61 protein-coding genes (2 of these 61 running past the window's edge) are annotated in these 55,604 nt (G+C 62.7%); 4 read left to right on the top strand and 57 right to left on the bottom strand.

Annotation, left to right across the window (positions count from 1 at the left end; translation table 11 throughout):
• Positions 1-590, top strand: partial view of an aspartate/glutamate racemase family protein gene (locus tag ACMGGN_RS04565; protein WP_012315469.1) — the 3' portion only. Its footprint begins 139 nt before the window's first position; 590 of the gene's 729 nt are visible here — the last part of the coding sequence; the start codon falls outside the window, past its left edge; its stop codon occupies positions 588-590.
• Positions 591-712: 122 nt separating this feature from the next.
• Here ACMGGN_RS04565 and ACMGGN_RS04560 read toward each other — a convergent pair whose 3' ends face one another.
• The 15 genes from ACMGGN_RS04560 to ccmA all read right to left on the bottom strand — a co-directional run bounded on the left by ACMGGN_RS04560 (position 713) and on the right by ccmA (position 11,819).
• Positions 713-1,375, bottom strand: coding sequence for a hypothetical protein (locus ACMGGN_RS04560; RefSeq protein ID WP_046785324.1), 663 nt, complete (start codon positions 1,373-1,375; stop codon positions 713-715).
• A 211-nt stretch (positions 1,376-1,586) separates the two neighbouring features.
• On the bottom strand, positions 1,587-1,925 hold the full coding sequence (locus tag ACMGGN_RS04555; RefSeq protein WP_046785325.1) for an FKBP-type peptidyl-prolyl cis-trans isomerase: 339 nt from the start codon (positions 1,923-1,925) through the stop codon (positions 1,587-1,589).
• 72 nt (positions 1,926-1,997) lie between these two features.
• A complete protein-coding gene (locus tag ACMGGN_RS04550; RefSeq protein ID WP_119687530.1) occupies positions 1,998-2,405 on the bottom strand; it encodes a GFA family protein in 408 nt (135 codons plus the stop codon).
• Positions 2,406-2,582: 177 nt separating this feature from the next.
• Positions 2,583-3,371: a PhzF family phenazine biosynthesis protein gene (locus tag ACMGGN_RS04545; RefSeq protein ID WP_046785327.1), complete on the bottom strand. Its 789-nt coding sequence runs from the start codon at positions 3,369-3,371 to the stop codon at positions 2,583-2,585.
• A 51-nt stretch (positions 3,372-3,422) separates the two neighbouring features.
• Positions 3,423-4,361, bottom strand: coding sequence for a 2-hydroxyacid dehydrogenase (locus tag ACMGGN_RS04540; RefSeq protein WP_115274197.1), 939 nt, complete (start codon positions 4,359-4,361; stop codon positions 3,423-3,425).
• A 115-nt stretch (positions 4,362-4,476) separates the two neighbouring features.
• Positions 4,477-4,896, bottom strand: a complete 420-nt coding sequence (locus tag ACMGGN_RS04535) for a lipoprotein (RefSeq protein WP_039601243.1) — start codon at positions 4,894-4,896, stop codon at positions 4,477-4,479.
• A gap of 12 nt (positions 4,897-4,908) precedes the next feature.
• A complete protein-coding gene (ccmI, locus tag ACMGGN_RS04530) occupies positions 4,909-6,099 on the bottom strand; it encodes a c-type cytochrome biogenesis protein CcmI (RefSeq protein WP_115274196.1) in 1,191 nt (396 codons plus the stop codon).
• Positions 6,092-6,568, bottom strand: coding sequence for a cytochrome c-type biogenesis protein (locus ACMGGN_RS04525; RefSeq protein ID WP_115274195.1), 477 nt, complete (start codon positions 6,566-6,568; stop codon positions 6,092-6,094). The genes ccmI and ACMGGN_RS04525 overlap by 8 nt, the downstream gene beginning before the upstream one ends.
• Complete coding sequence (locus ACMGGN_RS04520) at positions 6,565-7,101, bottom strand: DsbE family thiol:disulfide interchange protein (RefSeq protein ID WP_012315479.1); 537 nt, start codon at positions 7,099-7,101, stop codon at positions 6,565-6,567. Before ACMGGN_RS04520 ends, ACMGGN_RS04525 begins: the two co-directional genes overlap by 4 nt.
• Positions 7,098-9,071, bottom strand: a complete 1,974-nt coding sequence (locus ACMGGN_RS04515; protein ID WP_414156823.1) for a heme lyase CcmF/NrfE family subunit — start codon at positions 9,069-9,071, stop codon at positions 7,098-7,100. The genes ACMGGN_RS04520 and ACMGGN_RS04515 overlap by 4 nt, the downstream gene beginning before the upstream one ends.
• 11 nt (positions 9,072-9,082) lie before the next feature.
• Positions 9,083-9,538: a cytochrome c maturation protein CcmE gene (gene ccmE / locus ACMGGN_RS04510; RefSeq protein ID WP_177010796.1), complete on the bottom strand. Its 456-nt coding sequence runs from the start codon at positions 9,536-9,538 to the stop codon at positions 9,083-9,085.
• Positions 9,535-9,711, bottom strand: a complete 177-nt coding sequence (gene ccmD, locus ACMGGN_RS04505; RefSeq protein ID WP_039601249.1) for a heme exporter protein CcmD — start codon at positions 9,709-9,711, stop codon at positions 9,535-9,537. Before ccmD ends, ccmE begins: the two co-directional genes overlap by 4 nt.
• On the bottom strand, positions 9,711-10,475 hold the full coding sequence (locus ACMGGN_RS04500) for a heme ABC transporter permease (protein ID WP_174142087.1): 765 nt from the start codon (positions 10,473-10,475) through the stop codon (positions 9,711-9,713). Before ACMGGN_RS04500 ends, ccmD begins: the two co-directional genes overlap by 1 nt.
• A 46-nt stretch (positions 10,476-10,521) precedes the next feature.
• Positions 10,522-11,199, bottom strand: a complete 678-nt coding sequence (gene ccmB, locus ACMGGN_RS04495) for a heme exporter protein CcmB (protein WP_371316859.1) — start codon at positions 11,197-11,199, stop codon at positions 10,522-10,524.
• Positions 11,187-11,819 (bottom strand): cytochrome c biogenesis heme-transporting ATPase CcmA, encoded by a 633-nt coding sequence (gene ccmA / locus ACMGGN_RS04490; protein ID WP_046785334.1) that lies wholly within the window; start codon positions 11,817-11,819, stop codon positions 11,187-11,189. Before ccmA ends, ccmB begins: the two co-directional genes overlap by 13 nt.
• Positions 11,820-11,952: 133 nt before the next feature.
• On the opposite strand from ccmA, the gene ACMGGN_RS04485 reads away from it, so the two are divergent.
• The 3 genes from ACMGGN_RS04485 (at position 11,953) to ACMGGN_RS04475 (ending at position 16,756) form a co-directional block, all read left to right on the top strand.
• Positions 11,953-13,509 (top strand): flagellar hook-length control protein FliK, encoded by a 1,557-nt coding sequence (locus ACMGGN_RS04485; RefSeq protein ID WP_323614437.1) that lies wholly within the window; start codon positions 11,953-11,955, stop codon positions 13,507-13,509.
• On the top strand, positions 13,506-13,838 hold the full coding sequence (locus ACMGGN_RS04480; protein WP_115274191.1) for an EscU/YscU/HrcU family type III secretion system export apparatus switch protein: 333 nt from the start codon (positions 13,506-13,508) through the stop codon (positions 13,836-13,838). Before ACMGGN_RS04485 ends, ACMGGN_RS04480 begins: the two co-directional genes overlap by 4 nt.
• 122 nt (positions 13,839-13,960) lie before the next feature.
• Positions 13,961-16,756: a dermonecrotic toxin domain-containing protein gene (locus tag ACMGGN_RS04475; protein ID WP_119687532.1), complete on the top strand. Its 2,796-nt coding sequence runs from the start codon at positions 13,961-13,963 to the stop codon at positions 16,754-16,756.
• 107 nt (positions 16,757-16,863) lie between these two features.
• On the opposite strand, the gene ACMGGN_RS04470 is transcribed toward ACMGGN_RS04475, so the two are convergent.
• The 42 genes from ACMGGN_RS04470 to ACMGGN_RS04265 form a co-directional block, all read right to left on the bottom strand.
• Positions 16,864-17,259, bottom strand: a complete 396-nt coding sequence (locus ACMGGN_RS04470) for a DUF2802 domain-containing protein (RefSeq protein ID WP_119687533.1) — start codon at positions 17,257-17,259, stop codon at positions 16,864-16,866.
• A gap of 1 nt (position 17,260) precedes the next feature.
• The gene (locus ACMGGN_RS04465) at positions 17,261-17,740 is read right to left on the bottom strand and encodes a chemotaxis protein CheW (RefSeq protein ID WP_003254393.1); all 480 of its coding nucleotides are present in this window, start codon (positions 17,738-17,740) and stop codon (positions 17,261-17,263) included.
• A gap of 42 nt (positions 17,741-17,782) precedes the next feature.
• Entirely contained in the window at positions 17,783-18,658 is an 876-nt protein-coding gene (locus ACMGGN_RS04460; RefSeq protein WP_115274189.1) for a CheW domain-containing protein, read from the bottom strand.
• Complete coding sequence (locus ACMGGN_RS04455) at positions 18,655-19,446, bottom strand: ParA family protein (RefSeq protein WP_046785340.1); 792 nt, start codon at positions 19,444-19,446, stop codon at positions 18,655-18,657. Before ACMGGN_RS04455 ends, ACMGGN_RS04460 begins: the two co-directional genes overlap by 4 nt.
• 91 nt (positions 19,447-19,537) lie before the next feature.
• Positions 19,538-20,395, bottom strand: a complete 858-nt coding sequence (gene motD / locus ACMGGN_RS04450) for a flagellar motor protein MotD (RefSeq protein WP_046785341.1) — start codon at positions 20,393-20,395, stop codon at positions 19,538-19,540.
• Between the two features lie 3 nt (positions 20,396-20,398).
• On the bottom strand, positions 20,399-21,139 hold the full coding sequence (locus tag ACMGGN_RS04445; RefSeq protein ID WP_012315493.1) for a flagellar motor protein: 741 nt from the start codon (positions 21,137-21,139) through the stop codon (positions 20,399-20,401).
• Positions 21,139-22,263 carry a protein-glutamate methylesterase/protein-glutamine glutaminase gene (locus ACMGGN_RS04440; RefSeq protein ID WP_174142091.1) on the bottom strand — a complete coding sequence of 375 codons (1,125 nt, stop codon included), beginning with the start codon at positions 22,261-22,263 and terminating at the stop codon, positions 21,139-21,141. The genes ACMGGN_RS04445 and ACMGGN_RS04440 overlap by 1 nt, the downstream gene beginning before the upstream one ends.
• A 46-nt stretch (positions 22,264-22,309) precedes the next feature.
• Entirely contained in the window at positions 22,310-24,529 is a 2,220-nt protein-coding gene (locus ACMGGN_RS04435) for a chemotaxis protein CheA (protein WP_414156484.1), read from the bottom strand.
• Positions 24,530-24,541: 12 nt separating this feature from the next.
• Positions 24,542-25,330, bottom strand: a complete 789-nt coding sequence (locus ACMGGN_RS04430; RefSeq protein ID WP_039601990.1) for a protein phosphatase CheZ — start codon at positions 25,328-25,330, stop codon at positions 24,542-24,544.
• A gap of 18 nt (positions 25,331-25,348) precedes the next feature.
• Positions 25,349-25,723, bottom strand: coding sequence for a chemotaxis response regulator CheY (locus ACMGGN_RS04425; protein WP_115274187.1), 375 nt, complete (start codon positions 25,721-25,723; stop codon positions 25,349-25,351).
• A 104-nt stretch (positions 25,724-25,827) separates the two neighbouring features.
• The gene (gene fliA, locus ACMGGN_RS04420) at positions 25,828-26,568 is read right to left on the bottom strand and encodes an RNA polymerase sigma factor FliA (protein WP_012315498.1); all 741 of its coding nucleotides are present in this window, start codon (positions 26,566-26,568) and stop codon (positions 25,828-25,830) included.
• Entirely contained in the window at positions 26,565-27,398 is an 834-nt protein-coding gene (gene fleN / locus ACMGGN_RS04415; RefSeq protein WP_011534890.1) for a flagellar synthesis regulator FleN, read from the bottom strand. Before fleN ends, fliA begins: the two co-directional genes overlap by 4 nt.
• Before the next feature lie 93 nt (positions 27,399-27,491).
• Positions 27,492-28,799 (bottom strand): flagellar biosynthesis protein FlhF, encoded by a 1,308-nt coding sequence (gene flhF / locus ACMGGN_RS04410; RefSeq protein WP_046785345.1) that lies wholly within the window; start codon positions 28,797-28,799, stop codon positions 27,492-27,494.
• 11 nt (positions 28,800-28,810) lie between these two features.
• Positions 28,811-30,940, bottom strand: coding sequence for a flagellar biosynthesis protein FlhA (gene flhA, locus ACMGGN_RS04405; protein WP_046785346.1), 2,130 nt, complete (start codon positions 30,938-30,940; stop codon positions 28,811-28,813).
• 241 nt (positions 30,941-31,181) lie between these two features.
• On the bottom strand, positions 31,182-32,324 hold the full coding sequence (gene flhB / locus ACMGGN_RS04400) for a flagellar biosynthesis protein FlhB (protein WP_046785347.1): 1,143 nt from the start codon (positions 32,322-32,324) through the stop codon (positions 31,182-31,184).
• A gap of 2 nt (positions 32,325-32,326) precedes the next feature.
• On the bottom strand, positions 32,327-33,103 hold the full coding sequence (gene fliR, locus ACMGGN_RS04395; protein WP_414156483.1) for a flagellar biosynthetic protein FliR: 777 nt from the start codon (positions 33,101-33,103) through the stop codon (positions 32,327-32,329).
• 7 nt (positions 33,104-33,110) lie between these two features.
• Positions 33,111-33,380 (bottom strand): flagellar biosynthesis protein FliQ, encoded by a 270-nt coding sequence (fliQ, locus tag ACMGGN_RS04390; protein ID WP_012315510.1) that lies wholly within the window; start codon positions 33,378-33,380, stop codon positions 33,111-33,113.
• Between the two features lie 21 nt (positions 33,381-33,401).
• On the bottom strand, positions 33,402-34,169 hold the full coding sequence (fliP, locus tag ACMGGN_RS04385) for a flagellar type III secretion system pore protein FliP (RefSeq protein WP_012315511.1): 768 nt from the start codon (positions 34,167-34,169) through the stop codon (positions 33,402-33,404).
• On the bottom strand, positions 34,169-34,624 hold the full coding sequence (gene fliO / locus ACMGGN_RS04380; RefSeq protein WP_046785348.1) for a flagellar biosynthetic protein FliO: 456 nt from the start codon (positions 34,622-34,624) through the stop codon (positions 34,169-34,171). The genes fliP and fliO overlap by 1 nt, the downstream gene beginning before the upstream one ends.
• Positions 34,625-35,089 (bottom strand): flagellar motor switch protein FliN, encoded by a 465-nt coding sequence (gene fliN / locus ACMGGN_RS04375; protein ID WP_012315513.1) that lies wholly within the window; start codon positions 35,087-35,089, stop codon positions 34,625-34,627.
• Between the two features lie 47 nt (positions 35,090-35,136).
• A complete protein-coding gene (gene fliM, locus ACMGGN_RS04370) occupies positions 35,137-36,105 on the bottom strand; it encodes a flagellar motor switch protein FliM (protein ID WP_012315514.1) in 969 nt (322 codons plus the stop codon).
• A gap of 9 nt (positions 36,106-36,114) precedes the next feature.
• Entirely contained in the window at positions 36,115-36,612 is a 498-nt protein-coding gene (gene fliL, locus ACMGGN_RS04365; protein WP_039601488.1) for a flagellar basal body-associated protein FliL, read from the bottom strand.
• A 122-nt stretch (positions 36,613-36,734) separates the two neighbouring features.
• Positions 36,735-38,042 carry a flagellar hook-length control protein FliK gene (locus ACMGGN_RS04360; protein ID WP_115274186.1) on the bottom strand — a complete coding sequence of 436 codons (1,308 nt, stop codon included), beginning with the start codon at positions 38,040-38,042 and terminating at the stop codon, positions 36,735-36,737.
• Positions 38,043-38,114: 72 nt separating this feature from the next.
• Positions 38,115-38,453: an Hpt domain-containing protein gene (locus ACMGGN_RS04355; protein WP_115275502.1), complete on the bottom strand. Its 339-nt coding sequence runs from the start codon at positions 38,451-38,453 to the stop codon at positions 38,115-38,117.
• A 57-nt stretch (positions 38,454-38,510) separates the two neighbouring features.
• Positions 38,511-40,205: a fused response regulator/phosphatase gene (locus tag ACMGGN_RS04350; protein ID WP_115274185.1), complete on the bottom strand. Its 1,695-nt coding sequence runs from the start codon at positions 40,203-40,205 to the stop codon at positions 38,511-38,513.
• A gap of 5 nt (positions 40,206-40,210) precedes the next feature.
• A complete protein-coding gene (locus ACMGGN_RS04345; RefSeq protein ID WP_012315519.1) occupies positions 40,211-40,516 on the bottom strand; it encodes an STAS domain-containing protein in 306 nt (101 codons plus the stop codon).
• A gap of 77 nt (positions 40,517-40,593) precedes the next feature.
• Positions 40,594-41,046, bottom strand: coding sequence for a flagellar export protein FliJ (gene fliJ, locus ACMGGN_RS04340; RefSeq protein ID WP_119687540.1), 453 nt, complete (start codon positions 41,044-41,046; stop codon positions 40,594-40,596).
• 6 nt (positions 41,047-41,052) lie between these two features.
• The gene (fliI, locus tag ACMGGN_RS04335) at positions 41,053-42,411 is read right to left on the bottom strand and encodes a flagellar protein export ATPase FliI (RefSeq protein ID WP_125924737.1); all 1,359 of its coding nucleotides are present in this window, start codon (positions 42,409-42,411) and stop codon (positions 41,053-41,055) included.
• Positions 42,401-43,165, bottom strand: coding sequence for a flagellar assembly protein FliH (gene fliH, locus ACMGGN_RS04330; RefSeq protein ID WP_414156482.1), 765 nt, complete (start codon positions 43,163-43,165; stop codon positions 42,401-42,403). The genes fliI and fliH overlap by 11 nt, the downstream gene beginning before the upstream one ends.
• 118 nt (positions 43,166-43,283) lie before the next feature.
• On the bottom strand, positions 43,284-44,303 hold the full coding sequence (fliG, locus tag ACMGGN_RS04325) for a flagellar motor switch protein FliG (RefSeq protein ID WP_012315523.1): 1,020 nt from the start codon (positions 44,301-44,303) through the stop codon (positions 43,284-43,286).
• The gene (gene fliF / locus ACMGGN_RS04320; protein WP_115274182.1) at positions 44,296-46,074 is read right to left on the bottom strand and encodes a flagellar basal-body MS-ring/collar protein FliF; all 1,779 of its coding nucleotides are present in this window, start codon (positions 46,072-46,074) and stop codon (positions 44,296-44,298) included. Before fliF ends, fliG begins: the two co-directional genes overlap by 8 nt.
• 15 nt (positions 46,075-46,089) lie before the next feature.
• Positions 46,090-46,422, bottom strand: a complete 333-nt coding sequence (gene fliE, locus ACMGGN_RS04315) for a flagellar hook-basal body complex protein FliE (RefSeq protein ID WP_012315525.1) — start codon at positions 46,420-46,422, stop codon at positions 46,090-46,092.
• A 140-nt stretch (positions 46,423-46,562) separates the two neighbouring features.
• A complete protein-coding gene (locus ACMGGN_RS04310) occupies positions 46,563-47,939 on the bottom strand; it encodes a sigma-54-dependent transcriptional regulator (RefSeq protein WP_196998245.1) in 1,377 nt (458 codons plus the stop codon).
• Entirely contained in the window at positions 47,939-49,156 is a 1,218-nt protein-coding gene (locus tag ACMGGN_RS04305; protein WP_414156481.1) for a sensor histidine kinase, read from the bottom strand. The genes ACMGGN_RS04310 and ACMGGN_RS04305 overlap by 1 nt, the downstream gene beginning before the upstream one ends.
• A gap of 234 nt (positions 49,157-49,390) precedes the next feature.
• Complete coding sequence (gene fleQ, locus ACMGGN_RS04300; protein ID WP_039603506.1) at positions 49,391-50,866, bottom strand: transcriptional regulator FleQ; 1,476 nt, start codon at positions 50,864-50,866, stop codon at positions 49,391-49,393.
• A gap of 165 nt (positions 50,867-51,031) precedes the next feature.
• The gene (locus tag ACMGGN_RS04295; protein ID WP_161871194.1) at positions 51,032-51,328 is read right to left on the bottom strand and encodes a flagellar protein FliT; all 297 of its coding nucleotides are present in this window, start codon (positions 51,326-51,328) and stop codon (positions 51,032-51,034) included.
• A gap of 13 nt (positions 51,329-51,341) precedes the next feature.
• Positions 51,342-51,737: a flagellar export chaperone FliS gene (fliS, locus tag ACMGGN_RS04290; RefSeq protein ID WP_039603508.1), complete on the bottom strand. Its 396-nt coding sequence runs from the start codon at positions 51,735-51,737 to the stop codon at positions 51,342-51,344.
• 201 nt (positions 51,738-51,938) lie between these two features.
• Entirely contained in the window at positions 51,939-53,354 is a 1,416-nt protein-coding gene (gene fliD, locus ACMGGN_RS04285) for a flagellar filament capping protein FliD (protein ID WP_119687543.1), read from the bottom strand.
• 82 nt (positions 53,355-53,436) lie between these two features.
• The gene (locus ACMGGN_RS04280; protein WP_119687544.1) at positions 53,437-53,790 is read right to left on the bottom strand and encodes a flagellar protein FlaG; all 354 of its coding nucleotides are present in this window, start codon (positions 53,788-53,790) and stop codon (positions 53,437-53,439) included.
• Positions 53,791-53,861: 71 nt separating this feature from the next.
• Positions 53,862-54,716, bottom strand: coding sequence for a flagellin domain-containing protein (locus ACMGGN_RS04275; RefSeq protein ID WP_012315533.1), 855 nt, complete (start codon positions 54,714-54,716; stop codon positions 53,862-53,864).
• A gap of 218 nt (positions 54,717-54,934) precedes the next feature.
• Positions 54,935-55,183, bottom strand: coding sequence for a hypothetical protein (locus ACMGGN_RS04270; RefSeq protein WP_125924739.1), 249 nt, complete (start codon positions 55,181-55,183; stop codon positions 54,935-54,937).
• On the bottom strand, positions 55,180-55,604 hold the final stretch of the coding sequence (locus tag ACMGGN_RS04265; protein ID WP_125924740.1) for a motility associated factor glycosyltransferase family protein. The gene runs 868 nt beyond the window's last position; 425 of the gene's 1,293 nt are visible here — the last part of the coding sequence; its start codon lies off the right edge, out of view; the stop codon is at positions 55,180-55,182. Before ACMGGN_RS04265 ends, ACMGGN_RS04270 begins: the two co-directional genes overlap by 4 nt.

The raw sequence follows: 55,604 nt of genomic DNA, 5'->3' as shown, positions 1-55,604 counted from the left end.
ATTTCGAGAGCTACCTGGCCGCCATTGCCGTGATGGACCGCGTGCTGGCCTACGAGGGCCCGTACGATGCCGTGATCCAGGCCGGCTACGGCGAACATGGCCGCGAAGGTCTGCAGGAACTGCTGAACGTGCCGGTGGTGGACATCACAGATGCCGCCGCCAGCACTGCGATGTACCTGGGCCACGCCTATTCGGTGGTGACCACCCTTGACCGTACCGTGCCACTGATCGAGGACCGCCTGAAGCTTTCCGGGCTATACGACCGCTGCGCCTCGGTGCGCGCCAGTGGCCTGGCCGTGCTGGAACTGGAGGCAGACCCGCAGCGTGCGGTACAGGCCATCGTCGAACAGGCCGAACGGGCGGTGCGCGATGACAAGGCCGAGGTGATCTGCCTTGGCTGTGGCGGCATGGCCGGGCTGGACGAGCAGATTCGCCAACGTACCGGGGTGCCGGTGGTCGATGGCGTGAGCGCGGCGGTGACCATTGCCGAATCGTTGGTGCGGATGGGGCTGAGCACGTCCAAGGTGCGGACCTATGCCACCCCGCGGGCGAAGAAAGTGGTGGGCTGGCCGATGCGGTTCGGGCGGTAAAGCCTCAGGGGTCTTCGCCGGCCCTATCGCCGGCAAGCCGGCTCACACAGGTTGCCCCGCTGCTCTCAAATTCAGCTCAACCCAGTGGGAGTCGGCTTGCTTGCCAAGACAGTAACAGCAGATCAGGTCGGACAGCTATGCGCACCGCCATCCAGGCCCTGGCGTATGTTGCGGCTGAGCAGGCTGGCCTTGCCGTCGCGCCAGGTCAAGGTCAGAACATACAGGGTGTCGAAGTCATCGCCCTGCCAATCTTCGGTGATCACCCGGTCCTCACCCAGCGCCTTGCCGGCGACAGTATTGATCAGCTCCGGCAGGTAACCATGGGACCAGGCAGTGTAGACGGTGGCGTTGCGGTACTTGCCACTGAGCAATTCATCGGCTAGCTCATCGGTGTCGTTTGCACCGTAATCGATATTCACCGGCAGGCCGAGACGTATCGCACTCGGGGTGATGGTCATCAGTGGCCGGATGTAGCTGTAGCTCTGGTCACTGCTGCCTTCCTCGACCTCTCGTGTCGGGTTGGCTGCGAAGACGAAATCGGCGTTGCCGAAGCGCTCGGGCAGCAGCGTGGCCAGGTCCAATGCACGGTTGAGGCCTTGACAGTTCAACTGCCCCAACCCTTCGCCGGGTTTCTCGGCATGGCGCAGAAACACCAGGGTCTGGGTGCCATCGACCGGTTGAGCGCGGCTTTCGACCACTTCCAGTGCCAAGGGCACCGCCGCAGCGACGAGTGCGAGGCTCAGCAGCAGGTGGCGACTACGGCGAACAAACGGTGGCAACTTCATGTAGGCAGGCTCTTGTGGCAGACAGTTTCGGGTCGACCCGCCACATTGCCCTGAGGCTCAAGCCGCAAGGCATCCTTGTAGTGAATGCCATCCCTGGCCAACGAGTAGGGGTCAGAGTGCCCTCAACGCGTTTGGTTCCTCCCTGGGCAAGACTTACGTTAAGGCATACATGTTGCCGAATTATTTAAAGCCTGCCGGCCGCATCCGACACTCAGTCATCCCGTGTCAACACCTCGAGCAATTCGATCTCGAACGTCAGGTCTGAATTCGGCGGGATCGCGCCCACGCTACGTTCGCCATAACCAAGGTGCGCCGGCACCTGCAGCGTGCGTTTGCCCCCCACGCGCATGCCCATCAGGCCTAGGTCCCAGCCCTTGATCACGCGGCCCGTGCCAATCACGCACTGGAACGGTTTGCCGCGCGACCAGGACGAGTCGAACTCGCTGCCATCGGCCAGCCAGCCGGTGTACTGGGTGGTGATCAGGGCGCCTTTGACGGCGGCCTTGCCGTCGCCTTCGACGAGGTCGGTGATTTGCAGTTCGCTGCTCATGGGCATGCTCCAACGCTGAAATTCAAGGCCGCCCTTTTCTCAGGAATGCACGGGTTTGGCAAGCCGCCAGGCTCAACCCAACTGCTCGAAGGCTTGCTGTCCAGTCAATTCCTTGGTTTGGTTGGCAAAGCAGTACCAGGCAGGTTTCTGCTCGACGAATATCTGCAGGTCGAAATCCCAAGCCTCATCGCCGTCCAGCAGGCCCACCGGCACCGCGTAGAAATCGTTGGCCTTGAGCCGGTAATACAGGTGAGTGCCGCAGCGCCCGCAAAAGCCGCGCTGGGCCCAGTCGGATGAATCGTAGACGCCGGGCGAACGCCCTTCGATGACCGGCGGCTGGCTGCAGTGAACGACCAGCAACGGCCCACCGGTCCACTTGCGGCACATGCTGCAATGGCAGGCACTGATATGGGTGTTGTCGAGGGTGACCGTGAGCTTCGTGGCGCCGCACAGGCAGGTGCCTTGTTTCTCCATGACCATGGGGTGCTCCATTAGCGAGGATTGGGCCAGCAATTATAGATGCCCGGTAGGAGCGGCCTTGTGTCGCGATCAGGCCGCAACGCGGCCTCTCGAGTTACGCAATCATCATTAAACCAGGGGGCTGCTTTGCAGCCCATCGCGACACAAGGCCGCTCCTACAGTGGACTACACAAACGTCTAGATGTAGACAGTACCGCGCAGGTACAACGCCGCCCGCCCGCTGATGATCACTCGGCCATTGCCTGGCACCTCACAGTGCAGCTGGCCCTTGCGCGCGCCGCCCTGCTCGCAGGTCAGGGTGCGCTTGCCCAACCGCTGCGCCCACAAAGGCGCAAGCGAGGTGTGCGCAGAACCTGTGACCGGGTCTTCGTTGACACCGACTCGCGGGCCGAACCAGCGCGTGACGAAATCGTATCCGCGCCCAGGCGCGGTCACGGCGATGCCACGCACATCGAAGGCCGACAAGGCGACGAAGTCAGGCTGCAGCGGGTCCAAAAGCGAGGCGTCATCGATCATCACGACATAGTCGTCGGACTGATACACCGCACTCGCCCCGCTCAACCCCAGCGCCTTCAGCAAACCGGCGGGCGCCTCGACGGCCAGCGGCTGCTTGGCCGGGAAGTCCATGGCCAGCAAGCCGTCGGCCCCGCGGCTAACCCGCAATTCACCGCTGCGGGTGTTGAAGCGCAGTACTTCTGCCTGCTCGCCCAACTGCTCGAACAGCACATAGGCCGACGCCAAAGTGGCATGGCCACACAGCTCGACCTCCACCGCCGGGGTGAACCAGCGCAGGTCGAAGGTTTCGCCATTGCGCACGAAATAGGCGGTTTCGGAGAGGTTGTTCTCTTCGGCGATACGCTGCAGCACGTCATCAGGCAGCCAGCTTTCAAGCGCGATCACTGCTGCCGGGTTGCCACCGAACGGTTCGGCGGAAAAGGCATCGACCTGGAAGATCTCGAGTTGCATGCGAACACTCCTTGTGGCCCGGGCAGCGCCGGGCAGAAACTAAAACGAAGGTTACGGATGGACTGGTGTGAGTACCGGTTCGCCGGCAAAGAAGGCCTGTAGATTGCGCAGGACCAAGGCCACCGTGTCGCGCGCCGCTTCAGGGGATTGCCCGGCCACATGCGGGGTGAGCACCGTATTGCCGAGGGCCTTGAGGGCATCGGGCACGGCCGGTTCGTCATCGAACACATCAAGTGCTGCACCCGCAAGTTGCCCGCGCTGCAGCGCGCCAACCAGGGCCTGGGTATCCACCACGCTGGCACGGGCGATGTTCACCAAATAGCCCTCGGGGCCCAAAGCCTCGAGCACCCGAGCATCGACCAGATGGTGCGTATTGGCACCGCCTGGGGTGGCCACGACCAGAATGTCGACAGCATCGGCCAGGTGCAACGGGCTGTCGTACCAGGTGTAAGGCACGCCCTGGCGCGGCGTGCGGCTGTGGTAGCTGATGTTCATGTCGAAGCCGAGGCTGGCACGTTTGGCGATAGCCAGGCCAACTGCGCCCAGGCCGAGGATGCCGAGGCGCTTGCCACTAACCGAGGGGCTGATGACCCGGTGCCACTCGCCGCGGCGGATACCGGTATCGGCGCGGGGAATGTCGCGCAGCAGGGCCAGCAGCATCGCCAGGGTGTGGTCGGCCACGGCGGCGGCATTGGCACCCGCGCCATTGGTGACGGTAATGCCACGGGCAGCGGCGGCGGCCAGGTCGACGTGTTCGTAACCGGCGCCGATCACGCAGATGATCTGCAAGTTGGGCAACGCTTGGATTTCCACAGCGGTCAGGCCCAGCGGGCCGCGGGTAAGCACCGCATCGATCTCAGCGCCTTGGCGCTGGATGGCGTCGGCACGCAGTGGCGCGGACGGTGCACGGATCAGCCGGTAGCCGGCCTGTTCGAGCAGGGGCAGGTAATCATCGACGGTTTCCACCAACACCAGGACTGTCTTGCTCATGCACCCCTCCGGCTCAAATTCGAAGGGGCATTATGCGGAGTCGGCGGGCGGTACAGTCAATCTGTAAATCGCGGGTCAACTGTACTGTATCGGTTGGCCGAAAACGGCAAAACCATTACTGAGCGAACGCCCGGCCCAGCCCACCGGGTACACCACTGCTGTCGGTCTCCTGCCACGGGCCATCCGGGCTCAAAGACCAGCTCCAGCCATTGTCATAACGGTAGTAGGTGCGCTGCCGATAGAACGTATTGGGCTTCTTCTCCAATACATAAACACCCAGTTTCGGATCCCAATGGCTGGCGCCCCCCGGCGGCGGTGCAAAGCTTGCGGAGGTCCGCGGCATCGGTTTGGGGGTCGCTGCCGGTTTGCTCGGCTGCGTGGCCGGTTGGCCGCCAGGCAGTGGCTTGACCACCGGCCCCTTGTGCGGCGGCACCGTTTCGATCGGTGGCGCCGGCTGTTCGTACGGCTCACGCACCGTACACGCAGACAAACCCAGGGCCAGGGTGATCAGGGTCAGGCGGACGGCGTTTCGCATGGCAGGGTTCTCTTACGGGTCGGGGCTGTCGATGGTCAGGAGCTGGGTGGCCTGGGTCTTGCTGGGCAGCGGTGCGCCCTGGCCGATCCACTCACCATGGGTGGGCTGGCCGGCGCGCGATACCCTTGCAACCAGTTGGACTTCGGCAAAGTCGGACAGTTTCATCTGCGGCATCATCGCATCGGCGTCAGACAATTCTACCTCCAGCGGCAATTGGGCAACGGTCACCCGTTTGGCCGCCAGCGGCATGGGCGGGCCGTTGGTAGCCCGGGCGAAGATGAACACAGTGTCGTCGGGCTTGACCTTGTCCTTGAGCGCCGGGGCCAGCTCTACCCGCACTTTCAGGCGTGCCGCCACCGGGGTCTCAGGCTTGCCGGTATTGCCACCCAGGCGCTCTGCCGCACGGTCGATGCCGCCTTGCAAGGCCGCCCGCGAGGCATCGCCTTCAGGCAACTGCGCCAGCAGGCGGTTCCAGTAGTCGATGGCTTCCTGGTAGCGCTCGCCCTCAAAGGCCGCAATGCCGCGCAGGCCAAGGCTGGTCACTTCGTTCGGGTCGGCCTTGAGCGCCTCGTCGGTCAGCGCCTGCACCTGTGCGCTCCACTGCTTGTTGGCAGCGAAATACAGGGCCTGGGCCCATTGGCCGAGCAATTCGGGCTGGCGACCGGCCAGGGCCACGGCGCGCTCGTAGGCCTTGGCCGCATCTGCCGGGCGCTGTTCGGCCATGTAGGCGCGGCCCAGGAAATACAGGCCTTCGGCCGAATCCGGCTGAGCCTGGACGGCGCGCTCAAGGCGCGTGGTCATTTCTTCCATCGTCTTGGGCGCAGCAGCGAACTCCTGAGTCAGCTCCACTTTGTCCGCAGCACCAAAGTGCAGATACAGACCAAGCGCCACCACCGGCACCAGTACTGCGGCCAGCAGTGGCAGCACCTTGCCCAGGTGCCCCTGGCGAGGCGCTTCGGCGCCTTCGGTGTCCGCCAGCAGTTCACGGGCGGCCTCATCGCGGCCGTTGGCCAGTTGCGCGTCATCCAGCACACCGGCGGCCTGTTGGGCAGCCAGTTCGGCGACACGTTCCTGATACAGCGCCACGTTCAGCGCAGTACGGTCTTCTTCCTGCTGCTGGCGACGGCCACGCAGGGTCGGGATCAGCAGAAAGCCGAGGGCGGCGAGCAGCAGCAGGCCCGCACCAAGCCAGAATTCAGTCATGGTTCTGTTCTTTATCCAGCAGTTTGGCGAGACGCTCGCGTTCTTCGACAGACAACTCGTGCGAGCCTTGGGTAGCCGGCACACGGCGGCGGCGGACAATCACCGCCAGCACCGCAAAGCCACCGACCAGCAGAATGCCCGGGCCGAACCAGAGCAGCCAGGTACGCCCAGTGAGGGCAGGCTTGTAGCGCACGAAGTCGCCATAGCGGTCGACCATGAAGTCGACGATCTGCTGGTTGCTCTTGCCTTCGCCCAGCATGCGGAAGATCTCGCGGCGCAGGTCGGCGGCAATCGGTGCGTTGGAGTCGGCGATGTCCTGGTTCTGGCACTTGGGGCAGCGCAGTTCCTTGGTCAGTTGCTGATAACGCTCACGCTCGGCGTCGTCGCGGAACTGGTAGGTATCGATGGCCGCCCTGGCCACGCCGGCAACACTCAAACCCAGTACAACGGCCGCAAGCCAGCGCCTCATGGCTTGGCCTCGTCGACCAGGCCCTGATACAGCGGTGCCAGTTGCTCGCGCCACACGGTGGCATCGACGACGCCCACATGCTTGTAGCGGATGATGCCCTTGGCGTCGATCAGGAAGGTTTCCGGCGCGCCATAGACGCCCAGGTCCAGGCCCAGGCTGCCCTGCTCGTCGCGAATATCCAGCTGGTACGGGTTGTGGAACTCGGCCAGCCACTTCAGGGCGGCAGCATTGTCGTCCTTGTAGTTGATGCCGTAGATCACCACGCCCTGCCCGGCAAGCTGGTTGAGGTAAGGGTGCTCGACCTTGCACGACGGGCACCAGGTGGCCCATACGTTGACCAGCGCCGGGCGGCCTTGCAGGTCGGCCTGGGTCAGAGTGCGATCGCCCTGGGTCGAGGCCAGGGAAAACGCCGGGAACGGCTTGCCGATCATTGCCGAGGGCAGCTCGTCGGGCTTGAGGAACAGGCCCTTGTAGAGGAAAACGGCCAACAGCAGGAATACCGCCAGTGGCACCACCATGATCCAACGCTTCATGCAGCTGCTCCAGACACGCCCAGGACATCACGCACCCGGGTCTTGACCTTGACGCGGTAGCGCCGGTCGAGGGCCGCCAGCAAACCGCCCAGGCCGGTCAGAAGACCGCCCAGCCAGATCCAGCGGACGTAAGGCTTGATATGCACGCGCACGGCCCAGGCGCCGTTGTCCAGCGGCTCGCCCAATGCAACGTACAGGTCGCGGGTGAAACCGGCATCGATGCCGGCCTCGGTCATCATCGACTGCTGCACGGTATAGAGCCGCTTCTCGGGGTGCAGCGTGGTCACTTCACGGCCATCGCGGCTGACGACGACGGTGCCCTTGTCGGAAATGAAGTTCGGCCCTTCGAAGTGCTTGGCGCCCTGGAACAGGAACTGATAACCACCCAGCTCCACGCTTTCACCCGGGGCCAGGCGCAGGTCACGCTCGGCACTGTTGTTGCTCGACAGCACCACGCCAAGGGCGCACACCGCAAGCCCCAAGTGCGCCAGCTGCATGCCCCAGTAGCTGCGCGTCAGGCCACGCACGCCTTTGGCCAGGCCCTTGTGGCGGGTCTTGTCGAAAATGTCGCGCAACCCGCTGAGCACTAGCCAGGCTGCCAGGGCAAAAGCGGTAAGGGTCGGCCAGTCGAAGTCGTCGACGATGAACCCGGCCACTGGCGCCAGCACTGCGCTCGCGATCAGTACCGGCGTCATCATGCTCGCCAGCCACTTGCCTGGGGTGTCCTTCCAGCGCACCACCACACCGATGCCGAGCACCACCATCAGCAGTGCCATCAGCGGCAGGAACAAGGCATCGAAGTACGGCGGGCCCACCGACAGCTTGGCCCCGGTCAGGGCATCGAGCACCAACGGGTAGAGGGTGCCGAGCAGGATCATCGAAGCCGCCACCACCAGCACCAGGTTGTTGGCCAGCAGCAGCGTCTCGCGCGACCACAGGGCAAAGCCCACCTGGCTTTTGACCACTGGGGCACGCAGGGCGAACAGGGTCAGCGAACCACCGACCACGAACAGCAGGAAGATCAGGATGAACACGCCACGTGAAGGGTCGGAGGCGAACGCATGCACCGAGGTCAGCACGCCGGAACGCACCAGGAACGTCCCCAGCAGGCTCAGCGAGAACGCGGCAATCGCCAGCAGCACGGTCCAGCTCTTGAACACGCCGCGTTTTTCCGTCACCGCCAGCGAGTGGATCAGTGCCGTGCCCACCAGCCAAGGCATGAAGGAAGCGTTTTCCACCGGGTCCCAGAACCACCAGCCGCCCCAGCCCAGTTCGTAATAGGCCCACCAGGAGCCCAAGGTGATGCCCACGCCGAGAAACGCCCAGGCAATGATGGTCCAGGGCCGCGACCAGCGCGCCCACGCAGCATCCAGGCGCCCGCCCAGCAGCGCGGCGATGGCGAAGGCGAAGGCCACCGAAAAGCCCACATAACCCATGTACAGCATCGGCGGGTGAACGATCAGGCCAAAGTCCTGCAGCAGCGGGTTGAGGTCGCGGCCATCGGTCGGCACTTGCGGCAGCAAGCGCTGGAACGGGTTGGAGGTGATGATCAAAAAGCTCAGGAAGCCCACACTGATCATGCCCATCACCGCCAGCACCCGCGCCAGCATCACTTGCGGCAGCTGGCGCGAGAACACCGACACGGCGAAGGTCCAGCCACCGAGAATCAGCGCCCACAGCAGCAACGAGCCTTCGTGCGCGCCCCACACGGCACTGAACTTGTAGTACCAGGGCAAGGCGCTGTTGGAGTTGCTGGCCACGTACGCAACCGAGAAGTTGTCGGTCATGAAGGCGTGGGTCAGGCAAACGAAAGCAAAGGCCAGGAAGGCAAATTGGCCCCAGGCCGCCGGGCGTGCCAGGCTCATCCACAGGCTGTCGCCGCGCCAGGCGCCGAGCAACGGCACGGTCGCCTGCACAACGGCGAAACAGATCGCCAGGATCATCGCCAATTGGCCCAGTTCAGGGATCACCAACGCCGCATTCATGGTTTGGCCTCCGCGCCACTGGCGGCCTGGCCGCTTTCCTTCAGAGCCTTGGTGACTTCCGGCGGCATGTATTTCTCATCGTGTTTGGCCAGCACTTCATCGGCCACCACCACACCCTCGGCATTGAGCTTGCCCAGGGCGACGATGCCCTGCCCTTCGCGGAACAGGTCGGGGAGGATGCCGCGGTAGGTGATTGGCACCGACTTGTTGAAGTCGGTGACCACGAAACGCACATCAAGGGAGTCGCCCGAGCGCTGCAGCGAGCCCTTCTCGACCATGCCGCCTGCGCGGATGCGGGTGTCCAGCGGCGCCTCGCCATTGGCGATCTGCGTCGGTGTGTAGAACAGGTTGATGTTCTGTTGCAGGGCGCTCAGGGCAAAGCCGACGGCAACCGCCACCCCGACCAGCAGGCCGAGTATCAGGAACAGGCGTTTCTTGCGCTGCGGATTCACTGGTTGTTCTCCCGGCGCAGACGGCGCGCCTCATCTTGCAGATAGCGACGGCGGGCCAGCAACGGCGCGGCGACATTGACCGCCAGCACTGCCATGCAGATGGCGTAGGCCGACCAGACATACAGGCCATGGTGGCCCATGGCGAGGAAATCGCCGAATGAAGAAAAGCTCATCACACGGCCCTCCGGCCCAGGCTGTTCAATACTTCTTCCCTGACCCAGCTGGCACGCGCTTCGCGCTTGAGTACTTCAAGGCGCATGCGCAGCAACAGCACGGCGCCGAAGAAGCAGTAGAAGCCCAGCGCCGTGCACAGCAGCGGCAGCCACATCTCGGCGGGCATGGCCGGTTTTTCGGTCAGGGTGAAGGTGGCGCCCTGGTGCAGGGTGTTCCACCACTCCACCGAATACTTGATGATCGGGATATTGATCACCCCAACGATGGCCAGCACGGCACAGGCCTTGGCCGCGCTGTCACGGTTACTGATTGCCTGGCCCAGGGCGATGATGCCGAAGTACAGGAACAGCAGAATCAGCATCGACGTGAGCCGCGCATCCCAGACCCACCAGCTGCCCCAGGTCGGCTTGCCCCAGATGGCCCCGGTCAACAGCGCCACGGCAGTCATCCAGGCGCCGATGGGCGCTGCGCACTGCAGGGCGACATCCGCCAGCTTCATCTTCCACACCAGCCCCACCACGCCAGCCACCGCCAGCAGCACGTAGCACGATTGTGCAAGCATGGCCGCCGGCACGTGGATATAGATGATGCGGAAGCTGTTGCCCTGCTGGTAGTCCTGGGGGGCAAAGGCCAGGCCCCAGATCACCCCCGTCACCAGCAGCAGGATGGCCGATACGGTCAGCCACGGCAGCATGCGGCCGCTGATGGCATAGAACCATTTTGGGGAGCCAAGCTTGTGGAACCACGTCCAGCTAATTTTCATCAGGGTACATCCAGGGTATTAGCCGGGCTTGAGAGCCCGGGACTCGTTATTCACCGACGCTGATCTTCAGGCCGGCCGCTATCGCAAAGGGTGCCAGTGTCACCGCCAAGGCCGTAAGGCTGGCCAGCCAGAGCAGATGGCCGGTCGCCGGCATATTTTGCAACGCCGCCTGCAACGCACCACTGCCCAGGATCAATACAGGGATATACAACGGCAGAATCAGCAATGCCAGCAGCAACCCACCGCGCTTGAGGCCAACCGTCAGCGCCGCACCTACCGCACCCAGCAGGCTCAGCACCGGCGTGCCCAGCAACAGCGAGCCCAGCAGCACCGGCAGGCAATGGCTTGGCAGCCCCAGCATCAGTGCCAGCAGTGGCGCCAACAATACCAGCGCCAGCCCGGAAAAGATCCAGTGCGCCAGCACCTTGGCCAGCACCAGCACTGCCAGAGGGTGCGGCGACAGCACCCACTGCTCCAGCGAGCCGTCTTCGAAATCGCTGCGAAACAGGCCATCGAGCGACAGCAGCACTGCCAGCAGGGCCGCCACCCAGACCAAACCGGGCGACAAGGTTTGCAACAATTGACTTTCCGGCCCAACCGCCAGCGGGAACAGCGCCACCACGATAGCGAAGAACACCAAAGGGTTGGCCAGTTCCGCCGGGCGGCGGAACAACAGGCGCGCTTCACGGCGCAATAACAGAATAAATACGCTCATGCCGCCCATTGCCCCAGGTTCAGTTCGCGATAGCCGGAGGGCTTTTGGTCAAGCGTGTGGTGGGTGGTCAGCACCACCGTGCCGCCGCGCTCGCAATGGCGTGCCAGATGGGCCTCCAACTGCGCGACCCCTTGCTTGTCCAGCGCGGTGAAGGGTTCATCGAGGATCCACAACGGCGGGCTGTGCAAGTACAGCCGGGCAAGCGCTACACGGCGCTGCTGCCCGGCAGACAGGGTATGGCAGGGAACATCTTCGAAACCGCGCAAGCCGACCGCTTCCAGAGCAGCCCAGATCGCTTCGGCTGTGGCAGGCTGGTGCAAGGCACACAGCCAGGCCAGGTTTTCTTCAGCGCTGAGCAAGTCCTTGATACCGGCAGCATGGCCGATCCAAAGCAGGATGCTGGCCAGCGCATGGCGTTGTTCGGCCAACGGCTTGCCGCCCAGCAGGATCTGCCCGGCAGTCGGCTGCATCAGCCCGGCCAACAGGCGCAGCAGGCTGGTCTTGCCACTGCCGTTGGGGCCGCTGATCTGCAGCATGTCGCCTGGCCGCAGCTCGAAATCCAGGTGCTCGAACAGCAGGCGCCAGTCGCGCTCGCAGGCCAGGCCCACGGCTTGGAGGTGAAGGGTCACGGTTTCGCCTTATCCAGTTTACGGCTCAAGTCGCCCCCCTGGCTGCCGTTATACTGGCAGTGGCGGACGGCCGGCATTATTACATGCGCTGCCCCGCTGCCAAGAGGGCGGGCTCGACAGGTTGTATACAATCATGACTGAAATCAATAGTCTCGGCGCACAAAACGTCGTCAACCCGCAGGCGATCAAGGCGGCGCTGACCGGCGAGCTGCTGAACCTGACCCAGGCACAACCCGGGCTGCTCAAGCCTGGCGAGACCGCCCAGGCCGAGGTACTGACGCTGCGCCAGTCAGGTGGCGAGTTTCAACTGGTGCTCAAGCTGATCCAGGCCAACGGCAAGCAGAACCAGCTGCAGGTCACCACCAGCCAACCCATCCCTCAAGGCAGCCAGATCACCGTCAGCCAGCCAGAGAGCAACCGCCTCGCGGTAATGGTGCAACAGGCCAGCGCCAGCAACGTCACCCTCCTCACTCAACTCGATACCAGCAAGGTGCCTGTCGGCACCCTCCTGCAAGGCAAGGTCCTGACCAACCAGGCACTTGCCCTTGGCCCTGGTGCCGCCACCAGCTTTCGCGCGCTGGTGAGCTTGCTCAACAGCGCACAGGCAGGCGCCGTCCTGACCATCGACAGCCCGCGCCCGTTGCCGGTCGGCAGCCTGCTCAGCGCGCTGGTGCAAGGCGACCAGTCGCTACGCTTCGTGCCGCTCAGCGGCCGTCAGGAGCAATTGAACATCGCCCAGCAGCTGCTCACCCAACAGGGCCGCCAGGCCTCCTTGCCCGGCCTGCTCAACGCTTTGCAGCGAATAGCCAGCGACCCGAGCGGCAACGGCGAACTGCGCACCAGCGCCGAGCGCCTGCTGGCCAGCCTGCCGGACGCTCGCCAACTGGGCGATGGCAAAGCGTTTGCCCAGGCCTTGAGCAACAGCGGGGCATTCCTTGAAGCGAAACTGCTTGGCGGCCAGAGCACACACGTGGCAACCGACCTGAAGGCCCATTTGATCAGGCTGGTGGCCCAGGCCTCGGCGTACGCACCGGCAAGTCCTGCCTTCGTCTCGACCACCTTGGCCCAGGCTTTGCCAACCATGGCACGCGGCGCCCTGGGCATGCTCGAGCGGGCGAGCCCGAAGCAACAGCCAGGCGGGTTTCCGCTGCCCTCCCGGTTGCTGCAGGCCATGGAACACGAAGGCGACCTGCAGCAGCTGCTGCGCCTCGCCGCCGCGGCCATCTCGCGCCTGCAAAGCCACGCCCTGAGCAGCCTGCAACAATCCGGCAGCTTGGAAAACGGCAACCTGCAGACCACCTGGCAAACCGAGATACCCGTGCGCCATGGCCTGGACTTCATTCCGCTTCAGGTCAAGCTGCAGCGCGAGGAAACCGCGCAGCAACAAGCCGACCGGGAGCGGGAACATCAGGACCCGCTGCAGGCCCTGTGGCGCATCGACCTGGCCTTCGACCTGGCACCGCTCGGCCCCCTGCAGGTCCAGGCGCAACTGAGCCAGGGCCGGCTGTCCGGCCAGTTGTGGGCTGAACGTGAACAAACCGCCCGACTGATCGACAGCCAGCTCGGCGCGCTGCGTGAACGCCTTCTGGCCCGCGGATTGGACGTTGGCGACCTCGAATGTCATCCCGGCATTCCGCCTCAAGGGCCGCGCACACGTGTGGAACAACGCTGGGTGGACGAAACCGCATGAGCAGCAAGCAACCGCGTCAGGCCATCGCCCTGAGCTACGATGGCCAGCAAGCCCCCACCCTGAGTGCCAAAGGCGACGATGAACTGGCCGAGGCCATCCTGGCGCTGGCACGTGAACATGAAGTGCCGATCTACGAGAACGCCGAGCTGGTGCGCCTGCTGGCTCGCCTGGAGCTGGGCGAGCAGATTCCCGAAGCGCTGTACCTGACCATCGCCGAGATCATCGCCTTCGCCTGGCAATTGCGCGGCAAAGTCCCTGTTGGCTTCGACGACGAGCCAGCCCAAAGCCGTGACATCACCCCGCAAACATTGCGTCTGCCCTCGGGTTGATACGGTGAGGCGCGCGGGCGCATCGGTAAAGGCCGGTGAACAACCCCACAATTAATTAGCCCCACCCCCCTCTCTGCACAAGTCACTTTTGCCAGCCCTTCCCCACTGCGAAAGTGAATTCCATGAAGAACCGATACGTAAATGCCAAGGGTGTGCAATATGTGCGCGACAGCCTCGCCGGTTTTCCGCGCCCGGACCGGGCAGCAGCCGACGCCATACGCCAGTGGGCCAAAGAACGCACCATAGACCTTGACCCCGACAGGGTCGATGCCGTCACGCTGCACTGCCAGTTCAACCCCAAGCTCGGCTGGGTTGCCGTCATTGCGCAGAAAATGACACTGACCCAAGCGGTGCTGTCGAACTGGCAAGGTGAATCGGCCAACAACTGGCTGGGCGCGGCAATCGGTGCGCCTTGGGCCGGACATCTACCCGATGGCCCGCTGACCATCGTCGACAGCCTGCGCGACCAAAGCCTGCTGGGCAACCACTCACCGTATGGCGTCTACAACGGCCTGTTCAGGCATAGCGACAAGCAGCAATACAACGCCAGCACCCATGTACCACTGGACGCCGAGGCCTTTGAGTCCTTTATCTGGGAACTGGACTTGCACGAGCATTACAAGTCGATGCTCGACAGCTACTGGGATGCTCACTTCGACCACTACCGCATCGGTGCAAAAATCAACTTCATCGCCGCCTGCAACAAGCAAGTGGCCGAAGGCAGCCTCACTGACGCTGGCAGGCAACTGGCCTGGCAGACATGCGGCCTGGAAGCTGCGGCCCCGGTACTGCGCAGCGACGGCACGGCCAGCAGCAAACCGAGGGTGCGGGCCAGGCTGCTGAATGTGTACGGTTATGCGGCCACCGACCTGCTGTGTATCAACGACGCCGTCAGCGACCTGGTTCTGCTCTACATTCCGGGCAACGCTTCGCCGCTGCATGAGTTCAGGGGCAAACAGGCCCTGCTGGACTGGTTCGCCGAACAATGCCGCGCACCCGACAAACGCGATGCACTTCAAGCCCACTTCACGCTCGCTGACCGCGAAGACGGCTTGAGCTACAGCGGCCTTCACACTGCCCTGTGCGGCCTTGGCAGCTATCCAGAGCCTTATCACCTGGACAGCAACCGCCCCGGTTTCACGGCAGAAGGCATCTGGCCACCAAAGGACTACATCAACTACAAGGCCAAGGACTACAGCCCGCTGATCCAGGGCGACCTGTTCCTTACCTTGGCCAAACGCCAGAAGCAGCGCAGCTACCAGGATGCGAGTTTCATCATCACCAGCGACCGTGAGGTGACCAAGGCCAGGTGGCGCGGCTACCTGAACTCAGCGATCAACCTGCTGGCCCCTCTGGCTTTGGTGGTACCCGAGCTGGCCCCGCTGTTCGCCCTGGGCGGCGTCGCCCAGTTTGGCCTGGGCCTGGACCAGGCCATTGAAGGCAAGAGCGCACAACAGAAAGCCGAAGGCGTCAGTACGTCGGTCTTCGGGTTGCTCAATGCCGCGCCGCTGATCACTGCCGGCTTGTCCGAAGCCCCCACGCTGCTGCGCATCAAAAACGATGGTTTCGTGCTACCCAGCAGAGTAAACGGGAAACTTGGCTACCCCCTGAGCCCCACCACGCCACCCCACCTGCCGCTGGCCGAAGTGGCTGATTATTTCCATATACCGGACCCTATTGCTCCGCTTGCTGAGGCAAACACTGACGTTGCCGGGGCGATTGTCAGGACGCCTCGCTACGACGGCACGCCTGACCTGCTCGCAGCAATGATCGGTGGTTACCACGCAGAAGTGATTTATGACATGGAGGCTGATGCCTTTCGCCTGGAAAGCGATCTGAATGAGGTCGAGCCGACCTATTACATCGCAACGCCGGGCTCGCTCAACCTGGTTGAAGTAGATGTGCGAACGCGTCCGGTCACCAATGCCATGCGCATGGCAACCCTGCGTGCATTGGGCGTGGACTTGGAGCTCCCCATCGATTTGCCCGCGCCACACGCCGCAGACCTGCGCCCGATCCCCAAGCAGATCCTCAACGTGTGGGTGGGCGACAAGGTCATTCCGGACTTGTTGATCGACAACGTCGCCAGCAACGCCCTGAAAGTGCAGGATACGCAGTACGCGCTGCGTCTCTATCTTTCCAGGGCCGAGCCTGCTGCCTTCCAGGAAAACCTGGCTCGCCTGACAGCGCATGCCCCGGGGGTCGAGGTACTGGCACTTGAAGACCAGCCGTTCTATGCAAGCTTGCGGGGCAGCGACAACTACACCCAGTATCAGGCGGCGATCAACGGGAACGGCGGCGTGGCCAGCAACTTTGCCTCCGCCGCAGACATCTTGCGCTTTGCCCTGCTAGAGCACGAGGGAGGCTTGTACATGGACATCGACGATGCATTGCTGGCACCGGGTGAGTACCCTTCGGTCATCGACGGTGTACCCAGGGGGCAACCGGGTGAGCGGCTTGATGACGTGACACTCGCCACCACCGAAAGCGGCCTGCTGCTCTACCCCCCTGTGTCCAATGAAAAAATGGGCATGAACACCCTCTATAACAGCAGCCTGATAGGCAGCCATGCGGGTAATCCGACACTAAGGGCAATCCTCGAAGAGATGCATGCGCGCTACCTGGAGGAACCAGGCTTCTACGACAGCAAGCCTACCCTGCAAACTGACCCGCACGGCTTCTATCAATATGCCCAGACCCTTTGCCGCCTCACCGGGCCGAGGCTGCTCACCGACATGGTCGATCGCCACCTGCCAGAGCTCGGCGTCATGCGCCAGATCATCAACCTGTACGCCTTCCCCCGAACCCACTCATGGCAGTTCGTGAACCTTACTGACTTGCGGGCGGTGCAAAGGCAGATGCTCCCGCTTGACCGGATTGCCAGGATCGGCGGATTCAATTCCTGGGTCAGGCCCTGAGCGGCTTATTCATTGGGGTTTGTGTGAGCCGCAGACTGGCTTGAACGAGCCGGTACAGAAAAGGAAAAGGCGACCTGGGTCGCCTTTTCAACTACTCGCTGCTTCAACTACTCGCTGCGATGCAACTTGCTCATCAGCTCGGCCTCGGCTTGCGTCAATCCGCAGCTTTCGGTCAACTCCGACACACTCGCCCCCATCCCTACCAATTTGGCCGCCTGGCTGAAGGTGACATTGCTCGGGTCGCGTTGCTCCAGACGCTCCAACCGGTCTGGCAAGGTGGCCACCACCGCGCGCAACTCATGGATGGCTTCACCCATGCGCACGGTACCGTTCTGGTAGTCATCCAGGCGCTTGGCCAGGTCCTTGATGCGCTGGTCACGCACCGCATCGCCCAGGGCCTGCTGGGCAGCGAGTTCGCGCTGGCGCTTGCTGTAGTTGAGGAAGAACCACAGGCTCAGCGCCCACAACAGCGCCAGGAAGATGACAGCAACCTCGAAAATCAACTCAGATGTTCTCCAGCTCGGACCACTCTTCCTCGGTCATCATCTTGTCCAGCTCGACCAGGATCAACAGTTCTCCATTCTTGTTGCATACACCCTGGATGAACTTGGCCGACTCTTCGTTACCCACGTTCGGCGCAGTCTCGATCTCCGACTGACGCAGGTAGACCACCTCGGCGACGCTGTCGACGAGGATGCCGACCACTTGCTTGTCAGCCTCGATGATGACGATACGGGTGTTGTCGGTCACCTCGGTAGGCATCAGGCCGAAGCGCTGACGGGTATCGATCACCGTCACCACATTGCCACGCAGGTTGATGATACCCAGCACGTAGCTCGGCGCACCCGGTACCGGGGCGATCTCGGTGTAGCGCAGGACTTCCTGCACCTGCATGACATTGATGCCGTAGGACTCGTTGTCCAGACGGAAGGTTACCCATTGCAGAATCGGATCTTCCGAACCTTGTGCAGACGACTTTTTCATTCCCCTAGCCCTCAAATTCCGCCGATGGCGGTGTGTTCGCAGTTATTTGTGTTTGGCATGCAACTGCTTGACCGCGCCACTGGCGATCAGCTCGGCCAGTTCGGCGACGTCCAGCAGCGCACACATGTGTTCGATCACCGTGCCGGCCAGCCACGGTCGCTGGCCACGTTGGCTGCGCCATTTGATCTCGGACGGGTCCAGGCGCAGCGAACGGCTGACCTGATGCACCGCCAGCCCCCATTCGTAGCCCTGAACGGAAATGACGTAGTGCAGGCCCTGGCGGAAATCGTCCCGGTAGCGATCCGGCATGACCCAGCGCGCCGTGTCCAGCACCTTCAGGTTGCCCGCCTGACAGGTGAGGATGCCAAGGAACCAGTCCGGCTGGCCGAACAGCGGCGTCAGCTCCTGGCCCTCCAGGCTGTAGATAGAGCCCAGGCACACCAGCGGCACCGCCAGCGTCAGCCCGGCGACGTCGAACAGCAGGCACTCGAAGGGCTCGGCCGCCCAGGCCGGGCGACCATCGACCGTTGCCGGTGGCACGGGCGCACTCGGCGCGGGCAGGTTGACTTCAACCAGCGGCGCGACGGGCTCGGGCGACTGAACCTGGGTCAGTACAGGAATGGCGGCTTCGGCCACCACCTTGGTCTCGACCACCGCCACGACCGGCGCTTCGACCGGCAAGACGGTCGCAAGCACCCCGGCCTGCGGTTCGGCAAAAGGCCTTGCCGGGATGCTGACTGCAGGGCTTTGGACCTGCGGCTGCGCATCTCGGGCCTGTTCTTCGCGCACGGCAGCGGCAAATTCGTCGCTCGCAGCCGGCAGGTCAAGAATGCCCTCAGCCTCGGTGGCTTCCTGCAGCAGACCATCCAGATAGGATTGCAGGGCCAGTTGCGGCCGGGTACCGGTCTTCACCGTCATGAAGCCACCTGTACTGCAGTCTTGTAGGTGAGCAGGTGCTTGAGCAATGCCCGGTAAGCGATCACGCCGCGGCTCTTGCCATCGAACTGTGACGGCGTGACGCCGTTGCGGCTGGCATCGCGCAGGCGCGTATCGACCGGAATGTAGCCCTGCCATACCTGATGCTCATAGGCATCACGTAGCACTTTCAGCGTACCCAGCGAGGCCTGGGTACGGCGGTCGAACAGGGTCGGCACGATCTGGTACGGCAAGGCCTGCTTGCGCGAACGGTTGATCATGGCCAGCGTGCCGATCATGCGTTCCAGGCCCTTGACCGCGAGGAACTCGGTCTGCACCGGAATCACCAGTTGCTGGCTGGCGGCCAGTGCATTGACCATCAGCACCCCGAGCAGCGGCGGGCTGTCGATCAGGGCGAAGTCGAAGTCCTGCCACAGCTGCGCCAGACTCTTGGCGATCACCAGGCCCAGGCCACTCTGCCCCGGCGACTGACGCTCCAGCACCGCCAATGCGGTACTCGAGGGCAGCAGCGAGATACGCTGGTCGCTGGTGGGCAGCAGCAGTTGCCCGGGCAAGCCGTCCGGCACCTGGCCCTTGTGCAGGAACAGGTCGTAACAGCTGTGCTCCAGAGCATCGGGGTTGTGCCCGAAATAGCTGGTCATCGAACCATGCGGGTCGAGGTCGACGACGACCACGCGCTTGCCCGCCTCGGCCAGCAAACCGGCCAGGGCGATAGTGGTGGTGGTCTTGCCGACCCCGCCTTTCTGATTGGCTACTGCCCAGACTCTCATAGGACAACTCTTGATTCATGGAGGCCGCTGACCCCTGTGCGATCCGGTTTTCCGGACCGCAATGGGTTTGCGGTGACAGAGAATTGACGAGTCACTGCCCCGCCATCGCTGCTGGGGTTGCCGGTGCACTTTGTGTGCCAGCGCGGCGCAAGGCAGCGTCCGGTGTGGCGTTGGCACTGCCGGAGCCGGTCAGGCTGCGGCGTACTTCAAGGTTGCGGGAGATCACCAGCACCACACGGCGGTTTCGCGCCCGGCCCTCAGCAGTGTCATTGCCGGCCACAGGCTGATATTCGCCATACCCCACCGAGGCCATGCGCGCCGGGTTGACGCCTTCCATCGCCAGCAGGCGGACGATGCTCGCCGCCCGCGCCGAAGACAGCTCCCAGTTGGTCGGGTATTGCGCGGTACGGATCGGCAGATTGTCGGTAAAGCCTTCGACATGCACCGGGTTGGCGAACGGTTTGAGGATATTCGCCACCTTCTCGATGATGTCGAAAGCCTTGTCGCTGGGCATGGCATCGCCACTGCCGAACAGCAGCGAGGAATTCAGCTCGATCTCCACCCACAGCTCGTTTCCGCGGATGGTCATCTGGTCGGACTTGATCAGGTCACCGAAGGCATCGCGTACGTCGTCACTGATGGCTTTGAGTGGGTCGACGCTGCTCTGCGCAAGGCCTGCGTCGGTCTGCTCGCTGTCCTTGATCAACGGCTCGGCCGGCTTGATGCTGAGCGGTTGCTCATCGCCGATAGGGATTGGCTTCATGCTCCGCTCAGGGTCGTTGAACACCCCGAGCAGTGCTTGCGAAATGACCTTGTACTTGCCCTCGTTGATCGAGGAAATCGAGTACATGACCACGAAAAAAGCGAACAGCAAGGTAATGAAGTCGGCGTACGACACCAGCCAGCGCTCGTGATTTTCGTGTTCTTCGGTATGGCGACGGCGACGCATGGGTTACTCCATGAAGCCTTGCAGCTTCAACTCGATCGAACGCGGGTTCTCACCCTCGGCAATCGACAACAGGCCTTCGAGCAGCATTTCGCGGTAGCGCGACTGACGCATGACAATGGCCTTGAGCTTGCTGGCGACCGGCAGCAGGATCAGGTTGGCACTGGCCACGCCATAGATGGTGGCAACGAACGCCACAGCGATGCCGTTGCCCAGCTGCGACGGGTCGGCCAGGTTGCCCATCACGTGGATCAGGCCCATCACCGCACCGATGATACCGATGGTCGGCGCATAGCCACCCATGCTTTCGAACACCTTGGCAGCCTGGATATCGCGGCCTTCCTGGGTGAGAAAATCGACTTCGAGGATACTGCGGATGGCCTCGGGCTCGGCGCCGTCGACCAGCAACTGCAAGCCCTTGCGGGCATACGGGTCGGGCTCGCCATCGGCCACACCCTCCAGGCCCAGCAGGCCTTCCTTGCGTGCGGTCAGGCTCCAGTTCACCACCCGGTCGATACCGCCAGCCAGGTCAACCCGTGGCGGGAAGATGATCCAGCGCAAGATCTGCAAGGCACGCTTGAACGATGACAACGGTGACTGCAAAAGCGCCGCCGCCAGGGTACCGCCCAACACGATCAGGGCTGCCGGGCCATTGAGCAGCGCCCCGACATGGCCCCCTTCGAGAAAGTTGCCACCGACGATGGCGACGAAGGCCAGGATCAGACCGATCAGGCTAAGGACATCCATCAGACACACGCCTCGACCAAGTGCTTGCCGATCTCATCCAGGCTGTACACCGCATCGGCCAGGTTGGCCTTGACGATGGCCATGGGCATGCCATAGATCACGCAACTGGCTTCATCCTGGGCCCACACGGTGCTGCCACCCTGCTTGAGCAGGCGCGCGCCCTCACGGCCGTCGGCGCCCATGCCGGTAAGCACCACCGACAGCACCTTGTCACCGTACGACTTGGCTGCCGAACCGAAGGTGATGTCCACGCAGGGCTTGTAGTTCAAGCGCTCGTCACCGGGCAGGATCTTCACCGTGCCCCGGCCATCGATCATCATCTGCTTGCCACCGGGGGCCAACAGGGCCAGGCCTGGGCGCAGCAAGTCGCCGTCCTCGGCTTCCTTGACGCTGATCTTGCACAGCTTGTCCAGGCGCTCGGCAAAAGCCTTGGTGAACGCCGCCGGCATGTGCTGGATGAGCACGATCGGCGCCGGGAACCCGGCAGGCAGTTGCGTCAGTACCCGCTGCAGGGCGACCGGGCCACCGGTCGACGTACCGATAGCCACCAGTTTGTAGGGCTTGCGCTTGGGCGCTGGCGAATGGGTTGACGCCGCCGCCGCACGGGCAGGCGCCACGCTGCGCGTTGGCGCCGGGCTGGCCAGGCTGCTGGTGGCGGTGTGCGCAACGCTGGCAGGTGCCGGCGCAGCCGCCGCAGCGGGGCTTGCGTAACCACCGAAACGACGGTTGCTGCGCGAAAGGGTGTGAACCTTCTCGCACAGCATCTGCTTGACCTTCTCCGGGTTGCGGGAGATGTCCTCGAAGTTCTTCGGCAGGTAATCCACCGCACCGGCATCCAGCGCGTCGAGGGTCACCCGGGCGCCTTCGTGGGTCAGCGAGGAGAACATCAACACCGGCGTCGGGCAGCGCTGCATGATGTGCCGCACTGCGGTGATGCCATCCATCATGGGCATTTCGTAGTCCATGGTGATGACATCGGGCTTGAGCGCCAGCGCCTGGTCGATCGCTTCCCTGCCGTTGGTCGCGGTACCGACGACCTGGATCGTCGGGTCCGCCGAGAGGATTTCCGAGACGCGGCGGCGGAAGAAACCCGAATCATCCACCACCAGGACCTTGACTGCCATAAACACTCCATTAGGTGGCGCAGCCGGCAAGGGCGCGCCACCGAAATCAAATACGCCGCGCCGCGTAACGCTTGAGCATGCTCGGTACGTCGAGAATCAGCGCAATGCGACCGTCGCCGGTGATGGTGGCGCCGGACATGCCCGGGGTGCCCTGCAGCATCTTGCCCAGCGGCTTGATCACCACTTCTTCCTGGCCGACCAGTTGGTCGACCACGAAGCCGATGCGCTGGGTGCCCACAGACAGAATCACCACGTGGCCCTCGCGCTGCTCCTCATGCACCTGGCCCTGAACCAGCCAGCGCTTGAGGTAGAACAGCGGCAGCGCCTTGTCGCGTACGATCACCACCTCCTGGCCGTCGACCACGTTGGTGCGCGACAGGTCCAGGTGGAAAATCTCGTTGACGTTGACCAGCGGGAAGGCGAACGCCTGGTTGCCCAGCATCACCATCAGGGTCGGCATGATCGCTAACGTCAGCGGCACCTTGATGACGATCTTCGAACCCTGGCCTTTGGCCGAGAAGATGTTGATCGAGCCGTTGAGCTGGGAAATCTTGGTCTTGACCACGTCCATACCGACACCACGGCCGGACACATCGGAGATTTCCGTCTTGGTCGAGAAGCCCGGAGCGAAGATCAGGTTGTAGCAGTCCGACTCGCTCAGACGGTCGGCGGCGTCCTTGTCCATCAAGCCCTTTTCCACGGCCTTGGCGCGCAGAATGTTAGGGTCCATGCCTTTGCCGTCGTCGGAAATCGACAGCAGGATGTGGTCGCCTTCCTGCTCGGCCGACAGCACCACGCGGCCGGTACGCGCCTTGCCCGAGGCTTCACGTTCTTCAGGCATCTCGACACCGTGGTCAACCGCATTGCGCACCAAGTGCACCAGCGGGTCGGCCAATGCCTCGACCAGGTTCTTGTCCAGGTCGGTCTCTTCACCGACCAGTTCCAGGTTGATCTCTTTCTTCAACTGGCGGGCCAGGTCGCGGACCAGGCGCGGGAAGCGGCCGAAGACTTTCTTGATCGGCTGCATGCGGGTCTTCATCACCGCAGTCTGCAAGTCGGCCGTGACCACATCGAGGTTCGACACGGCCTTGGACATGGCCTCGTCACCGCTGTTCAGGCCCAGGCGCACCAGGCGGTTACGCACCAGCACCAGCTCGCCGACCATGTTCATGATCTCGTCCAGGCGCGCAGTGTCGACGCGCACGGTGGTTTCCGCTTCGCTGACTGCGTGCTTCTCGGCAGCCGGTGCGGGCACGCGGGCCGGCGCGGCAGGCTTGGCCACAGCAGCAGGTGCCGGTGCCGGCTTGGCCACAGGCTGGGTTTGCGGCTTGGCGGCGACAGGGGTGGCAACGGCGGCGGGCGCTTCAGCGGTCACGGCATCGCCGGTGAACTTGCCTTTGCCATGCAACTGATCGAGCAATGCCTCGAACTCGTGCTCGCTGATTTCATCGCCGCTACCGGCAGCTGGCACTTCACCGGCCACCGGAGCAACGGCAGCAGGCAGCGCGTCCGCCTGGAACGTGCCCTTGCCGTGCAGCTGATCCAGCAGCGACTCGAACTCTTCGTCGGTGATTTCGTCGCTGGCTGGCGCGCTGGCTGCAGCGGCCACGGGCTCAGTGGCAACGACTTCGGCCGAGAACTGGCCCTTGCCGTGCAACTGGTCAAGCAACGACTCGAATTCGTCGTCGGTGATCTCGTCACCGGAGCCGGCCAACGTTTCGCCCTGCAGCTGCTGTTCGGCAGCCGCTGCTTGGGCTTTGACCGCATCGAGCGAATCGAGCAACTGCTCGAATTCGGTGTCGGTGATGTCTGCCTCGGCGGCAGGCTCGGCCGGCGCAGGCACAGCCTCGGCCACCGGCGCAGGAGCTTCGACGCTACCCGGCTCGGCCAGGCGGGCCAAGGCCGCCAGCAACTCGGGCGTGGCCGGGGTCACTTCACTGCGCTCGCGCACTTGGCCGAACATGCTGTTGACCGTATCCAGCGCTTCGAGCACCACGTCCATCAGTTCCGCGTCGACCCGGCGCTCACCTTTGCGCAGGATGTCGAACACGTTCTCGGCGATATGGCAGCACTCCACCAGCTCATTGAGCTGGAGGAAGCCGGCGCCCCCTTTTACAGTGTGGAAACCGCGAAAGATCGCATTGAGCAGGTCGGCATCATCGGGCCGGCTTTCCAGCTCGACCAGTTGCTCGGACAGTTGCTCAAGAATTTCGCCGGCTTCTACCAGGAAATCCTGAAGGATTTCTTCATCGGCGCCGAAGCTCATTAAACGTGCTCCTTAAAAACCCAGGCTGGACAGCAGATCATCGACATCGTCCTGACCGGACACAACGTCTTCACGCTTATCGGCATGAATCTGCGGACCTTCACCCCGAGCCGGATATTTTTCTTCATCTTTTTCAGCGCGCAGCTGTTGGTGGTCATGTTCGATACCGGCAAAACGGTCGACCTGACTGGCCATCAGCACGAGCTTGAGCAGATTGCTTTCGACTTCGGTCACCAGCGCGGTCACCCGCTTGATCACCTGGCCGGTCAGGTCCTGATAGTCCTGAGCCAGCAGAATGTCATTGAGGTGGCCAGATACCTTGCGGTTACCTTCAGCGCTGTGCGTCAGGAAACTGTCGACACGCTTGACCAGCTCGCGGAATTCCGGCGCAGCGACTTCGCGGCGCATGAAGCGCTGCCAGTCGACACTCAGGTTCTGCGCCTCAGCGGCCAGGTCGTTGAGCACGGGCGTGCTCTCCTCCACCAGGTCCATGGTGCGGTTGGCGGCGCCTTCGGTAAGCTTGACCACATAGGACAAACGTTCGGTGGCGTCGGTGATCTGCGAGACTTCCTCGGCCTGCGGCATGCGCGGGTCGATCTGGAAGCTGACGATCGCACTGTGCAGCTCGCGGGTGAGCTTGCCGACTTCCTGATACAAGCCGCGGTCGCGGGTCTGGTTGAGCTGATGAATCAGCTGCACCGCCTCGCCGAACCGGCCCCGTTCCAGGCTTTCGACCAGTTCCTGGGCATGCTTCTTCAGGGTTGACTCAAACTCCCCCAAAGACGTTTGTGTTGATTCCATGGCGCCCCCTGACTTTGTTCAGCCGTTGACGCGTTCGAAGATCTTCTCGATCTTTTCTTTGAGCACCTGGGCGGTGAACGGCTTGACCACATACCCATTCACGCCGGCTTGAGCCGCTTCGATGATCTGGTCGCGCTTGGCTTCGGCCGTCACCATCAGTACCGGCATGGCCTTCAGGCGGTCGTGGGCACGTACCTTGCGCAGCAAGTCGATGCCGGACATGCCAGGCATGTTCCAGTCGGTCACCAGGAAGTCGTAATGGCCGCTTTCGAGCATCGGCAATGCCGTGGTGCCGTCGTCGGCTTCGTCGGTATTGGTGAAGCCCAGATCACGCAACAGGTTCTTGATGATCCGCCGCATCGTCGAAAAGTCGTCAACGATGAGGATTTTCATGTCTTTGTTCAATTAGACCTCCAAGCAGTCTCAAACGCGCTCGGCCCCGAGCGCGCATTCAATCAATTCGGTACAACGTGAAAACGACTGCAACGACCCCGGGCTCAACGCGCCCGCCATTCCCCAAGGCGGCTGCGCAGTCGCGCGGCGCACTGGCTGTGCAACTGGCTGACACGCGATTCGCTGACCCCCAGTACCTCACCGATTTCCTTGAGGTTCAGCTCTTCGTCGTAGTACAGCGCCAGCACCAGCCGCTCGCGCTCCGGCAAGTTGGCGATGGCATCGGTCAGTGCGGCCTGGAAGCGCTCGTCTTCCAGGTCGCGCGACGGCTCGACCTGGCCACTGGCGCCCTCCTCGTGCAACCCTTCGTGCTCGCCGTCCTGCAACAGGTCGTCGAAGCTGAACAGGCGGCTACCCAGGGTATCGTTCAAAATCCCGTAGTAATCATCGAGACTCAACTTGAGTTCGGCCGCAACTTCATGATCTTTAGCGTCACGGCCGGTTCTTGCTTCCACAGCGCGCATCGCATCGCTGACCATGCGCGTGTTGCGGTGCACCGAGCGCGGTGCCCAGTCACCTTTGCGTACCTCGTCGAGCATGGCGCCGCGGATGCGGATGCCGGCATAGGTTTCAAAGCTGGCGCCCTTGCTGGCGTCGTATTTGTTGGCCACCTCAAGCAAGCCGATCATGCCGGCCTGGATCAGGTCTTCCACCTGCACGTTGGCAGGCAGGCGCGCCAGCAGGTGGTAGGCAATGCGCTTGACCAGCGGCGCGTAGCGTTCAACCAGATCGTACTGGGCGTCCTTGGACGCCTTGCTGTACATCTTGAACCCGCTCGCACTCATAGGACCGGCCCTGCGCTGGTGGGCTGCACCAGGCGCTCGACGAAGAACTCCAGATGCCCGCGCGGGTTGGCCGGCAACGGCCAGCTGTCGACCTTCTGCGCAATGGCCTTGAAGGCCAGCGCACACTTGGAACGGGGGAAGGCTTCGTAGACTGCCCGCTGCTTCTGCACCGCCTTGCGCACACACTCGTCGTACGGCACGGCGCCGACGTATTGCAGGGCAACGTCGAGGAAGCGGTCGGTGACCTTGGTCAACTTGGCGAACAGGTTGCGCCCTTCCTGCGGGCTCTGCGCCATGTTGGCCAGCACGCGGAAACGGTTCATCCCATAATCGCGATTGAGCAGCTTGATCAGCGCGTAGGCATCGGTGATCGAGGTCGGCTCGTCGCACACCACCAGCAGCACTTCCTGGGCCGCACGGACGAAGCTGACCACCGAGTCACCAATCCCTGCAGCGGTGTCGATCACCAGCACGTCGAGGTTGTCGCCGATCTCGCTGAAGGCCTGGATCAACCCGGCATGCTGGGCCGGGGCCAGGTGCACCATGCTCTGGGTGCCAGAGGCCGCCGGCACGATGCGCACCCCGCCCGGCCCCTGCAACAGCACGTCGCGCAGCTCACAGCGCCCTTCAATGACATCGGCCAGGGTGTGTTTGGGGGTCAGGCCCAGCAATACGTCGACGTTGGCAAGGCCCAGGTCGGCGTCCAGCAGCATGACCCGGCGGCCGAGCTCGGCCAGCGCCAGAGACAGGTTCACTGAAACGTTAGTCTTGCCGACGCCACCTTTGCCACCGGTTACGGCGATCACCTGTACGGGATGCATGCTACCCATGTTCGTTGTTCACCTTGTCTCGCTTGGACCCAAGCCACACGTGGGGCATGACTGCGGCCCCCTTGGTGTAGGTATTTTGCATACGCTTGATCATCAACCCGCTCTCCTTGGGTTGTGATAGAGATCAGCGAACATGTCGGCCATGGCCTCTTCGCTGGGCTCGTCCTGCAACTGCACATTGACCGCGCGGGTAACCAGTTGGTGCGCCCGCGGCAAGTGCAGGTCGTCAGGAATGCGCGGGCCATCGGTAAGATAGGCAACGGGCAGTTCATGACTGATGGCCAGGCTCAGCACATCGCCGAGGCTCGCCGTTTCATCGAGTTTGGTCAGGATGCAGCCGGCCAGCCCACAGCGTTTGTAGCTGTGATATGCAGCCGTCAGCACCTGCTTCTGGCTGGTGGTGGCCAGCACCAGGTAATTCTTCGAGGCGATGCCGCGGCTGGCGAGGCTTTCCAGCTGCATGCGCAGGGCCGGGTCGCTGGCCTGCAGGCCGGCGGTATCGATCAGCACCACGCGCTTGCGCAGCAGCGGCTCCAACGCCTGGGCCAGCGACTGGCCGGGGTCTACATAGGTCACCGGCACGTTGAGGATGCGCCCCAGGGTCTTGAGCTGCTCCTGGGCACCAATGCGGAAACTGTCCATGCTGACCAGGGCCAGGTTCTGCGGGCCGTACTTGAGCACATAGCGCGCCGCCAGCTTGGCCAGGGTGGTGGTCTTGCCCATGCCGGCGGGGCCGACCATGGCGATCACACCACCCTCTTCGATCGGTTCGATCTCAGGCACTTCGATCATGCGTGCCAAGTGCGCCAGCAGCATGCGCCAAGCCTGGCGCGGCTCCTCGATTTCGGCGGTGAGGTCAAGCAACTCGCGGGCGATCGGCCCGGACAGGCCGATGCGCTGCAGCCGGCGCCAGAGGTTGGCCTGCGCCGGCTTGCTGCCTTGCAGCTGGCTCCAGGCCAGCGAGCCAAGCTGCACTTCCAGCAGCTCGCGCAGGCCCGACAGCTCAGAGCGCATGGCATCGAACAGGCGCGGGTCGACCGGTGCCGGCGCAGCAGGTGCTGCAGGGGCCGGTACATCCACATGCGGTTCGATCAACGGCTGCGAGGCGGTCAGCGACTGGCCGGCGAACAATTGGCGGCTGCCTTCGGTGGCATCACTGCGGTTGTCCAGCTCGGCCTGGGCCGTGGCGATGCGCGTCTGGGTCTTGCGCAGCTCGTGCTCGAGCTCGGCATTGGGCACGCGCGGGGCCAACGCGGACAGTTTGTAGTCCAGCGCGGCCGTCAGTTCGACACCGCCAGCGATGCGCCGGTTACCGATGATGGCGGCGTCGGAGCCCAGCTCATCACGGACCAGCTTCATGGCCTGGCGCATATCGGCGGCGAAAAAACGCTTAACTTGCATAACCCACTACCTCAGCCGTTGGGGCCCACGGTGGCAACGATGGTGACTTGCTTGTTATCCGGTATTTCCTGATACGCCAGAACATGCAAATTCGGTACAGCCAGGCGGCCGAAGCGCGACAGCATGGCTCGGATCGGGCCGGCAACCAGAAGGATGGCCGGCTGGCCCTGCATCTCCTGACGCTGGGCCGCTTCGATCAACGAACGCTGCAGCTTTTCGGCCATGCTCGGCTCCAGAAGAACACCGTCTTCCTGACCTTGCCCGGCCCTTTGCAGACTATTGAGCAAAATCTGTTCCAACCTTGGCTCAAGAGTGATCACAGGCAGCTCGGACTCAACGCCGACAATGCTTTGCACGATGGCGCGACACAATCCGACGCGCACTGCCGCCACCAGCGCGGCGGTATCTTGACTCTTGCCGGCATTATTGGCGATGGCCTCGGCAATGCTGCGGATGTCACGCACCGGCACCTGCTCGGCGAGCAGTGCCTGCAGGACCTTGAGCAGCCCCGACAAGGAAATGACACCAGGCACCAGCTCTTCGGCAAGTTTAGGCGAAGCCTTGGCCAGCACCTGCAGCAGTTGCTGCACTTCCTCGTGGCCGATCAGTTCATGGCAATGCTTCTGCAGGATCTGGTTGAGGTGGGTGGCAACCACGGTACTGGCGTCGACCACGGTGTAGCCCAGCGACTGCGCCTGGGCGCGCTGGCCAATATCGATCCAGACCGCTTCCAGGCCGAAGGCCGGGTCACGGGCGGCGATACCGTTGAGGGTGCCGAATACCTGCCCCGGGTTGATGGCAAGCTCGCGGTCCGGGTAGATCTCGGCCTCGGCCAGAATCACGCCCATCAGCGTCAGACGGTAGGCACTGGGCTGCAGGTCGAGGTTGTCGCGGATGTGCACGGTGGGCATGAGGAAGCCCAGGTCCTGGGAGAGCTTTTTGCGCACCCCCTTGATCCGGGCCAGCAACTGCCCACCCTGGTTGCGATCGACCAGCGGGATCAGGCGGTAGCCGACCTCCAGGCCGATCATGTCGATCGGCGTCACGTCATCCCAGCCAAGCTCCTTGGTTTCCATCGCCCGTTGCGGCGACGGCAACAGGTCCTGCTGGCGTTGCACCTCTTGCTGCGCGGCGAGCTTGGCCTTCTGCTGCTTCTTCCACACCAGATAGGCACCACCGCCGGCCAACAGGCCAAGGCTGATGAAAGCGAAGTGCGGCATGCCCGGCACCAGGCCCATGACGATCATCAAGCCTGCCGATACCGCCAGCGCTTTGGGCGAATCGAACATCTGCCGGTTGATCAGCTTGCCCATGTCCTCGGAGCCGGAGGCACGGGTCACCATGATCGCAGCAGCGGTAGACAGCAGCAGTGATGGCAATTGCGCCACCAAACCGTCACCGATGGTCAGCAGCGCGTAGACCTTGCCGGCCTCGCTGAAGGACATGTTGTACTGGAGCATGCCAATGAGCATGCCGCCGATGAGGTTGATGAACAGGATCAACAGGCCGGCGATGGCGTCACCGCGCACGAATTTGCTGGCACCGTCCATCGAACCGTAGAACTCGGCCTCCTGAGCGACCTCAGCGCGCCGCGCCTTGGCCTGGGCCTGATCGATGAGGCCGGCATTGAGGTCGGCGTCGATCGCCATCTGCTTGCCGGGCATGGCGTCGAGGGTGAAACGCGCGCTCACTTCAGAGATGCGCCCGGCACCCTTGGTGACCACCACGAAGTTGATGATCATGAGGATGGCGAACACCACCGCACCGACCACATAGTTGCCGCCGATCACCACATCACCGAAAGCCTGGATCACTTGGCCTGCGGCACCATGGCCCTCCTGGCCATGGAGCATGACCACGCGCGTGGAGGCGACGTTCAACGCCAGTCGCAGCAGCGTCGCGACCAGCAAAATGGTGGGGAAGGCGGCAAAATCAAGTGGCCGCAAGGCATACACGCAGACCAGCAGGACCACGATCGACAGCGCGATGTTGAAGGTGAAGAACACGTCGAGCAGGAACGGCGGTATCGGCAACATCATCATTGCCAACATCACCAGCAGCAACAGCGGCACACCCAGGTTGCCCCGGCCCAGGCCGGCCAGGTTGTGGCGTGCGTTGTTGATTAACTGACTGCGATCCACCGAGAGCCCTCTTCAAGCAAAACTTTGACGCCCAAGGGACGCTTGGGCGTGGCTTTGCAAGAAGCTTTCCAACTTTGCTCAGGTCACTTTTATTTGCCTGTAGGAGCGGCCTTGCGTCGCGAAAGGGCTGCATCGCAGCCCCGGCAATTCATGCAGCGCCGCTGACAACCAGGGGACTCATCGCAGCCCCTTCGCGACGCAAGGCCGCTCCTACAAAAAAGAGGCCAATTACCTGTATACCTCAACCATCACGCCGCAAATCCGGCGGTATCGGCAAATCTTCCTTCAACGGCTCCGGCCGCTTGCCCTTGCCGGACCGGTACTGACGGATCTGGAACACATACGCCAGCACCTGCGCCACCGCGAGGTACAACCCTGCGGGAATCTCCTGCTCGACTTCGGTGGAGTAGTAGATCGCACGCGCCAGCGCAGGCGACTCTAGAATCTGCACCTTGTGCTCGACCCCGATCTCGCGAATTTTCAAGGCAATGAAATCCGTACCCTTGGCCAGCAGCAGCGGTGCCACCCCACCCTTCTCGGGGTCATACTGCAGCGCCACGGCATAGTGGGTCGGGTTGGTGATGATCACATCCGCATCGGGTACGGCAGCCATCATGCGCCGCTGCGACACCTCGCGCTGCAACTGGCGAATCCGTTGCTTGACCTCAGGCTTGCCTTCGCTGTCCTTGTACTCGTCCTTGACCTCCTGCTTGGTCATCTTCAGCTTCTTGTGCGTCTGCCAAAGCTGGAACGGCACGTCTGCTGCGGCAATCAGCAACAGCCCCGCCGACATCCACAATGCACTCCACCCCACCACCTGGACGCTATGGATGATCGCCTGGTCCAGCGGCTCGTTGGCGATCGCCAGCAACGCCTGGCGGTCGTTGGCCAGCACCACCAACGCCACCACCAGGATGACGACGAACTTGGCAACGGCCTTGAGCAGCTCGGTCAGGGCATTCATAGAGAACATGCGCTTGATCCCCGCCAGCGGGTTCATGCGGCTGAATTTTGGCTGCAGCAGGCTGCCGGAGAACAGAAAGCCGCCCAACGCGATGGGCGCAATGAATGCCACCACGAACAGCAAGATCAGCACCGGCTGCACTGCCCAGATCGCCATCTTGCCCGAGGCCAGCAAGAAGGCGCCCATGGCACCCTCGTCGACGATCACTTCACGGGTCAGGCTGAAGTTGAGGCGCATCATTTCCAGCAGCGTCTCGGCCAGGTGCCCACCGAACGCCAGCAAACCGCCGGCACCCGCCAGGGTCACCGCCACCGTGTTCAGCTCCTTGGACCGGGCGATCTCACCTTTTTCGCGCGCGTCGCGCTTGCGTTTGTCGGTGGGGTCTTCTGTCTTGTCCTGACCACTCTCGCTCTCAGCCATGCTCAGCGCGCCCTCGCCAGTTCACGCAGCCATTGCAGCGCTTCGCTGGCCAATGCCTGGTAGTGGGAAAGAACATCGGCCAGGCCCACCCAGAAGATGCCCATACCCAGCACCAGTGTCAGCGGGAAACCGATAGAGAAGATGTTCAACTGCGGCGCGGCGCGGGTCATCACGCCAAAGGCGATGTTCACCACCAGTAGCGCGGCGATTGCCGGCAGGATCAGTAGCAGACCGGCACCAAATACCCAGCTAAGGCGCCCAGCCATCTCCCAGAAGTGGTTGACCACCAGCGCGTTGCCCACCGGCAAGGTGGTAAAGCTTTCGGTCAGCACCTCGAACACGACCAGATGGCCGTTCATCACCAGGAACAGCACGCTCACCAGCATGGTCATGAACTGGCTGACCACCGCCACGTTTACGCCGTTGGCCGGGTCGACCATCGATGCGAAGGCCATACCCATCTGTATCGCGATGATCTGCCCGGCGATGACGAACGCCTGGAACAGCAACTGCAACGAAAAACCGAACAACGCCCCGACGATGATCTGCTCACCGCACAACAACAGGCCGCGCAAGCTCAGCGGGTCGAATTCAGGCAACGGCGGTAACGCTGGCACGATCACCACGGTAATGGCCACGGCCGCGTACAGGCGTATGCGCGCCGGCAGCATGCGGGTACCGAAGATAGGCATGGTCATCAGCACCGCGGTCACCCGGAACAGCGGCAGGATGAAGGTGGCGACCCAGATGCCGATCTGTGCGTCGGTCAGCTCCAGCATGGCCGCCTCAACCGATCAGCTGCGGGATGCTGGTGTACAGGCCCGTGATGTATTCCATGAACTTCTGCGTAAGCCACGGCCCGGCGACGATCAGTGTCACCAGCATCACCAGCAGGCGCGGCAGGAAGCTCAGGGTCTGTTCGTTGATCTGCGTAGCGGCCTGGAACATCGCCACCACCAGGCCGACCAGCAGGCTCGGCACCACCAGGATGGCTACCATCAGCGTGGTCAGCCACAGGGCGTCGCGGAACAGGTCGACGGCAACTTCAGGGGTCATGCAAGGCTCTCCTTGACGGCGTCAGACGCCGCCGAAACTGCCGGCCAGGGTGCCCATGATCAGCGCCCAGCCATCGACCAGAACGAACAGCATGATCTTGAACGGCAGCGAGATGATCAACGGCGACAGCATCATCATACCCATGGCCATCAGCACGCTGGCGACCACCATGTCGATGATCAGGAACGGAATGAAGATCATGAAACCGATCTGGAACGCCGTCTTGAGCTCCGAGGTGACGAACGCTGGCACCAGGATGGTCAAAGGTACCTGATCAGGCCCGGCGATATCGGTGCGCTTGGACAGGCGCATGAACAGGTCAAGGTCGCTCTGCCGGGTCTGCGCCAGCATGAAGTCCTTGAGCGGCCCCTGGGCCTTGTCGATCGCCTGCTGGGCGGTCATCTGCTCCTTAAGGTACGGCTGCAGTGCATCCTGGTTCACCCGGTCGAACACCGGGGCCATGATGAACATCGTCAGGAACAGCGCCATGCCGGTCAGCACCTGGTTCGACGGTGTCTGCTGCAAGCCCAAGGCCTGGCGCAGGATCGAGAAGACGATGATGATTCGGGTGAAGCTGGTCATCAGGATGACGAACGCAGGTATGAAACTCAGCGCCGTCATGATCAACAGGATCTGCAGGCTGACCGAGTATTCCTGCTGCCCGTCCGGGCCGTTGGACAAGGTAATGGCCGGGATCGACAGCGGGTCGGCGGCCAAGGCCAGCGGCGCGGCCAACAGCAGCGCCAGCATCAACAACAGGCCCGACAGGGTACGTAGCGCGCCGCTCATCACTTCTTGTCCTTATGATCCTTGCCCATCAGCTCCATAAGGCGCTGGGCAAACTCCGGCGTCGCCTGGCGGGCGCTGGCAGGTACTTCCACGGGCTCGGCCAGCACATGCAAGGCCTCGATGCTGCCCGGGGTATGGCCGATGAGGATCTGCTCCTTGCCGACCTGCACCAGCAACAGCCGGTCACGCGGGCCGATGGCGCGGCTGCCGATCACTTCGATAACCTGGCCACCCTTGGGTGCCGCGCCCTGCATACGGCGCAGCAACCAGGCCAGGAAGAAGATCAGGCCCACCACCAGCAGCAAGCCCAGCACCATTTGCGCCAGTTGCCCACCCAGGCTGCCGGGCGCCGCAGCTGGCGGCGTGGCCACCACGGCCGGCGCGGCAGCGGCGATCACCACTTCGCTGGCGAGCAGCGCGGCAAGGGCCGTGACAGCCCGTATCGTGCCCTTCACTCAGCGCAGCTTCTTGATACGTTCGCTGGGGCTGATCACGTCAGTCAGGCGGATGCCGAACTTCTCGTTGACCACAACCACTTCGCCGTGGGCGATCAGGGTGCCGTTGACCAGCACATCCAGCGGCTCGCCGGCCAGGCGGTCGAGCTCGATCACCGAGCCCTGGTTGAGCTGCAGCAGGTTGCGGATGTTGATTTCGGTGCTGCCCACTTCCATGGAGATGTTCACCGGGATGTCCAGGATCACGTCCAGGTTCGGGCCTTCCAGGCTGACGTTTTCTTTCGGCCGTGGCGAGCTTGCGAACTCTTCCATCGGCAACCGGCCGGCACCGGCGCTACCGCCGTCGCCACCGAGCAGCGCATCGATGTCAGCCTGGCCGGCATCACCGGTTTCTTCCAGCGCCGCCGCCCATTCATCGGCCAGGGCCTGGTCTTCCGGGGAGGTGATCTCGTTTTCGTTAGCCATGATGTCCTCGACAGGCATTCAATTCGTAGTGAGCGACCGGCACGCCGTCAGCGGCGTTCGATCGGGTCGATGATCTGCAGCGCCAGGTTGCCCTTGTGCGAACCCAGGCGCGCCTTGAACGACGGTACGCCATTGGCACGCAGCACAAGGTGCTCCGGCAGCTCGACCGGGATCACGTCACCCGGTTGCATGTGCAGCACATCGCGCAATTTGAGTTGGCGGCGGGCAACCGTGGCACTGAGCGGTACGGAAACGTCCAGCACGTCTTCGCGCAGGGCCTTCACCCAGCGCTCGTCCTGGTCGTCCAGGTCGGACTGGAAACCGGCATCGAGCATTTCGCGCACCGGCTCGATCATCGAGTAGGGCATGGTCACGTGCAGGTCGCCGCCGCCACCGTCCAGTTCGATATGGAAGGTCGACACCACCACTGCTTCGCTCGGCCCGACGATGTTGGCCATGGCCGGGTTGACTTCGGAGTTCATGTACTCGAAGTTGACCGGCATGATCGCCTGCCAGGCTTCCTTGAGGTCGATGAAGCACTGATCCAGCACCATGCGCACCACCCGCAGCTCAGTGGGGGTGAACTCGCGGCCTTCGATCTTGGCGTGACGACCGTCACCACCGAAGAAGTTGTCCACCAGCTTGAACACCAGCTTGGCGTCCAGAATGAACAGCGAAGTGCCGCGCAGCGGCTTGATCTTGACCAGGTTGAGGCTTGTCGGCACGTACAGCGAATGCACGTACTCACCGAACTTCATCACCTGCACACCCCCAACCGCCACGTCGGCGGAGCGGCGCAGGAGGTTGAACATGCTGATACGGGTGTAACGGGCGAAACGTTCGTTGATCATTTCGAGGGTCGGCATGCGCCCCCGCACGATCCGATCCTGGCTGGTCAGGTCGTAGCTTTTGATGCTGCCAGGCTCGGCAGCGCTCTCGGTCTGTACCAGCCCATCATCGACGCCATGCAACAGGGCGTCGATCTCATCCTGGGACAGCAGGTCCTGTACGGCCATTGCGGACTCCTACTGCAATACGAAATTGGTGAACAGCAGCTGGTCTATCACCGGCTTGCCGACTTCCTTTTGCGCCACTTCCTGAACCACTGCGGTGGCTTTCTGGCGCAGCATTTCCTGGCCCACGGAGCTGGCGGCCAAGGTGTCGAAGCCCTGCCCGGAGAACATCATCACCAGGTTGTTGCGGATCACCGGCATATGCACCTTGAGGGCATCAAGGTCGGCCTGGTTGCGGCCCTGCAGGGTGATGCTCACCTGCATGTAGCGCTGGCGGCCGTTCTGGTTGAAGTTGACCACGAAGGCCGGCGCCAGGGGCTCGTAGATCGCCGCCGGTTTGACGTTGGCCGCTGCCGGATCGGCCGCGGGTGCCGACTCGCTCTTGTGCATGAAGAACCAGGTCGCGCCTACCGACAGGCCGACCGCCAGCAGAAGGGCCAGCACCAACAGCAGGATCAGCTTGAGTTTGCCTTTAGTGGCGGGGTCTTTCACTGCGTCGCTCTTCGCCATGCCAATAATCCGTCGTCCATCGGGGTTTCAAATGAGGATGACGTGGCTTGAGCAAGTGTTATGCCAGATTGGGAATTTTTGCCTGTACCGGCCCTATCGCCTGCGAAAGGGCCATCAGCAACTCACGCGTAGAAATCGACCGCACTGTCGCCAACGACCACCTGCTGCTCCACCGGCCGTGAGGCATCGGCAAGCTCACCCTGCTCGGTACCACCGCCATTCTGCGCCCGCCGTGCGGCAACGCCGGACAGCTGTGAACCGTCCTGCTGGGCTTGCTGTTGCTGCCCGCGCGACTGGTCAGCCACGTTGACGTCCGGCTGCGCCAGCCCCTGCTGGGCAAACAGTTCACGCAGGCGATGCACCTGGCTGTCCAGCGCATCACGCACGCCCGCGTGGCCGCTGATGAAGGTCACCTGGGTGGCCTGGTCGGCCGCCACGTTGACTCGGATATCCAGGCGGCCAAGCTCGGCCGGCTCCAACTGGATGTCCGCCGACTTCAGGTTCTGGCTGGACAGGTACATGACGCGGTTGACCAAACCTTCGGCCCAGGCGTTCTGGTTCATCGGCAACGGCTGATGCAGCGGATTGCCGGTCACCGGCACGGCATTGGCCGTCTTGGCCGTGGCAGCCTGGGTCAGGCTCGCCAAGCGGTTGGCGAAATCGTCGATTCGGGTGTCGCTGGAGGCGCTCTTGGTGTCTTTGAGGCCATCTTCGAGCAACGCACCAAACGCCTTGTCCCCGCTCTCCGATTGCCCTGCCTCGGCCTCGACCTTGTCCATCAAGGTCGCCAAGGGATTGACGGCTGGCTGACCATCCTCGGCGCCGGCCTGGGAAGGATCGGCGGCGTGGGCCGAGGTCGTGCCCTTGGCCTGGGCAGTTTGCTCCAGCGCCAGGCGCAGGGTCGGCAAGTTGGCCAATGGGTCGGCATCAGGGTCGAAGGCCTGCGCTGCCGGGTCCTCGGGCAGCTCTTCGGTTGTCGGGGCTTGCGGTAACTGGACCGCTGCCTGAAGCACCGGCGCCACGGCTTCAGCCTGGGCTTGCAGCAACTGCGCCCCCGGCTGCGCATCGGTCACCTGGCCCGCCACCAGGCTGGCGTCCAGCGAGGTCGATTCACTGCCAGGCGCACTATCGGCACCGGCTTGCGCCTGATCGTCAGCTGGCAACTTATTGCCGTCATCGGCAACCGCCGGTTTGTCGGCCGCCTCTTTCTTGCCGCCGTGGGCGACCTCGGGTTTGTCTTTGGGCTTGGCCTGGGCAACCTTGTCATCGCGTACCGGCGCTTTGTCATTGCCCTGCTTGGCCATGACCTGATCGAAGCCGCTGCCCTGCCCGCCCGAGGCCTGCAGCGGCTTGTCCACCTGCGAGGCACCCGCACGCGACGGCTTGCTCAGCGTACTGGTTTGCAACAAAGGATTAGGTGCGACAGGCATTGAAGGGTCTCCGCGCCAGAAACAAAGGTATCGTTCAGGCACATACAGGCAAAAGTCGAGCCAACTGGCCGATCAGCCTGCGGAAACCCGCTTGCGCTCGCCCTGATAGAAACGCTGCACCTCAAGATACTCCTGGTCGATGCGGTTGATCAGCTCTTCTATGCCATGCAGCGAGCGCTGCTTGACCCGCTCCTCCAACTGATGGCAAAGCTGCGCCAGCCCGACCGCACCCATGTTGCTGCTGCTGCCCTTGAAACTGTGCGCAGCCACGCCCAACTCATCGGCGTTCCTGGCGCCATGAAGTTCGTCAAGACGCCGCCCGGAATCTTCCAGAAAGGTTTCCAGCAGTTGCAGGTAGCCATCTTCCATGACCTCCTGCAGCTCACTGAGCACCCTGTGATCAATATGCATGTCAGTCACTTGCTCACTCCTTGATCAAGCAGAATTATGCCTCAAGCGCCAAACAGCTCACCAATCGAACTGCACCCATGCGCAACGGCCACCGTCCCGCCACCCGGCACTACTACCAAGGCGCCGTACCAGGTGCAACCCTCGACCACTCAATCCATGCTCACGGGAAGGAAGCGCCAGCACCCGCTGCACATCGAACCCAGCACCACTGTCACGAACTTCGATCATCAGACGACCGCCTGCAGCCATCGGTTCCACCTTCAGATCGATGCGCACGCTGCCCTCGGTCAACACACCGAGCCTGCGGGTGCGTTCCTGATAATAGTCGGCAAACCCATGCACATCGCGCTTGAGCCGCGAATCCAGGCCCAGCACACCGTGCTCCAGCGCATTGGAATACAGCTCGCTTAGCACGCTGTGCAGGGCGCCGGTGCGGGGCCGCAAACCGTGGATTTCCTGCAGCAACTGCACAAGGTACGGCACCGGGTTGAAACGTTTGAGGCTCTCACCGCGCAACTCGAAGCCCAGCGACCAGTCCAGCGGGCTGGAGCGCCCACTATCAGAATAGATGGTTGGGGCCGGCACCCGCTCCTGCGCAGTGAACATGCGGATATCACACAGGCTGATGTCATCCCTGGGGCGCCCGCCGAAGCGCTCCAGCGCCTCCATCACCTCGTCGAAAAGCCGCGCCGGGTCACGATTGGCCGCCAGCACCGCGCGCAAGCGCTCGACACCGAACAACGTCTGCGCTTCGTCGGCTGTATCCACAACGCCATCGGACAGCAGTAGCAGCCGCTCCCCCGGCGCCAGCGGCAACACCTCGGTACTGTCATCGAAGCGCTCCGGCGCCAGGATGCCCAGCGGAAGGTGGCGCGAACCCAGCATGGAAAGCACCTCGCCGCCGGCCGACAGCCGGTAACCATCCGGCATGCCACCGTTCCAGACCTCCACCGAGCCGCGCTGCACGCTCAGGCTGAGGAGCTGTGCGCAACAGAACATGTCTACCGGCAGGATGCGCTTGAGCTTGGCGTTCATCTCGCGCAGCATCTGCGCCAGGCCGTAGCCCTTGGCAGTCATGCCGTAGAACACTTCTGCCAGGGGCATGGCACCGACTGCGGCGGGTAGCCCATGCCCGGTAAAGTCACCCAGCAGCACATGCATGTCGCCGGATGGAGTGAACGCGGCCAGCAGCAAGTCGCCGTTGAATAACGCGTAAGGCGACTGCAGGTACCGAATGTTCGGCGCCGTGATGCAGCCAGAATGGGCAACCTTGTCGAACACTGCCTTGGCCACCCGCTGCTCGTTGAGCAGGTGATGGTGATGCCGGGTGATCAGGTCACGCTGCTCCAGCACCGTGGCCTGCAACCTGCGCAGGCGGTCCATGGCGCGGATCTTGGCACCAAGGATCACCGCACTGTAAGGCTTGGCCATGAAGTCGTCACCACCGGCCTCCAGGCAGCGCACCAAGGCCTCTTCCTCGTTGAGCGAGGTAAGAAAGATGATCGGTACCAGGGCCTCGCCGGCCAATGCCTTGATCTGCCGCGCAGCTTCGAAACCGTCCATGACCGGCATCAGGGCATCGAGCAGAACCAGCTGCGGGCGCTTTTCGGCAAACAGCTCAACGGCCTGCTGGCCGTTTTCGGCGGTATACACGTGATGCCCCTGGCGCCGGACGATCTGGGCCAGCAACAGCCTATCCGTGGCCCCGTCTTCGGCCACCAGCACAGTCAACGGCTGTTCGGCCGGCGTCATGACGCTCAACTGATAGCGAACAGTTTGTCGAAATTGGAGATGGCAAGGATCTTGCGCACATCTGAACTGGCATGCACCACGCGCACGTCCGATTCATCGCCACCGGCGTGATCACGCAGCAGCAGCAACATGCCGAGGGCGGAGCTGTCCAGGTAAGTGGTGTCTTTGAGGTCGACCACCACCGAGTCCGGGCGCTTGGGCTGGCGCTCGTAGGCATCGCGAAACTCCTGATGCTTACCGAAATCGAAGCGGCCTTTGATCTTGATCGTCAGCTTTTTCTCGTCCTGCGAAAAATCAGTCTCGACTGCCATGCTAGCGATTCCTTCGATGATGGCGAATGCAACAATTCAAGGTTTAGCAGGCGGGGGGCAGAGCTGCAAGCTGCAAGCTAGATGTGGCCTTGCCTTGGCAACCGCTGTGACAATTCATCCAGCAAGCGCTGCTCGCGTTTGTCCTCGGCCCGCCGCGCCTCTTCCAGGTAACGCTGCACCAGTTTGCGCAGGCCCTCTACCCGGGCATAGGCTTGCTGCCAGGTGCCCCTGGCGTTCTTCAGGTTGCTCTGGTGCCATGTCAGGCTCTGGCGCTGCTGGGTCATGGCCGTTTCAAGCTGCCCCAGAAAGCGCTGGTAGTTGACCAGCCAACTGCCATTGACGCCTTGGCCACCGCGGTCGATCCATTGCGCCTGGTAGCCCTCACGAAACGACTCGAGTTCGGCCAGCTTGGCCTGGGCCTGAGCCACCAACTGCTGAAAGTGCCCCAGCCGCTGGGCTGCCTTGCGTTCGGCCTCCTCGGCCATCTGCACCACTGGCGCCAGGCGCGCGGCACGGCTTGGCGTACTCATGGCCTATCAACCGTTCGCCGGAGGCGTGAAGATCGCCCCCAACTGCTGTCGGCTCTGGTCCATGCCGACATTTTCGTCCAGCCCTTGGCGCAGGAAGTCCACCAGTTTTGGCTGCAGGGCAATGGCCAGGTCGGTTTCAGGATCGCCGCCTGCCACATAAGCGCCGACACTGATCAGGTCGCGGCTTTGCGACAGGCGCGACCACAGCTGCTTGAATTTTTGCGCCTGGCGCAGATGATTGGCATCGACCACCTGGGGCATCACCCGGCTGATCGAGGCTTCGATGTCGATAGCAGGGTAGTGGCCTTCTTCGGCCAGCCGCCGGGACAAGACGAAGTGGCCATCGAGCACGCCCCGCGCCGAGTCGGCGATCGGATCCTGCTGGTCGTCACCTTCGGACAATACGGTATAGAAGGCCGTGATCGAGCCACCACCCGGCTCACCGTTACCGGCGCGCTCCACCAGCTTGGGGAGCTTGGCGAACACTGATGGCGGATAACCACGGGTAGCCGGCGGCTCGCCGATTGCCAAGGCAATTTCACGCTGGGCCTGGGCAAAACGGGTCAGCGAATCCATCAGCAACAGGACGTTCTTGCCTTTGTCGCGGAAGTACTCGGCAATGCGCGTGCAATACATGGCCGCGCGCAAACGCATCAACGGCGCGTCGTCGGCCGGGGATGCGACCACCACCGATCGCTTGAGCCCCTCTTCACCCAGAATATGCTCGATGAACTCCTTCACCTCGCGGCCCCGTTCGCCAATCAGGCCGACCACGATGATTTCGGCTTCGGTGAAGCGAGTCATCATGCCGAGCAACACCGACTTACCGACACCGGTACCGGCGAACAGTCCCAGGCGCTGGCCCCGGCCGACGGTGAGCAGGCCGTTGATGCTGCGAATGCCCACGTCCAGTGGCTGGCTGATAGGGTCGCGGTTGAGCGGGTTGATGATCGGGCCGTCCATCGGCACCCAATCCTCGGCCTTCATCCCGCCCTTGCCGTCCAGGGCGCGACCGGCGCCATCGAGCACCCGGCCGAGCATACTCATGCCCATGGGCAAACGGCCGCTGTCGTCCAGTGGCACCACCCGCGCCCCGGGCGCGATACCGGCGATGCTGCCGACCGGCATGAGGAAGATCTTGCTGCCAGCAAAGCCCATGACTTCGGCTTCGACCTGCACCGGGTGGTACGAGTCGTCATTGATCACCAGGCAGCGTGCGCCCACTGCGGCGCGCAGCCCCTCGGCCTCCAGGGTAAGGCCGACCATGCGCAGCAGGCGGCCTTCGACCACCGGCTGCACGGGCAGCTTGATCGCCTCGGCGTAGCTACCCAGGCGTTTGCCGAAGCTGGTGCGGTCAAGGCGCATCGTTGGCGCCCAACTCGATCGATACATCCGCCGCCGCCGGGTGCAGGGACTGGTCGTGCAACTGGTCGAACAGCTGGGCCACGGCCTTTTCGATACGGGTTTCCATGGTCGCGTCGATGCGGCTGTGCGCGGTCTCGATGCGGCACCCCCCGGGTAACAGGGCGTCATCCTCAAGCAGCTTCCAGCTCTCCTCATGGCGTTCGCGCAGGGCCTTGGCCAGCTCGAAATCCTGAGGATTGAGGTGAATGCGGATATTGTCCGCACCCATGGGCAGCAGCTTCAACGCTTCACGCAGTACTTGGGTGATCTGACTGGAGTCGCTGCGCAGTTCGCGACCGATCACCTGGCGCGCCATGTGCGCCACCAAATGAACGAGGGTCTTCTCGATCTGTGTGTCCTGTTCGGCGATAGGCTCGAGCAGGTGTGCCATCAGTTGTTCCAGGTCAGCCAGCCGGGCATTGAGCGCCTCCTCGGCCTCCTGTCGCACCTTCAACTGGGTACTGTGAAAACCCTCGCGCTCGCCGGTGGCGAAACCTTCGTTGTAGGCCTCCTGCCGGATCGCTTCGAGCTCTTCAAGGGTCAGTGGCTGGACTTCCTCCAGCGGCACTTCCTCGACCTCTTCCTCGATGATTTCGGGTTCCGGTTCCGGCTCCGGTTCCGGCTCAGGGTCGAAGCTGGGCAGTGCCCACACATCGACGCCTTCCAGGTCACGTGCACGAATCAGGTCGCTGGGGTGAGTTTCTTTGCTGGACATTGGCATGCCTGGTGTTGAAAGCGGGATGAGCTGCAAGCTGTTAGCTGCAAGCTGCAAGAAGAAGCAGGCTGTGCAGCGTCTGGCTTTCCCTTGTAGCTTGCAGCTTGTGGCTTGCCGCTTAAATCATTTCCTCGGCGCCCTTGCCGCCGAGCACGATCTCGCCGGCCTCGGCCATGCGTCGGGCAATGGTGAGGATTTCCTTCTGCGCCGTTTCCACGTCGCTGACGCGCACCGGGCCCTTGGCCTCGAGGTCGTCGCGCAGCAGTTCCGAAGCACGCTTGGACATGTTCTTGAAAATCTTGTCCTTGACGCGCTCGTCGGCACCTTTGAGCGACACCACCAGCACATCGGAGGACACTTCGCGCAGCAGCGCCTGGATGCCGCGGTCGTCGACATCGGCCAGGTTGTTGAAGACGAACATCAGGTCTTCGATCTGCTCCGACAGGTCGTTGTCGACCTCGCGGATCGAGTCCATCAGCGCACCTTCCACAGAGCTGTCGAGGAAGTTCATGATGTCGGCGGCGCGCTTGATGCCACCCAGGGTGGTGCGTGCGGCATTGGAGTTCCCCGAGAACTGCTTCTCGAGAATCTGGTTCAGTTCCTTGAGCGCGGCAGGCTGAACGGTGTTGAGCGACGACACGCGCAGGATGATGTCCAGGCGCACCTTGTGGTCGAAGTTGCTCAGCACTTCGCCAGCCTGATCGGGGTCGAGGTAGGCGACCACGATGGCCTGAATCTGCGGGTGCTCGAAGCGGATCACATCCGCCACCGCCCGTGGCTCCATCCACTTGAGGCTGTCCAGGCCGCTGGTGTTGCCGCCCAGCAGGATGCGGTCGATCAGGCCGTTGGCCTTGTCCTCGCCCAGGGCCTGGTTGAGCATCTTGCGGATATAACCGTCGGAACCTACGCCCAGGCTGGTCTGGTCGCCGACGATCTCGACGAACTCGCTCATCACCTGCTGGACCTGCTCGCGGTGCACGTTGCCCATCTGAGCCATGGCCACACCGACCCGCTGCACTTCTTTGGGGCCCATGTGCCGCAGTACCTGGGCGGCATCGGTCTCACCCAGCGAGAGCAAAAGGATTGCCGCCTTGTCGGTGCGGCTCAGCTTGGCGGTAACGGCTCGGTTATCACTCATCGGCGTTGATCCACTCTTTCACGACCTGGGCGACACGGCCCGGGTCTTCGGCCACCAGGCCTTTGATTGCGTTGAGCTGTGCCTCGTAACCCTCGCTCGGGCTTGGCAACAGAATGCTTGTCGGGCCACCCAGGCTGACGCGGTCGTTGGCCAGTTCGCCATCCAGACCGATCATGCCGCCCAGCTCCATGTCGCTGTCCGTTGCAGCAGCCTGCTTGCCGCCGCCAGTGATGTTGTTGAGTACCGGGCGCAGCACGCCGAACACCAGTACCAGGATGAACACCACGCCCATCACCTGCTTGACGATGTCCCAGAACCAAGGCTGCTGGTAAAACGCGATGTCGGCGATTTCTTCGCCCCGGTCGGCGGCGAACGGCACGTTGATCACCGTCACGCTGTCGCCACGGCTGGCATCGAAGCCAACGGCGTCCTGTACCAGGCGGGTGAAGCGCGCCAGGTCTTCGGCGCCCCACGGCGCACGGGTGGTCTCGCCGGCGGCGTCGACCTTGACCTGGTCATCGACCACTACCGCCACCGACAGACGGGTCAGGCGACCCTGCTGCTGGCGGGTGTGGCTGATCGAGCGGTCCAGTTCGAAGTTCTTGGTGGTCTGCAGACGCTTGTCGGCCGGGTATGGCGCGAGCATTGGCTGGCCGGTGGCCGGGTCCATGATCTGCTGGCCATTGGCATCCACCAGCGGCTGGCCAGGCTGGATGGCACCGGCAGCAGGGGCTGCGGCGGTGGCGTTTTCAGGCGCTGCGGCACCTGCCGGCGGCTGGTTGCTCAGCGCGCCCGGCACACCTTGCGGCCCCGAACTGCTGGCGCGCTGCTCGTTGACCGACTGCTCGCTGCGCAGCGCCGGCTGGTCCGGGTTGAACTGCTCGGAAGTGGACTCCACCGCACTGAAGTCAAGGTCGGCCGACACCTCGGCCTTGTAACGGTCGTTACCCAAGACGGGTTGCAGGATGTTGTGCACACGCTGGGTGAGCATGCCTTCCATGCGGCGGCTGTAGTCGAACTGCTTGCCAGCCATGGTCAACGCCGTGTCCTGCAACTGGTCGGAGAGCAGGTTGCCCTTCTGGTCGACCACGGTGACCTGCGACTTGTCCAGCTCGGGCACGCTGGTGGCGACCAGGTTGACGATCGCCATCACCTGGCCGGCTTCCAGCGAACGGCCCGGGTACAGTTCGACCAGGACCGAGGCGCTTGGCTTGCGCTCATCGCGCACGAACACCGAGCTTTTCGGAATCGCCAGGTGCACGCGCGCCGCCTTGACGTTGTTCAGGCTGGAGACAGTACGGGCCAACTCGCCTTCCAGGCTGCGACGGTAACGGGTAGCTTCCATGAACTGGCTGGTACCCAGGCCCTGCTCTTTGTCGAGCAGTTCGAAGCCAACATTGCCGTCGCTTGGCGCAACGCCGGCGGCTGCCAGTTTCAGGCGCGCACGGGAGAGGTCGTCGGCCTTGACCAGCAGAGCACCGGAATTGGGCTCGACATTGTAGGGGATGTCTGCAGCGGCCAGGGTATCCATGACCTGCTTGGTGTCCATGCCCGCCAGGCTGCCATACAGCGGGCGGTAGTCCGGCTGTTGCGACCACAGCACCACGGCGAAGCCGATCGCCACGCTCGCCGCCAACCCGACCAGCAGGCCGACCTGACGCAGCATGGGCATCTGCGAGATGTTTTCCAGAAACGCCATGCCGAACAGCGGCGGTTTGGACGCTGGCGGGCCACTTTTGGCGGGGGCGTTATCGACGACTGCTTCAGCCATGACTTACTTCCGTCCTCAAACCGGCATCTGCATGATGTCCTGGTACGCCTGGACCAGCTTGTTGCGTACCTGGGTCAGCGCTTGCATGGAAACGCTGGCTTTCTGCGAGGCGATCATCACGTCGGTCAGGTCGACACCACTCTTGCCGATCTCGAAAGCATTGGCGAGCTGGGTCGACGCCTGCTGGGTCTGGTGCACTTTGCCGATGGCCTGGCCGAGCATGTCAGCGAAGCTGCTCTGGCCTTCTGCCAATTCGGGGGCAGCAGTGGCTTTTGGCAGCGACATGGCATCGGCCTGCATGGCACGCATGTCCAGCATCAGACGATTGAATTCAACACCTTGGCTCATGAACTTCTCTCTCCGGCGGCCGCATTTTTTTGACACTCATGCGGCGGATAGCCTCTCTAAGCAACAACAGTGCCAGCCTTTGAAAGCTTCAAGCTTCAAGCCAGGCTGCGGTGCTCTTGCGCTTGCTTGTAGCTTGTAGCTCACCCGTACAGGCTGGCTTCCACGTCGAGCCCGGCATCGCGCATTTGTGCCAGCTTGTAGCGCAGGGTACGCGGGCTGATGCCAAGCCGCTCGGCAGCCTCCTTGCGGCGACCGCGCTCGGCGCGCAAGGTGTCGATGATCATCTGGAACTCATGGCGGCGCATGTCATCGCCCAGGCCACCGGCCTCACCTGCCGGCTCGACCGCCACGGGCAACGCCGCGGCTGGTGCAACCGCCGACAAGGGAATGGCGCCGGCCAGACAAAAATCCGCCGCCTCGATCACCCCGCCCTGCTGCAGGATCAGCGCCCGCTGCAAAGCGTTGTCCAGCTCACGCACATTGCCTGGCCAGGCATGGGCCTGCAGGCAGGCCTGCGCCGCAGCAGACAGGCGCACCGGCGCATGCTTCATCTTCGCCACATGCCGCGCCAGCAAGCGCTCGGCCAGCGGCAGGATGTCACCGGCACGCTCACGCAGCGGCTGCCAGGCCAACGGGAACACCGACAGGCGATAGAACAGGTCTTCGCGGAACCGCCCGGCCGCCACTTCACCGGCCATGTCGCGATTGCTGGTTGCCAGCACGCGGATGTCCAGGGCAATCGGCTTGCGCCCCCCTACCCGCTCGACCTCACGTTCCTGCAAGACACGCAACAGCTTGGCCTGCAGGCCCAGAGGCATTTCGGAAATCTCGTCGAGCAGCAAGGTGCCACCCTCGGCCTGCTCGAATTTGCCGGCCTGCGCCGCAATGGCGCCGGTGAAGGCTCCTTTCTCGTGACCGAACAAGGTCGCCTCGAGCATGTTGTCCGGGATGGCCGCGCAGTTGATCGCGACAAATGGCTGCGCTGCACGCGGCGACTGTTGGTGAATGTACCGCGCAAGCACTTCCTTGCCGGTGCCCGACTCACCCGAGATGAGTACGGTCGAATCGCTGCGGGCCACACGTGCAGCAAGCTCCAGCAATTGGCGGCTGGCAGGCTCGCTGGCCACCGGCCCTTCGTCCTCGACCGCGCTCAGGCGCCCGGCGGCATGGCGCTCGACCAGGCTCAGCAGCGCCTTGGGCTCGAAGGGTTTGACCAGGTAATCCACAGCGCCCTGGCGCATCGCCTCGACAGCGCGCTCCACGGCAGCGTGAGCGGTCATCAGCAGCACCGGCAATTGCGGGTGCTGGCGGCGCAGGTGCGCCAGCAACTGATGCCCATCCATCCCCGGCATGTTCACGTCACTGATGACCAGGCTATAGGCGTCGCTCTGCACCGCCTCCAGCGCTTCTTCCGCGCTGCCGACAGCACGATAGGCAAAACCGCCGATCTCCAGGGTATCGCCAAGCGCCTGGCGCAACGCGCGGTCATCCTCGACCAGCAGCACCTTGATGAGCATCATGCGACCTCCGCAGGCTGCCCGCCGATCAACGGCAACTCCACCCTGACGCAGGTGCCACGCCCTACCCTGGAGCGCAGCTGCAACTTGCCGTGGTGCGCCCGCACCACGGCCATGACCACCGCCAAGCCGAGCCCGGTGCCGGTAGCTTTGGTGGTCAGGAACGGCTCACCCAGCCGACCCAACAGGTCGGCATCGATGCCGCTGCCGGCATCGCTGACGCACAGGTGCAGGGTGTGCGCGCGCCGATACAGGTGCACTTTGAGCCGCGCAGCGCCAACGCTTGCCTGCAGGGCATTCTCGATCAGGTTGAGCATGGCACCGACCAGGGTGTCGCGATTGCACAGCAACTCACCCAGGTGGCTGTCGCACTGCCAACGCACGGCATGGCCCTGGACATGAGGCTGGGCAGCCTGCTGCAAGGCCTGGAACAGGCCCTTTGGGCTCAACCGGTCACCCAGTGGCAGCTCGCCGCGGGCGAACACCAGCATGTCGCGCACCTGGTGCTCCAATTCGTGCAGACGTTCCTTGAGGCTGCCGGCGAAACGCCGGCGGGTCTGTGGCGCAAGCTCACGCTCGTCTTGCGCCAGGTGGCTGGCATAGAGCATGGCCGCCGACAGCGGCGTACGTATCTGATGGGCCAGCGAAGCGACCATGCGCCCCAGCGAAGACAGGCGCTCATGGCGTGCCAACTGGTCTTGCAGACGACGAGTTTCGGTCAGGTCGTTGAGCAGCACCAACTGGCCTGGCTCGGCATCCAGCGAACGCGTGGCAATGGACAGGCGACGGCCATCGCGCAGTGACACCTCATGCCCGTCATCCTTGCGCGGGGCGAAGCTGCGGGCGATCACCTGGCGCCACACCTGGCCGAGCAAGGGTTCACCCAACAGTTCACAGGCCGCCGGATTGGCTTCGCGCACCAGGCCCTGGTCATCGATGACGATCACCCCGCCGGGCAGCAGGGCCAGCAGGTTCTGCAAGCGATTGGCCAGGCGCTCTTTCTCGTTCAGCTCGGCCATGCGCTGGGCGCCGACCACCGCCAACTCGCCTTTGAGTTCGCTGACGCGGGCCTCGAGCATGCTGTAGGACTGGTTGAGCTGGGTGGAGACCTGGTCGAACAGGGCGAACGCCTGCTCAAGCCCCTGTCGACTCTCCTGTTCGACGGGGGTAGGCCCCTGCGGATCAGGGGCTCGGGAAACATGGGCGGCCTGGGGCATCGTGCTCTCTCGCGTGGCTGACCGTCATAAAAACGGTGTGGTGCCAGCGGTGTAGCAATAGCCGTGCCGGGGCTGGGGGTTTGTGCTGCCTGCTCGGGCCCTATCGCCGGCAAGCCGGCTCCCACCACGACCGCGCTGCTCTTCAGGTTTGCGCTTTACCTGTGCAAGCAAAATTTCTTAAAGCCGGCGCAAATCCATGTGGGCTTGCCGGCGATTGTGGCGGTACAGGCGAAGTCAATCTTCAGCCTGCTCCTCACCGCCCTGGCGGCTCATGCCGTACTTGCGCATCTTCTCCACCAAGGTGGTACGCCGAATACGCAAACGTTCAGCCGCCCGCGCCACGATACCGTTGGCGTCGTCCAGCGCCTGCTGGATCAGCCCCTGCTCCAGGCTGCCCAGGTAATCCTTCAGGTCCAGGCCCTCAGGCGGCAGCATGGCATGGTTGGCAAAGCTCGGCGCGTGGCCGTTGATCGCCACGCGCTCTTCGAGGTCGCTGCGCAGGCTGTCGACCAACTGCTCGTCTTCATCGTCGATGTAGCGGAATTTCTTCGGCAGCTCCGACACACCAATCACCCCGTACGGGTGCATGATCGCCATGCGTTCGACCAGGTTGGCCAGCTCGCGCACGTTGCCAGGCCAGCCATGCCGGCACAGCGACATGATCGAAGCAGAGTTGAAGCGGATCGAGCCGCGCTTCTCATGCTCCATACGCGAGATCAGCTCGTTCATCAGCAGCGGAATGTCTTCCACACGCTCACGCAACGGCGCCATCTCGATCGGGAACACGTTGAGGCGGTAGTACAGGTCTTCGCGGAAGGTCCCACCCTCGATCATGGTCTCAAGGTTCTTGTGGGTCGCGGCGATGATGCGCACATCGATGCTTTGGGTCTTGTTGCTGCCCACGCGCTCGAAGGTACGTTCCTGCAGCACACGCAGCAGCTTGACCTGCATCGGCAGCGGCATGTCGCCGATCTCGTCAAGGAACAGAGTACCGCCATTGGCCAGCTCGAAACGCCCGGCACGGCTGGTGATGGCGCCGGTGAAAGCCCCCTTCTCGTGGCCGAACAGTTCGCTTTCCAGCAACTCGGCCGGGATCGCCCCGCAATTGACCGGCACGAACGGCGCTTCGCGGCGTTTGGAGTGGTAATGCAGGTTGCGCGCGACCACCTCCTTGCCAGTACCGGACTCACCAAGAATGAGCACGCTGGCGTCGGTATCGGCGACCTGCTGCATCATCTGCCGAACATGCTGGATGGCGCGGCTGGTGCCCACCAGGCTGCGGAACAGGTTGGGCTCGCGCTGACGGCCACGCTCACGGGCCTGGTCGTACATCTCGCGATAGACCTGGGCACGGTGCAGGGAGTCGAGCAGCTGGCTGTAGCTGGGCGGCATCTCAAGGTTGGCCAGCACGCGACGGCGAAGCTCTTCGGGGAAATCCGCAGAAGAAATTTCGCCGATCAGCAATACCGGAAGGAACTCATCCCACCCGGCCACTGTCTTAAGCAACCCAAGCACATTGCCTGGAGCATTCACGGTTCCGATGAGCACGCAGAGCACTTCACGGCTGGAAGACAATGCCCCCACCACCTGCTGCCAATCCTGGCTGGAGCAGGGCAGGTTTTCTTCGCCGAGGAAGTTCAGAACCACCGCCAGATCGCGGCGGCGGGCGCTGTCGTCATCGATCAGGAGAATCTTGGTTTCACGCCACATGCAATAGCAACTTCCCTAGTCATATCGGCGCCCGAGGGCGTGCTCGACATCATTCAGACTGAATGGTCAGTGTTCGGACGTCTGAAATTCGAAAACAGCCACTAGTAAAGTCAAAAAAAAGCATGCAGTCAAATTAATGGCGCATGGCTTTTAGGACATCTGTGGTCAAGTGAACAGATGGTATACCTTAGCGGCGTTTTTCGCCTGACGGATTTGCGACATCTCGTCGACTATCGATTGACGCTCACCGCTTGCAACTTCAATTAACTTCCCGTAGACCGCTAGCAGGCCCTCAAGGCTCGAGCGTACCGCGTCTTCATTGCTGAGCGCCTCAGCCAGAACATCCTCGACACAAAGACGGCACTTAAGGTCAAGCTCACCTACCGCATCCCAGTCACGGCTGGCCAATGCGGCAAGCAACTCGCTGCGAGTCCGCTCGATACCCTCGATCACCTTGCTCATAAAACCTCCCGGCTCAGGGGACCATCGACTGTGGGCCGATCGCGTCCCAGCCTTCCTTGACAGTGCTCAGCAAGTCCCTGACCTCGTCCAGGATCGCCGGATCGTTCTGGATATTGGCCTCACTCAGACGACGAGTCATGTACAGGTAGAGGCTGTCGAGACGATTGAGCTCGTCAGTCATGTTGTCACGGTCCAGACCTTCGCGCAGGCCGCCAATGATGCCAATAGCCTTGCCTATCGCGATGCCCTTGCCGGCGATGTCCTTGCGCTGCATCGCGCCACTGGCCTGGGCAATGCGGTCCAGGCCACCCTCCATCAGCATTTGCACCAAACGATGCGGGCTCGCTTCAGAGGTCTGCGCCTGGGCGCCAATCTTCTGGTACTGCCGAAGGGCTAACATTGGATTCATGGGGTACCTCGTCACCACGGGGTTGCTGTATGACCGGGCTATCGGCGCGGCGTCAAAAAACTTTAGGGAGAATACAAAAAAGCCCGACCAAGCGTCACGCTTCGTCGGGCTTTTGGCGTTTGTTTACCGTGCCTACATCGTAACACGCGCGCGGCGCCATACAGTGTGACGCCGCGACCTTGCCATGAAGCCTCAGGCAGATCAGGAGTTCTTCTGTTGCGCTGCCATTGCTTCAAAAATGGAAACGACGCTGTCGCGCTGAGCATTGAGCTGCCCAACCAGGGTGTCCATGGTGTTGTACTTCTTGGTCAGCGACGCTTCCAGGTCCTTGATGCGAGCATCCAGAGAGCTCTGCTCCATGCTCAGGCTTTTCTTGGCAACCTCAAGCGACTTGTTGCGCTCATCCAGCACACCACCGGACGCAGAGAACGGCTCCATGGTCTTGACCATGCGATCGAGCAGGCCGCCGTCACCATTGAACAGGTTCTGCACCTCACCACCAAGCTTCTGATCATTGATCGCCTTGGTGAACTTGGTGCTGTCGAACTCCAGCAGGCCGCTACTCTGAGCGGTATTGATCCCCAACTGCGAAAGCACCGTCAATTGCCCCGAACCACCGGTACCGGAGACCACCAGTTCATTACGCATGGCCGACAGCATGCTGCGCACTGCCGGGTCACCCGACAGAGCCGGAGTGTTCCAGCTGCCGTCTGCCGCCTTGGTCGACACACTCACACTGTTTATCGTATTCACCAACGCGTTATAGGCATCGACGAACGACTGCACCGACTTTTTCAGGCCCTCAGTGTTGGCAGCCACGGTGACGCTGACCGGGCTGAGCGTTTCGGTCTTGGACAGCAGTTCGAACGTCATGCCACTGATCGCGTTATCGACCTTGTTCGATTTGCTGGTGAGCTTCATGCCATCGATATCGAACTCGGCATCTTTTGCGAGTTCGCCGATACGGCCAGCACCGCCCGCATCGGCCATCTGCGTTGCCGGGTCGATGGTCAGGTCAGCGATCCCCGAAGTAGAGATGTCCGAACCTTCGCCCATGGTTTCGGAGCTCAACACCAACCGCGAACCGGTACCGTCGTTAACGATGTTGGCGGTGAAGCCCTTGCCGCTCGCCTGGGCGTTGATCGCATCACGCGCCTGCTGCAGCGTAGCGTTGGCCGGAATGGTCACATCGAAGTCGACGCTATTCTGGGTGATGGTCAACGTGCCACCACTGGCGGAAACAACCGAGCTGCTGTCGGTGAAACGCTGACTGGCTACACGCGACGCCGTGGCCAGCTGGGTAACCTGGATCGAATAGCTGCCGTTGACTGCCGCACTGCCTGCCGTGGCCTTGACGTACTTGTCGTTGGAGGAGGCTGCCGTCGACCCGAGAAACGCAGGGTTGGCACTGTCGTTAAGCTTCTCCAGCGCCGTCTTGTAGGCGGTCAACGCACTTTTGAGGCTACCCACCGCCGAAATCGATGCGGTGTTCGCCGACGTGCGGCGGTCGAGCTGGCTCTGCTTGGGAGTCTTTTCGGCATCAACCAGGGCCTTCACAATGGCCGAGGTATCGAGACCGGAACCCAGCCCCAAACTCGGTAGAATTGGACTTGCCATTACATCCTCCTTTCTGGTTAACGCCCAAACGCAGAGTTGCCTGATCAGCGCCGGTGCAACAATTCAAATGACCGGCCGGCTGTCAGACTTTCTCATCGAAGAGCAGACTATTGACATCTTGCAGGCTTCGGGCCAGCTCCAGCGCTGTTTCCGACGGGATCTGACGGATCACCTCACCGCTATCGCGGGCAACGACCTTGACGATCCACCTGCCGGTGGAATCATCCACCGAAAACTCCAGGTTGCGCTGCAACGACTGGACAAAATCTTGAATTTCCTTGACGGCCGATTGTAACTCGGCCTCGCTCTTGGGAGCGTCTTGCTGCAATGTCTTGCGCAGCTGACCTGAAACCTTGTCAGCAGCTGTATTGTGCTCGGTGTTGCCAACCAGCGACGACACCGGATACGACGGGCTTGACTTGACGCTTATGTCCATCGCACATCACCTTTAAAAAGTAAAAAGCGAGAGAGCGCATGAGCACTCCCTCGCCGAACTTCATCGCGCTATTACTGAAGCAGTTTCAGTACGGCGGATGGCAGCTGGTTAGCCTGAGCCAGAACAGAGGTCGAAGCTTGCTGCAGGGTCTGCTGCTTGGTCAGCTGAGCGGTTTCTGCGGCGAAGTCGGTGTCCTGAACTCGGCCCATGGCGGCAGCCGAGTTTTCGTTCATGCTTTGCAGGTTGTTGATGGTCGACTGGAAGCGGTTCTGGATAGCACCCAGGTCCGACTTCTTGGTGTCAACGGTCTGCAGAGCAGCGTCGATCGCGGTAATGGCGGCGTCGACGGAGGTGTGAACGGCGGAGTCGGAAGTACCCGAGATCGCCAGGGTGCCAGTGCCGACAGCCAGGGTCGAAGCAGCGAACGAGGAAGTCATCGAAACGCTCAGGATCTGGCTGGTACCAGTCATCGCGCCAACCTGGAACTCCATGGTGCCAGCGGTGCCGTTCAGCAGTTGCTTGCTGGTACCGAAGGTGGTGGAGGTCGCGATACGAGTGATCTCGTCGGACTTGGCCGCGAATTCTTTGTTCAGAGCAGCGCGTTCAGTGGTGCCGTTGGAGTCGTTACGTGCCTGCAGAGCCAGTTCACGCATACGCTGCAGGATGTTGGTGATTTCCGACAGCGCGCCTTCAGCGGTCTGGGTGATCGAGTTACCGTCGTTGGCGTTCTTGATGGCAACGGTGGTACCGGTAACCATGGTCTGCAGCTTGTTGGCGATCTGCTGACCAGCAGCATCGTCTTTAGCGCTGTTGATACGCAGGCCGGAAGACAGGCGAGTCATCGAAGTGCTCAGCGCGTCGGAAGCTTTGTTCAGGTTCTTCTGCACGCCCAGCGAAGTGGTGTTGGTGTTTACGGTTAAAGCCATGACGAATTCCTCGTTGGATGGATACTGCGGCTTCCGGCCCTGGCGTCCGCCGGGTGTGGCCTAGAGAACCTTCGTAATGGTTATCGTCGGGTTTGCAAGTTGCTTTAGGGCTTTTCCAAAAAAAAATGCCATCACCACGCCACCCCCTTGCAAACCGGGCTTTACAGCCGTTCCCCGCGATGCTTTCGCCAACCACGAAGTGTGATACAGCTCACACTTCAGCGCGAGGCCGCCTGCTCGATCAGATGCAGCAGCTCATATTCGAGGTAATCGGCCAGCGCCAGCCAGTCCTGGCGCTGCTGGGCATCGAGCATGGCCTGCATGACCACCGCCCCCGCTTTTGGATCGACCTGCGGCAATACCTCATCGAACAGCTCGACCATACGCAACGCCGCCTCCACATCCCGCCCAAGGCGTAACAGCGTGGCGCATTCGCGCGCCGCGCGCCCTTGATCGGCAGCATTCATGAACAGAACTCCGGATCGAAAGTGGTGCCGGCGATGTGCGCGCCGGCACGACTGGTGTTGTGGAACCGCACCTGGGGATGGCGCGCAATGAACCGCTCAAGCTCAATCAGGTAACTGCGGAAGTTAAGCTGGGTACGTGCCCGCTGGCCATGGCCATCCAGCACCCAGTGCTGCGCCGCCGCAATCGCCGGGCCGAGTACGCCATCGTCCCAGCCTGTGTGGGTGCGACCACCCGGGAAGGCGAAATCAGCGCCGAAAAACGTAATGCGCACGGCCCCCATCTTCACAGCCAGGTCCGTAGCAGGGTGAATCACGCTTCCCCCAACGAACAACTCGGCGCGCGGTATGGCCTGGCGCACCTGTGCATACAGCGCACTGCCGGAATAGGCTGTGTAGCGTGGCCCACGCCAATTACCGAGCA

This window comes from Pseudomonas sp. BNK-30 (assembly GCF_047456185.1).
GTDB lineage: Bacteria > Pseudomonadota > Gammaproteobacteria > Pseudomonadales > Pseudomonadaceae > Aquipseudomonas > Aquipseudomonas putida_E.
Note: the sequence above shows the minus strand (reverse complement) of the source record. Positions and strands in the feature narration are given on the sequence as shown.

Bases quoted from the DNA above. Each gene is read 5' to 3' on its own strand.
- ACMGGN_RS04545 (WP_046785327.1), bottom strand. From the start codon at position 3,371: ATGCAACTCGAGATCTTCCAGGTCGATGCCTTTTCCGCCGAACCGTTC.
- fliN (WP_012315513.1), bottom strand. From the start codon at position 35,089: ATGGCTAACGAAAACGAGATCACCTCCCCGGAAGACCAGGCCCTGGCC.
- ACMGGN_RS04445 (WP_012315493.1), bottom strand. From the start codon at position 21,139: ATGGATGTCCTTAGCCTGATCGGTCTGATCCTGGCCTTCGTCGCCATC.
- fliF (WP_115274182.1), bottom strand. From the start codon at position 46,074: ATGGCTGAAGCAGTCGTCGATAACGCCCCCGCCAAAAGTGGCCCGCCA.
- flhB (WP_046785347.1), bottom strand. From the start codon at position 32,324: ATGGCTGAGAGCGAGAGTGGTCAGGACAAGACAGAAGACCCCACCGAC.
- ACMGGN_RS04425 (WP_115274187.1), bottom strand. From the start codon at position 25,723: ATGAAAATCCTCATCGTTGACGACTTTTCGACGATGCGGCGGATCATC.
- ACMGGN_RS04525 (WP_115274195.1), bottom strand. From the start codon at position 6,568: ATGAGGCGCTGGCTTGCGGCCGTTGTACTGGGTTTGAGTGTTGCCGGC.
- ACMGGN_RS04345 (WP_012315519.1), bottom strand. From the start codon at position 40,516: ATGGCAGTCGAGACTGATTTTTCGCAGGACGAGAAAAAGCTGACGATC.
- ACMGGN_RS04480 (WP_115274191.1), top strand. From the start codon at position 13,506: ATGAGCAGCAAGCAACCGCGTCAGGCCATCGCCCTGAGCTACGATGGC.
- fliI (WP_125924737.1), bottom strand. From the start codon at position 42,411: ATGCGCCTTGACCGCACCAGCTTCGGCAAACGCCTGGGTAGCTACGCC.
- ACMGGN_RS04295 (WP_161871194.1), bottom strand. From the start codon at position 51,328: ATGAGCAAGGTGATCGAGGGTATCGAGCGGACTCGCAGCGAGTTGCTT.
- ACMGGN_RS04310 (WP_196998245.1), bottom strand. From the start codon at position 47,939: ATGCTCATCAAGGTGCTGCTGGTCGAGGATGACCGCGCGTTGCGCCAG.
- ACMGGN_RS04535 (WP_039601243.1), bottom strand. From the start codon at position 4,896: ATGCGAAACGCCGTCCGCCTGACCCTGATCACCCTGGCCCTGGGTTTG.
- motD (WP_046785341.1), bottom strand. From the start codon at position 20,395: ATGCGTCGCCGTCGCCATACCGAAGAACACGAAAATCACGAGCGCTGG.
- ACMGGN_RS04430 (WP_039601990.1), bottom strand. From the start codon at position 25,330: ATGGAATCAACACAAACGTCTTTGGGGGAGTTTGAGTCAACCCTGAAG.
- ACMGGN_RS04550 (WP_119687530.1), bottom strand. From the start codon at position 2,405: ATGGTCATGGAGAAACAAGGCACCTGCCTGTGCGGCGCCACGAAGCTC.
- ACMGGN_RS04485 (WP_323614437.1), top strand. From the start codon at position 11,953: ATGACTGAAATCAATAGTCTCGGCGCACAAAACGTCGTCAACCCGCAG.
- ACMGGN_RS04520 (WP_012315479.1), bottom strand. From the start codon at position 7,101: ATGAAGCGTTGGATCATGGTGGTGCCACTGGCGGTATTCCTGCTGTTG.
- ACMGGN_RS04355 (WP_115275502.1), bottom strand. From the start codon at position 38,453: ATGCATATTGATCACAGGGTGCTCAGTGAGCTGCAGGAGGTCATGGAA.
- ACMGGN_RS04440 (WP_174142091.1), bottom strand. From the start codon at position 22,263: ATGGCAGTCAAGGTCCTGGTGGTGGATGATTCGGGTTTCTTCCGCCGC.
- fleQ (WP_039603506.1), bottom strand. From the start codon at position 50,866: ATGTGGCGTGAAACCAAGATTCTCCTGATCGATGACGACAGCGCCCGC.
- ACMGGN_RS04435 (WP_414156484.1), bottom strand. From the start codon at position 24,529: ATGAGCTTCGGCGCCGATGAAGAAATCCTTCAGGATTTCCTGGTAGAA.
- fliS (WP_039603508.1), bottom strand. From the start codon at position 51,737: ATGAATCCAATGTTAGCCCTTCGGCAGTACCAGAAGATTGGCGCCCAG.
- fliG (WP_012315523.1), bottom strand. From the start codon at position 44,303: ATGAGTGATAACCGAGCCGTTACCGCCAAGCTGAGCCGCACCGACAAG.
- fliH (WP_414156482.1), bottom strand. From the start codon at position 43,165: ATGTCCAGCAAAGAAACTCACCCCAGCGACCTGATTCGTGCACGTGAC.
- ACMGGN_RS04305 (WP_414156481.1), bottom strand. From the start codon at position 49,156: ATGCCCCAGGCCGCCCATGTTTCCCGAGCCCCTGATCCGCAGGGGCCT.
- fleN (WP_011534890.1), bottom strand. From the start codon at position 27,398: ATGGGTAGCATGCATCCCGTACAGGTGATCGCCGTAACCGGTGGCAAA.
- fliM (WP_012315514.1), bottom strand. From the start codon at position 36,105: ATGGCCGTACAGGACCTGCTGTCCCAGGATGAGATCGACGCCCTGTTG.
- fliA (WP_012315498.1), bottom strand. From the start codon at position 26,568: ATGAGTGCGAGCGGGTTCAAGATGTACAGCAAGGCGTCCAAGGACGCC.
- ACMGGN_RS04350 (WP_115274185.1), bottom strand. From the start codon at position 40,205: ATGACGCCGGCCGAACAGCCGTTGACTGTGCTGGTGGCCGAAGACGGG.
- fliE (WP_012315525.1), bottom strand. From the start codon at position 46,422: ATGAGCCAAGGTGTTGAATTCAATCGTCTGATGCTGGACATGCGTGCC.
- fliD (WP_119687543.1), bottom strand. From the start codon at position 53,354: ATGGCAAGTCCAATTCTACCGAGTTTGGGGCTGGGTTCCGGTCTCGAT.
- ACMGGN_RS04475 (WP_119687532.1), top strand. From the start codon at position 13,961: ATGAAGAACCGATACGTAAATGCCAAGGGTGTGCAATATGTGCGCGAC.
- ACMGGN_RS04270 (WP_125924739.1), bottom strand. From the start codon at position 55,183: ATGAATGCTGCCGATCAAGGGCGCGCGGCGCGCGAATGCGCCACGCTG.
- ACMGGN_RS04555 (WP_046785325.1), bottom strand. From the start codon at position 1,925: ATGAGCAGCGAACTGCAAATCACCGACCTCGTCGAAGGCGACGGCAAG.
- fliL (WP_039601488.1), bottom strand. From the start codon at position 36,612: ATGGCGAAGAGCGACGCAGTGAAAGACCCCGCCACTAAAGGCAAACTC.
- ACMGGN_RS04465 (WP_003254393.1), bottom strand. From the start codon at position 17,740: ATGAAAAAGTCGTCTGCACAAGGTTCGGAAGATCCGATTCTGCAATGG.
- ACMGGN_RS04460 (WP_115274189.1), bottom strand. From the start codon at position 18,658: ATGACGGTGAAGACCGGTACCCGGCCGCAACTGGCCCTGCAATCCTAT.
- ACMGGN_RS04560 (WP_046785324.1), bottom strand. From the start codon at position 1,375: ATGAAGTTGCCACCGTTTGTTCGCCGTAGTCGCCACCTGCTGCTGAGC.
- ccmI (WP_115274196.1), bottom strand. From the start codon at position 6,099: ATGACTGAATTCTGGCTTGGTGCGGGCCTGCTGCTGCTCGCCGCCCTC.
- ACMGGN_RS04275 (WP_012315533.1), bottom strand. From the start codon at position 54,716: ATGGCTTTAACCGTAAACACCAACACCACTTCGCTGGGCGTGCAGAAG.
- ACMGGN_RS04360 (WP_115274186.1), bottom strand. From the start codon at position 38,042: ATGCCTGTCGCACCTAATCCTTTGTTGCAAACCAGTACGCTGAGCAAG.
- fliJ (WP_119687540.1), bottom strand. From the start codon at position 41,046: ATGAGTACGCCAAGCCGTGCCGCGCGCCTGGCGCCAGTGGTGCAGATG.
- fliP (WP_012315511.1), bottom strand. From the start codon at position 34,169: ATGAGCGGCGCGCTACGTACCCTGTCGGGCCTGTTGTTGATGCTGGCG.
- ccmB (WP_371316859.1), bottom strand. From the start codon at position 11,199: ATGGGCGGCATGAGCGTATTTATTCTGTTATTGCGCCGTGAAGCGCGC.
- fliQ (WP_012315510.1), bottom strand. From the start codon at position 33,380: ATGACCCCTGAAGTTGCCGTCGACCTGTTCCGCGACGCCCTGTGGCTG.
- ACMGGN_RS04455 (WP_046785340.1), bottom strand. From the start codon at position 19,446: ATGAGAGTCTGGGCAGTAGCCAATCAGAAAGGCGGGGTCGGCAAGACC.
- ACMGGN_RS04280 (WP_119687544.1), bottom strand. From the start codon at position 53,790: ATGGACATAAGCGTCAAGTCAAGCCCGTCGTATCCGGTGTCGTCGCTG.
- ACMGGN_RS04500 (WP_174142087.1), bottom strand. From the start codon at position 10,475: ATGAAAATTAGCTGGACGTGGTTCCACAAGCTTGGCTCCCCAAAATGG.
- ccmD (WP_039601249.1), bottom strand. From the start codon at position 9,711: ATGAGCTTTTCTTCATTCGGCGATTTCCTCGCCATGGGCCACCATGGC.
- fliR (WP_414156483.1), bottom strand. From the start codon at position 33,103: ATGCTGGAGCTGACCGACGCACAGATCGGCATCTGGGTCGCCACCTTC.
- ACMGGN_RS04540 (WP_115274197.1), bottom strand. From the start codon at position 4,361: ATGAGCAAGACAGTCCTGGTGTTGGTGGAAACCGTCGATGATTACCTG.
- flhF (WP_046785345.1), bottom strand. From the start codon at position 28,799: ATGCAAGTTAAGCGTTTTTTCGCCGCCGATATGCGCCAGGCCATGAAG.